This window comes from Roseovarius spongiae (assembly GCF_003651245.1).
Taxonomy (GTDB): Bacteria; Pseudomonadota; Alphaproteobacteria; order Rhodobacterales; family Rhodobacteraceae; genus Roseovarius; species Roseovarius spongiae.
The window spans coordinates 1-54243 of record NZ_RAPE01000009.1 but is presented as its reverse complement, the minus strand read 5'-3'; the positions used below and the strand labels follow the sequence as shown (position 1 = coordinate 54243).

General features: G+C 62.4%; 56 protein-coding genes and 3 pseudogenes. 42 read left to right on the top strand and 17 right to left on the bottom strand.

All coding sequences use genetic code 11. The features are described from left to right. Positions 1–120: 120 nt before the first annotated feature. The 5 genes and pseudogenes from tnpC to D6850_RS18680 all read right to left on the bottom strand — a co-directional run. Positions 121–1536, bottom strand: a pseudogene (tnpC, locus tag D6850_RS18695) (IS66 family transposase); the annotation flags it as partial. Between the two features lie 62 nt (positions 1537–1598). Continuing rightward, positions 1599–1946, bottom strand: coding sequence for an IS66 family insertion sequence element accessory protein TnpB (tnpB, locus tag D6850_RS18690; RefSeq protein WP_121169138.1), 348 nt, complete (start codon positions 1944–1946; stop codon positions 1599–1601). Beyond that, positions 1943–2311 (bottom strand): IS66-like element accessory protein TnpA, encoded by a 369-nt coding sequence (tnpA, locus tag D6850_RS18685; protein ID WP_121169137.1) that lies wholly within the window; start codon positions 2309–2311, stop codon positions 1943–1945. Before tnpA ends, tnpB begins: the two co-directional genes overlap by 4 nt. 36 nt (positions 2312–2347) lie before the next feature. Beyond that, positions 2348–2629 carry a hypothetical protein gene (locus D6850_RS19360; RefSeq protein ID WP_147438939.1) on the bottom strand — a complete coding sequence of 94 codons (282 nt, stop codon included), beginning with the start codon at positions 2627–2629 and terminating at the stop codon, positions 2348–2350. A gap of 85 nt (positions 2630–2714) precedes the next feature. Next, positions 2715–4709 carry an ATP-dependent helicase gene (locus D6850_RS18680; RefSeq protein ID WP_121169136.1) on the bottom strand — a complete coding sequence of 665 codons (1995 nt, stop codon included), beginning with the start codon at positions 4707–4709 and terminating at the stop codon, positions 2715–2717. Between the two features lie 138 nt (positions 4710–4847). On the opposite strand from D6850_RS18680, the gene D6850_RS18675 reads away from it, so the two are divergent. After that, positions 4848–5465, top strand: a complete 618-nt coding sequence (locus tag D6850_RS18675; RefSeq protein WP_121169135.1) for a type IV toxin-antitoxin system AbiEi family antitoxin domain-containing protein — start codon at positions 4848–4850, stop codon at positions 5463–5465. Next, entirely contained in the window at positions 5458–6324 is an 867-nt protein-coding gene (locus tag D6850_RS18670; RefSeq protein ID WP_121169134.1) for a nucleotidyl transferase AbiEii/AbiGii toxin family protein, read from the top strand. The genes D6850_RS18675 and D6850_RS18670 overlap by 8 nt, the downstream gene beginning before the upstream one ends. Positions 6325–6360: 36 nt before the next feature. On the opposite strand, the gene scpB is transcribed toward D6850_RS18670, so the two are convergent. Beyond that, positions 6361–6960, bottom strand: coding sequence for an SMC-Scp complex subunit ScpB (gene scpB, locus D6850_RS18665; protein ID WP_121169133.1), 600 nt, complete (start codon positions 6958–6960; stop codon positions 6361–6363). Between the two features lie 2 nt (positions 6961–6962). Next, positions 6963–7865, bottom strand: a complete 903-nt coding sequence (locus D6850_RS18660) for a DUF1403 family protein (protein ID WP_121169132.1) — start codon at positions 7863–7865, stop codon at positions 6963–6965. Between the two features lie 156 nt (positions 7866–8021). On the opposite strand from D6850_RS18660, the gene D6850_RS18655 reads away from it, so the two are divergent. The 7 genes from D6850_RS18655 to D6850_RS19595 all read left to right on the top strand — a co-directional run bounded on the left by D6850_RS18655 (position 8022) and on the right by D6850_RS19595 (position 16578). Further along, entirely contained in the window at positions 8022–9119 is a 1098-nt protein-coding gene (locus tag D6850_RS18655) for a tyrosine-type recombinase/integrase (protein ID WP_121169131.1), read from the top strand. 57 nt (positions 9120–9176) lie between these two features. Beyond that, positions 9177–10064: a recombinase family protein gene (locus tag D6850_RS18650; RefSeq protein WP_121169130.1), complete on the top strand. Its 888-nt coding sequence runs from the start codon at positions 9177–9179 to the stop codon at positions 10062–10064. Between the two features lie 143 nt (positions 10065–10207). Next, on the top strand, positions 10208–11401 hold the full coding sequence (gene repA, locus D6850_RS18645) for a plasmid partitioning protein RepA (protein ID WP_121169129.1): 1194 nt from the start codon (positions 10208–10210) through the stop codon (positions 11399–11401). Next, positions 11385–12317 (top strand): plasmid partitioning protein RepB, encoded by a 933-nt coding sequence (gene repB, locus D6850_RS18640; protein ID WP_121169128.1) that lies wholly within the window; start codon positions 11385–11387, stop codon positions 12315–12317. Before repA ends, repB begins: the two co-directional genes overlap by 17 nt. Positions 12318–12529: 212 nt before the next feature. Further along, positions 12530–13741: a plasmid replication protein RepC gene (gene repC / locus D6850_RS18635; RefSeq protein WP_121169127.1), complete on the top strand. Its 1212-nt coding sequence runs from the start codon at positions 12530–12532 to the stop codon at positions 13739–13741. Positions 13742–13910: 169 nt separating this feature from the next. Continuing rightward, a complete protein-coding gene (locus D6850_RS18630; RefSeq protein ID WP_121169126.1) occupies positions 13911–16094 on the top strand; it encodes a ParB/RepB/Spo0J family partition protein in 2184 nt (727 codons plus the stop codon). Positions 16095–16383: 289 nt separating this feature from the next. Then, complete coding sequence (locus D6850_RS19595) at positions 16384–16578, top strand: hypothetical protein (protein ID WP_166434130.1); 195 nt, start codon at positions 16384–16386, stop codon at positions 16576–16578. Here the strand turns inward: D6850_RS19595 and wrbA are convergent. The 6 genes from wrbA to D6850_RS18595 form a co-directional block, all read right to left on the bottom strand. Then, positions 16568–17161 (bottom strand): NAD(P)H:quinone oxidoreductase, encoded by a 594-nt coding sequence (wrbA, locus tag D6850_RS18620; RefSeq protein WP_121169124.1) that lies wholly within the window; start codon positions 17159–17161, stop codon positions 16568–16570. The two genes, D6850_RS19595 and wrbA, sit on opposite strands and share 11 nt — an antisense overlap. Before the next feature lie 47 nt (positions 17162–17208). Further along, a complete protein-coding gene (locus D6850_RS18615) occupies positions 17209–18117 on the bottom strand; it encodes a pirin family protein (RefSeq protein ID WP_121169123.1) in 909 nt (302 codons plus the stop codon). A gap of 121 nt (positions 18118–18238) precedes the next feature. Beyond that, positions 18239–19216 (bottom strand): glutathione S-transferase family protein, encoded by a 978-nt coding sequence (locus D6850_RS18610; protein WP_121169122.1) that lies wholly within the window; start codon positions 19214–19216, stop codon positions 18239–18241. 39 nt (positions 19217–19255) lie between these two features. After that, positions 19256–20056, bottom strand: a complete 801-nt coding sequence (locus tag D6850_RS18605; RefSeq protein WP_245964266.1) for a VOC family protein — start codon at positions 20054–20056, stop codon at positions 19256–19258. Positions 20057–20145: 89 nt separating this feature from the next. Beyond that, a complete protein-coding gene (locus D6850_RS18600) occupies positions 20146–20589 on the bottom strand; it encodes a DoxX family protein (protein WP_121169120.1) in 444 nt (147 codons plus the stop codon). A 29-nt stretch (positions 20590–20618) separates the two neighbouring features. Beyond that, positions 20619–21197, bottom strand: coding sequence for an NADPH-dependent F420 reductase (locus D6850_RS18595; RefSeq protein ID WP_121169119.1), 579 nt, complete (start codon positions 21195–21197; stop codon positions 20619–20621). A gap of 127 nt (positions 21198–21324) precedes the next feature. Between D6850_RS18595 and D6850_RS18590 the strand changes: the two genes are divergently transcribed. Beyond that, complete coding sequence (locus D6850_RS18590; RefSeq protein ID WP_121169118.1) at positions 21325–22221, top strand: LysR family transcriptional regulator; 897 nt, start codon at positions 21325–21327, stop codon at positions 22219–22221. A gap of 12 nt (positions 22222–22233) precedes the next feature. Here D6850_RS18590 and D6850_RS18585 read toward each other — a convergent pair. Continuing rightward, positions 22234–22419, bottom strand: a pseudogene (locus tag D6850_RS18585) (transposase); the annotation flags it as partial. A gap of 52 nt (positions 22420–22471) precedes the next feature. After that, positions 22472–22837, bottom strand: coding sequence for a hypothetical protein (locus D6850_RS18580; RefSeq protein WP_245964265.1), 366 nt, complete (start codon positions 22835–22837; stop codon positions 22472–22474). Between the two features lie 389 nt (positions 22838–23226). Between D6850_RS18580 and repC (D6850_RS18570) the strand changes: the two genes are divergently transcribed. The 15 genes from repC (D6850_RS18570) to D6850_RS18500 all read left to right on the top strand — a co-directional run bounded on the left by repC (D6850_RS18570) (position 23227) and on the right by D6850_RS18500 (position 36808). Continuing rightward, positions 23227–23520 carry a replication initiation protein RepC gene (gene repC / locus D6850_RS18570; protein ID WP_281272601.1) on the top strand — a complete coding sequence of 98 codons (294 nt, stop codon included), beginning with the start codon at positions 23227–23229 and terminating at the stop codon, positions 23518–23520. A 313-nt stretch (positions 23521–23833) separates the two neighbouring features. Beyond that, positions 23834–24319, top strand: a complete 486-nt coding sequence (locus D6850_RS18565) for a hypothetical protein (RefSeq protein WP_121169115.1) — start codon at positions 23834–23836, stop codon at positions 24317–24319. A 40-nt stretch (positions 24320–24359) separates the two neighbouring features. Further along, positions 24360–25298, top strand: a complete 939-nt coding sequence (locus tag D6850_RS18560; protein WP_121169114.1) for an ArdC family protein — start codon at positions 24360–24362, stop codon at positions 25296–25298. Positions 25299–25321: 23 nt separating this feature from the next. Further along, positions 25322–25594: a DUF6330 family protein gene (locus D6850_RS18555; RefSeq protein WP_121169113.1), complete on the top strand. Its 273-nt coding sequence runs from the start codon at positions 25322–25324 to the stop codon at positions 25592–25594. 87 nt (positions 25595–25681) lie between these two features. Then, entirely contained in the window at positions 25682–26071 is a 390-nt protein-coding gene (locus D6850_RS18550) for a DUF3768 domain-containing protein (RefSeq protein ID WP_121169112.1), read from the top strand. Between the two features lie 154 nt (positions 26072–26225). Continuing rightward, positions 26226–28205, top strand: a complete 1980-nt coding sequence (locus D6850_RS18545) for a ParB/RepB/Spo0J family partition protein (protein WP_121169111.1) — start codon at positions 26226–26228, stop codon at positions 28203–28205. Positions 28206–28281: 76 nt separating this feature from the next. Next, on the top strand, positions 28282–28875 hold the full coding sequence (locus D6850_RS18540; protein ID WP_009503761.1) for a hypothetical protein: 594 nt from the start codon (positions 28282–28284) through the stop codon (positions 28873–28875). Continuing rightward, complete coding sequence (locus D6850_RS18535; protein WP_121169110.1) at positions 28875–29531, top strand: DUF6927 domain-containing protein; 657 nt, start codon at positions 28875–28877, stop codon at positions 29529–29531. The genes D6850_RS18540 and D6850_RS18535 overlap by 1 nt, the downstream gene beginning before the upstream one ends. Positions 29532–29635: 104 nt before the next feature. Continuing rightward, positions 29636–29935 carry a type II toxin-antitoxin system RelB/DinJ family antitoxin gene (locus D6850_RS18530; protein ID WP_074838673.1) on the top strand — a complete coding sequence of 100 codons (300 nt, stop codon included), beginning with the start codon at positions 29636–29638 and terminating at the stop codon, positions 29933–29935. Next, the gene (locus D6850_RS18525; protein WP_121169109.1) at positions 29922–30212 is read left to right on the top strand and encodes a type II toxin-antitoxin system RelE/ParE family toxin; all 291 of its coding nucleotides are present in this window, start codon (positions 29922–29924) and stop codon (positions 30210–30212) included. Before D6850_RS18530 ends, D6850_RS18525 begins: the two co-directional genes overlap by 14 nt. Before the next feature lie 105 nt (positions 30213–30317). Further along, positions 30318–34580, top strand: a complete 4263-nt coding sequence (locus D6850_RS18520; protein WP_121169108.1) for a strawberry notch family protein — start codon at positions 30318–30320, stop codon at positions 34578–34580. Positions 34581–34702: 122 nt separating this feature from the next. Beyond that, positions 34703–35089 (top strand): DUF6878 family protein, encoded by a 387-nt coding sequence (locus D6850_RS18515; protein ID WP_121169107.1) that lies wholly within the window; start codon positions 34703–34705, stop codon positions 35087–35089. A gap of 1 nt (position 35090) precedes the next feature. Continuing rightward, positions 35091–35552, top strand: coding sequence for a DUF6915 family protein (locus D6850_RS18510; RefSeq protein WP_121169106.1), 462 nt, complete (start codon positions 35091–35093; stop codon positions 35550–35552). 100 nt (positions 35553–35652) lie between these two features. Further along, complete coding sequence (locus D6850_RS18505; protein WP_121169105.1) at positions 35653–35955, top strand: hypothetical protein; 303 nt, start codon at positions 35653–35655, stop codon at positions 35953–35955. A 124-nt stretch (positions 35956–36079) separates the two neighbouring features. Next, positions 36080–36808, top strand: coding sequence for a DUF736 family protein (locus tag D6850_RS18500; RefSeq protein ID WP_121169104.1), 729 nt, complete (start codon positions 36080–36082; stop codon positions 36806–36808). Positions 36809–37066: 258 nt separating this feature from the next. On the opposite strand, the gene D6850_RS18495 is transcribed toward D6850_RS18500, so the two are convergent. Then, the gene (locus D6850_RS18495; protein ID WP_121169103.1) at positions 37067–37483 is read right to left on the bottom strand and encodes a MerR family transcriptional regulator; all 417 of its coding nucleotides are present in this window, start codon (positions 37481–37483) and stop codon (positions 37067–37069) included. A gap of 76 nt (positions 37484–37559) precedes the next feature. On the opposite strand from D6850_RS18495, the gene D6850_RS18490 reads away from it, so the two are divergent. From D6850_RS18490 to D6850_RS18415, 16 genes and pseudogenes are all read left to right on the top strand, one after another. Further along, positions 37560–37946, top strand: a complete 387-nt coding sequence (locus tag D6850_RS18490) for a mercuric transporter MerT family protein (RefSeq protein WP_121169102.1) — start codon at positions 37560–37562, stop codon at positions 37944–37946. Between the two features lie 13 nt (positions 37947–37959). Continuing rightward, the gene (locus D6850_RS18485) at positions 37960–38265 is read left to right on the top strand and encodes an NAD(P)/FAD-dependent oxidoreductase (protein ID WP_121169101.1); all 306 of its coding nucleotides are present in this window, start codon (positions 37960–37962) and stop codon (positions 38263–38265) included. A gap of 9 nt (positions 38266–38274) precedes the next feature. Next, positions 38275–38529: a hypothetical protein gene (locus tag D6850_RS18480; RefSeq protein ID WP_121169100.1), complete on the top strand. Its 255-nt coding sequence runs from the start codon at positions 38275–38277 to the stop codon at positions 38527–38529. After that, on the top strand, positions 38526–38750 hold the full coding sequence (merF, locus tag D6850_RS18475) for a mercury resistance system transport protein MerF (protein WP_121169099.1): 225 nt from the start codon (positions 38526–38528) through the stop codon (positions 38748–38750). The genes D6850_RS18480 and merF overlap by 4 nt, the downstream gene beginning before the upstream one ends. Continuing rightward, positions 38743–40167, top strand: coding sequence for a mercury(II) reductase (gene merA, locus D6850_RS18470; RefSeq protein WP_121169098.1), 1425 nt, complete (start codon positions 38743–38745; stop codon positions 40165–40167). Before merF ends, merA begins: the two co-directional genes overlap by 8 nt. A gap of 59 nt (positions 40168–40226) precedes the next feature. After that, the gene (locus tag D6850_RS18465) at positions 40227–40529 is read left to right on the top strand and encodes a hypothetical protein (RefSeq protein WP_245964263.1); all 303 of its coding nucleotides are present in this window, start codon (positions 40227–40229) and stop codon (positions 40527–40529) included. Between the two features lie 182 nt (positions 40530–40711). Then, positions 40712–41966, top strand: a pseudogene (locus D6850_RS18460) (ISL3 family transposase). A gap of 174 nt (positions 41967–42140) precedes the next feature. After that, on the top strand, positions 42141–42797 hold the full coding sequence (locus tag D6850_RS18455) for a cytochrome c biogenesis protein CcdA (RefSeq protein WP_245964262.1): 657 nt from the start codon (positions 42141–42143) through the stop codon (positions 42795–42797). After that, positions 42794–44044 (top strand): MFS transporter, encoded by a 1251-nt coding sequence (locus D6850_RS18450; RefSeq protein ID WP_206019326.1) that lies wholly within the window; start codon positions 42794–42796, stop codon positions 44042–44044. Before D6850_RS18455 ends, D6850_RS18450 begins: the two co-directional genes overlap by 4 nt. A gap of 667 nt (positions 44045–44711) precedes the next feature. Continuing rightward, positions 44712–45641: a DUF2493 domain-containing protein gene (locus D6850_RS18445; protein ID WP_121169096.1), complete on the top strand. Its 930-nt coding sequence runs from the start codon at positions 44712–44714 to the stop codon at positions 45639–45641. A 510-nt stretch (positions 45642–46151) separates the two neighbouring features. Then, positions 46152–46358 carry a hypothetical protein gene (locus D6850_RS18440; RefSeq protein ID WP_121169095.1) on the top strand — a complete coding sequence of 69 codons (207 nt, stop codon included), beginning with the start codon at positions 46152–46154 and terminating at the stop codon, positions 46356–46358. A 563-nt stretch (positions 46359–46921) separates the two neighbouring features. Further along, positions 46922–47515 (top strand): helix-turn-helix domain-containing protein, encoded by a 594-nt coding sequence (locus tag D6850_RS18435; protein WP_121169094.1) that lies wholly within the window; start codon positions 46922–46924, stop codon positions 47513–47515. Next, positions 47502–49835 carry a relaxase/mobilization nuclease domain-containing protein gene (locus D6850_RS18430; RefSeq protein WP_121169093.1) on the top strand — a complete coding sequence of 778 codons (2334 nt, stop codon included), beginning with the start codon at positions 47502–47504 and terminating at the stop codon, positions 49833–49835. Before D6850_RS18435 ends, D6850_RS18430 begins: the two co-directional genes overlap by 14 nt. An 8-nt stretch (positions 49836–49843) precedes the next feature. Then, a complete protein-coding gene (locus D6850_RS18425) occupies positions 49844–51862 on the top strand; it encodes a type IV secretory system conjugative DNA transfer family protein (RefSeq protein WP_121169092.1) in 2019 nt (672 codons plus the stop codon). 103 nt (positions 51863–51965) lie between these two features. After that, a complete protein-coding gene (locus D6850_RS18420) occupies positions 51966–52238 on the top strand; it encodes a type II toxin-antitoxin system ParD family antitoxin (protein WP_245964261.1) in 273 nt (90 codons plus the stop codon). Beyond that, on the top strand, positions 52228–52530 hold the full coding sequence (locus tag D6850_RS18415) for a type II toxin-antitoxin system RelE/ParE family toxin (protein WP_245964260.1): 303 nt from the start codon (positions 52228–52230) through the stop codon (positions 52528–52530). The genes D6850_RS18420 and D6850_RS18415 overlap by 11 nt, the downstream gene beginning before the upstream one ends. A 258-nt stretch (positions 52531–52788) precedes the next feature. On the opposite strand, the gene D6850_RS18410 is transcribed toward D6850_RS18415, so the two are convergent. After that, the gene (locus D6850_RS18410) at positions 52789–53982 is read right to left on the bottom strand and encodes an APC family permease (RefSeq protein ID WP_121169091.1); all 1194 of its coding nucleotides are present in this window, start codon (positions 53980–53982) and stop codon (positions 52789–52791) included. Positions 53983–54005: 23 nt separating this feature from the next. On the opposite strand from D6850_RS18410, the gene D6850_RS19645 reads away from it, so the two are divergent. Beyond that, positions 54006–54243: hypothetical protein (locus tag D6850_RS19645; RefSeq protein WP_206019325.1), on the top strand; the 238-nt coding region annotated here is incomplete at its 3' end.

Below are 54243 nucleotides of genomic sequence, written 5' to 3'. Positions count from 1 at the left end.
GACTTGCATTCAGATAAGGTCAAAGACGCTCTCGCACGAAAAGGACGCCCGTGTCGCGCTGAACTCGAGGACCAGCTTTCAATGTTTCCAAGCACTTATGAAGGGGGTGCATAATGACCAACCAACGCCCACTGGACGCATGGCGCGCTCGGCGGGGTTGTTGTCGATGGCGACGCGACCATCCTCCAGGAACAAGGTGAAGGAGGACCAGCGATTGAGGGCATAGCGGAAGGCCTTGGCCAGATCGCTCTTGCCGGGGATGCGCGTCAGCTGCTGTTCCGCCCAAGCCTTGAAGGCAGCAACCTTTTCGGCGCTGTATTTCTGGCGGGCCGCAAGCCGCATTTCGGCGGACTTCCCGGCAATCTTGCGCTCGATGTCATACAGCTTCCCGATCCGGTCGAGAGCCTCGCGGGCAATCCGGGACTTGTCGGCTGTCCACACGTCATGGAAGTCGCGCCGCAGGTGCGCCCAGCAGGCGGCCTCGCGGAACTGCTGCGTATCATCTGCACGCTTTTCATAGAGATCCCGGAAGCCGGCATAGGCGTCGGCTTGCAAAATGCCGCTCGAGTTGGCGAGATGGCCGCGCGGATGTTCACCCTTTCGATCGGGAGAGAAGTAATACACGACACCGGGAGGCGCGGCGCCTGACCATGGCCGTTGATCTCTGACATAGGCCCAGATGCGGCCCTGTTTCACGGCCTTTCCGAGCTCCTTCTTCTTGCCGGATCGGTCGAGCACGCGGATGGGCGTGTCGTCGGCATGCAGGATCGGGCTGGACATCACGTCCGCCTCGAGCTTTTCGATCAGCGGGTTCAGCGTCTTCATGGCCCCGCCGCACCAGTCGACCATCGTGGTGTCCGGGATGTCGGCTCCCATGCGGGCGAAGATCTCGTTCAGGCGATAGAGCGGAATGTGGTCGTCGAACTTCGAGACGAGAATGAAGGCCAGCAGGCTGGGCCCAGCCATGCTGCGCGGGATCGGCCGGCTGGGCGCGGGCTCCTGCACCATGGCCTCGCAGCGGCGGCAAGACTTTTTCACCCGGGCGATCTCGATCACCTTCACTTGCGCGGCGATCATGTCGAGCAATTCGCTGACGTCTTCGCCGACCACGCGCAGATCCCCGCCGCAGTCCGGGCAAGTGTCGCCGGGATCAAGCTCGCGGCGCTCGCGTGGCGTGTCCTTTGACACCCTTGGGCGACGACGCGGCTTCTTTTCCGGCGCGGCCTCACCCTCTTCCGACGGAGGTTCTTGCTCCAGGGTTTCGTCTTCGTCGGAGGACGCGTCATCGGCCTCCGACGTGGCGACCATCAGATCCTCGAGCGCCAGCTCGAGCTGTTCGATCTCGCGCTCGATCTTTTCGGAGCTGGCGCCGAACTTCTGCTTCTTGAGCTTGGCGATCCGGATGCGCAGCGCCTGCACGAGCAGATCATGCGCGCGCAGCGTCGCCGACATTTTCGCATTTTCAGCCTGCAGGGCAGCGATCAGCGCCTTCAGAGCGGCTGGATCATCGGGCATATCCACGAGCGATTGCGACATGACTGTTTATAGCAAATCGTGTCACAGAGCGCCATAAAAACAAGGCAATTCAGGCAGATAAATTACCCAACCCGAGCCGGTGGCGCACCCCAGTCCGGCCGCCGCCAGTCGATCCCCTCCCACAACATTGCCAGCTGTGCCGAGGTCAGGCGAATGGCGCCATCGGCCGCCGAGGGCCATGGAAAACGCCCCCGTTCCAGAACCTTGTAATAGAGGCAAAACCCCTGACCGTCCCAATACAGCACCTTGATCCTGTCGCCGCGGCGTCCGCGGAAGACGAAGACAGCCCCGCTGGCAGGCTTCTGTCGCAAAACGTCCTGCGCGATGGTGGCGAGCCCTGCTATCCCCTTGCGCATGTCGGTAACCCCACAGGCCAGGTAGACCCGCACTCCGGTCCCGGGCCCGATCATACCCCCTCCACCGCACGGATCAGCCGCATCAACGTGGCTTCGTCCATAACGCTGTCGAACCGGAGGCTCCGCCCTTTGGCCAGACGCAATTCAACCGATACCGAGGCGGCCGGGCATGGCGCCGCCGGAGCGAGCTCGGTGGGAGAAACACCTATCGGCAGAAAGATGGCTCCTTCTTCCGGTGACCACAGGCCTTTCTGCTTCAACTCGTGCCGCCAGGCGTAAATTTGCTGCCGGGTAACGTCGTTGCGTTGCGCCACCTGGGTGACCGTAGCCCCGTCGATCCCAACCGACGACACGATCGTAAGCTTATCTTCATCACTCCAACGACGCCGCCGTTCAATCCCGAGAATCTCGCCTCGCATGCACCCTCCGTCTCAGACACGTCGTTTGCGACGTCGCTATGCACGTGTCTTAGCCCGTGCGGGCAAACGGTGGCAGGCGGTGCCAACCGGGTGATTACTCAAGTTGTCGCTGTCACCCTGTTTCTTCGCGAAGTTTTGGAAGCCATATGGCGGGCCAAATCGCGCGACGAGGTACTTGTAGACTGCAAGTGGCGAAAGGTGCTTGCGGAAAACAAGAATGCTCCCATTTGGCTTTCCTTTTGTAGCCTTCGGACGATCCCAAAAGGCCAACATTTCATCGGGCGTCGGCTTCTCCCATTTTTCGGGCGTGAAAATCATTCTGGTTTCCTCCCACCCTTTGAACTATTCAAGCTGAACCCCCAGAGCGAAGGTGGAATGATCAACTTTGCCGCGCTTAGCCAAATTAAGGCACGGCGACAGCAACAGGGGCTGCCGGTGCCATGTCGGCAATGAAAGGGCTCGCTTGCAGGATGGCTGTTCCATAGTTGACGTAAGCTGGTGTTATGCCCGCTCTCATCGCGTCTGCCAGCGGCATCTCTTGAGAGTATGTCAGTATCAGCGTGCCAGGTCTTCCGTTGGCTGGGTCGGCCTTCACTCGCGTGATGCCCACGAAGAATAGCCTGCGCTGTTCTTCATCGTAGTGCTGCCTTTCGAGCGGGGTCAGCGCATTCTTCGGTGCTCTCGGCAGCAGACCATTCACACACCCTGCGATGATCGTCACGGGCGAACTCAGCCCCTTGCTCTTGTGCAGGCTCATTATGCGGACTTCTTGGATGTCCGTCGGGATTTCCGGCTGCGTGATGGCGGTGATCAACTCGCTGACCAAAGACTGTGCGTCTATGGCCGGATCGGCAGCAATCAACCCAACGGCGATGTCGCGCAGTTCGCGGGTGTCGGCCTGACCTCCGGGAAACAGCGCGTCGACCACCGCAGCGAGGTCGGGCAACGCGGCAATAGTATTCAGTTCGGCCACGAGCGCATTGAAGTCGTTCACAATGCGGCCTGTGTGGGGAATGCTTAAAGTGCCCGCGCTCAATTGGCTGAGAGTCTGCCATGGCGACAACCCGGTCGCTTCACAATGGTCTCGAACGCGTTTGTAGCCCGCAGCATGGAAATTGCTTCCGTTCTGCCCCACCAGCCAGCGCAGCGCGACACGGTCGTCCTGATTGGCGAACAACTTCAATAGAGCGAACGAGTGCTGTGCGGCTTCCCGTTCAAGTTCGGATTCTGTGTATTCGGATCGGGCAGGGACGCCACCAGCTAGAAGCGCCTCGTAGATCGGCGTTCCGACGGCGCGGCTTTGGGCAAGGACCAAAATGTCGCCTGCAGGGGTGCCCGCGGCGATCATTTGTTGGATCGTGGACACGACGCCCACGACTTCTTGGTTCAAGTTCGGGTACTGGAGAATAGTCACCGCGCCCGGTCCCTTTGCAGCGATGGGAAGCAGCGCACGGGGTACCGGACGGTGTACGTTGTGGGCAATGAGCGCATTCGCCATGTCAACAACACCGGTCGGGCAGCGGTGGCAATCGACAAGGCTCAAATCGTCGGCGCCTGTGTTGGTCAGTAGCCAATCTCGAATGCCGTCGGGATGGGCGTGCTTGAAACCGTAGATCGACTGATCGTCGTCGCCGACTATGCAAACTTCCGCCACGCCAGAAAGCAATTCGATGATTGCTTGCTCCGCCTTGTTCAAATCCTGATACTCATCGACCAATATATGGCTGAACTCCGCGCGTTCGGGCGCGGCGGGATTGGCTGAAAGGTAGCGATAGATTTCCGGGATTACTTCCCCGATCAACATCGCCTCGTGAAAACGCAGCCATTCAAGTAGGTCGTGCTGGAACGCTGTTTCCGCCGCAGATGGTGCGTATCCCGGCGTCTGGTGGTTGAGGCGCGCCCACGCCGCTTCATACGCTTGTTTTAAGTCGGCTACGGCCCGCTTGCCGCCGTGAGCAGCCATAAGGTCACAAACCAGTGCTTCTGTCTCAAAATCGTTCAGCGGGCGCGGAATGCGCCCTGTCGCCGCAAGAACATGGTTCCGCGTGAGCATTCGAAGGGCGAGGCTGTGAAGGGTGTGTGTGTGCAGTTCGTTGCATCCGGGAACGCCCATATTGACCAACTCGCGGTGAAGGTCCTGCGCCGCAACTCGGGTGAACGTAACCGGAAGAATAAGGTCGGGTGCGACACCGGCTTCGAGCAGGCGTGCGACCCGGCGCTTCATCGCAAATGATTTCCCGGTGCCCGGTCCAGCAACGACGCGAACGCGCGTGTTCGTGGTCGAAGCAATGCTATGTGCCGGTGTTCCCGGTGTTAATCCATCAAACCAAGGCATTCTCGCCCCCAAAATACTAAATATGCAAAGCTCATCCATAAGTAGAATCAATCGTTGGCTCATTCAATGCGGCGAATGGCCGGAACCCACCGTCCCTGCAGATAAGGTGTTTTGCCCGGGGTTCTACGGTCTTGGCAGACGTAACCAAGCTATGTTAGAAAACCTCGGACTAAGTGCGAATTTGTCCGAGGTTACCTATCAATGCCACGTGAGCTGACACAGAGGCAGCGCCTCCTTGAACATCTGGAGTCCCATGCGCCGGCACGCGCACGGGAACTTGAGGGTGTGGGCGTCTCAGCGGCAACCATATCTCGCGCGGTGCGGTCCGGCGACATCCTCCGGCTTGGCCGCGGGCTTTACGGCCTGCCCGACAGCGCACCCGATACGCATGAAACCCTGATCGAAGTCGCCAAGCGGGCACCAAAGGTCGTCATCTGCCTCACATCGGCTCTGGCATTTCATGGCCTGACCGATCAACTGCCGCGTCGTGTCTGGATTGCCATCGGCGCTAAGGACTGGGAGCCAAAGATCACCTATCCGAAAATCCGAACCGTCCGGTTCCGCGAACCCTATTTCTCCAGTGGCGTCGAAGTGCATCGGCTGGGTGGGACGACGATCAGGATGTACACGATCCCGAAGACGCTCGCCGACGCGTTCCGGAACCGGCGCCTTGTCGATCGATCGGTCGCCATCGAGGCCCTCAAGGCCGCGGTCGAGCAGCGCAAGGCGACGCCGTCAGCCATTGCTGAGGCTGCGCAGACCTACGGTGCCTGGAACCAGATGCGCCCCTACCTCGAGGCCGTGACGTCGAATGGCTGACAAACCCAGAAATATCGCCGCTTCGGTGCGTCAGAGACTGCTGAACCTCGCACGCGCTGAGGAGCAGGCCTTCGACGTGGTACTGGTGGCATTTGGACTGGAGCGGCTCATCTACCGCCTGTCGGTGTCAGCACACCGCGATCGCTTCGTCCTGAAGGGCGGCATGCTCGTGACTCTCTGGACCAAGGACAGAGGCCGGTTTACCCGAGACATCGACTTCCTGTCGTTCGGCGCCGAGGACGAGGCGACCCTGAAGAAGACCATCGCCGAGATTCTCGCAATCGACGCAGCTGACGGGCTGATCTTTGACGACGCCAGTCTTACTGCGGCCCCGATCCGGGAAAATCAGGTCTACGGCGGCATGCGCCTGAAGACGGCCGCGTATCTCGAGAAAACGCGGATCCCGATCACGATAGATGTCGGATTCGGAGACGCGCTTGGAAACCCCGCCTACACGCTCGACTATGGTTCCCTGCTCGATTTCCCCTCGGCATCGGTGCGGGCCTACTCCCCGGAGACGGTCATCGCGGAGAAGTTCCAGGCGGTCGTCGCGCTCGGTATCATCAATGGCCGGATGAAGGATTACTACGACCTTTGGGCTCTGCCGAAGGCGGTGGATCTCGATCCCGACGACTTGCAGGCCAGCATCGAAAAGACCTTTGAGCGGCGTCAAACGGACGTGCCGACGGAGCGACCGCCGGGCCTGTCCCGGGCGTTCGCCACCGATGCGACGAAGTCCGCACAGTGGCGCGCCTATTCCGAGGCGACCGAGATCGAAGGCATGAGCCTTGCGCAGGTCGTCGATGATATCTGGGCGATGCTTGAGCCTGTCTGCGCGCGCACCGGCACCGCGAAATAGTGGAGGCCGACCTCGGTTTCTGTTCACACCACAGGCTCATGTCCCAGTCTCGGACAACACGCCCGCATCTTCCAGCTGCTCCCGATCCGGAAGGTCTTGCAGCGATTTGAGATCGAAGGCGACCAGGAAGTGCTTGGTCGTCACGTAGGTGTAGGGCGCCCCGCGCCGCGGCGAGCGCGGCCCCGCGCCGATCAGGTCGCGTGCATGCAGCCGCCCGATCAGATCGCGACTGATCTCCTTGCCGAAGATGTTCTTGAGCCCGTCGCGGGTGATCGGCTGGTGATAGGCGATGGCCGCCAGGACCGCGACGTCGAACTCGCTCAGATCCAGCAGTTGGCCCCCGACATCCGCCGCAGCGCGGATCGCGGGGGCATAGGTACTCCGCGTCCGGAACATCCAGCCGCCAGCAACCTGCGCCACCTCGAAGGACCGTCCCTCGAGATCGGCCGCGAGGTCCTCGATCAGCAGATCGACCGAAACCTTCCCCACCACGCGGGCGAGGTCCTCGCGCGGCACCGGCGACGCGCTGGCGAACAGCACCGCCTCGATCCGCCGCATCCATTCCCGCCAGCGCAGCTCCGGCGGCAGGTCGGGCAACTCGCGGTCAAGCTCCGGTTCGGGGCGATCCTTGGCCATCGCTAGACCCCGTAAAGCCGGAAGGTATCCCGCCCGGTCAGCTCGCGCACCGCGCCGAGGTCGACCAGCCGGTCGCAGAGCCGCCGCGCGGCGCGATCCGGCAAAGGCAAGGCCGAAGGCGCCATGGCATCGCGGGTCAGAAACATCTCGACCGCCTCCTCCGCACCATTGGCCCGGAGCTTTGGAGCGACCTCTCTCAGACGTGCGGCGCGGCGCGTCAGATCGGCCGCCTCGCGCGTCGCCTCGGCCGTGGCCCGCACAATTGCCCGATGACAGGCGAGCCGCAGCTCTTCGCCCGTCTTGCGCAGATCGCCGCGCTTGAGACCGAGCGCCAGGAGCGGCAGGACATGGCTCCACCCGAGCGCCTGCGCCAAGGCCGCGACTGCCAATATCAGCGCCGTGGCATGGTCGCGCGGTCGCTCCGCCAGAGCCGCCTGCAGGATCGCCGCCGCGCGCGCAATCGGTCCCCCCTGCCCCGCGCCGCGCGGGTCGTACCCGTCCAGCCAGGCCGCGATCTGCTCCACCTCGACGCCAGGCATTGCCCGATGCAATGCCTTGACCGAGACCGGTCGCTCCACCGCACGCCGCCACGACCCATAGACCTCACCTGCCGGACCGGGACTGTCGCCCGGCTGCAGAAACGCCACTGCGTCGCGTAGTTCCGAGACTCGTTCCGGACGCCCCTGATGCGTCACGCAGGCCTCCGCCGCGCTCAACGCCAAACGGCTGCGCAGCAAGGCCTGGGGCACGTCCCTGTGCCCCAACACAAGATGCAGATGGGCCAGGGCGGCGCCGGACAAAAAGACCACATCCTCGGGGGTTTCCGCCCGCCCGGAGGTGACCCACGCCGGGAGCTGCGGTACGGCGTTGAGGTCGTCGGAGATCGTGGCGGACTGGTATGTCATGTTCCAACACTAGCCGCGCGCGGCGCTTTCGTCCACAATATGATGTAGAAACCGCCCCACCTTACAGCTCCCAGATATGTCCAATAAGTTTGCATTATCGGACATAAGGATAGGCTGGCAAGCAAGAGCAAAATTTGGGAAAATTTCGAGAGAAAGATGACCACAGAGGACGAGAAATCGCGCTCCGCGCCCAATGATGCGATGAAAGGTGACGAGCGCGACGAGAGAGCCCCGCCAAGTGGCGCCGCGATCGCCCTGCCCTCCCACGTTGCCGGCTCCGGCACCCTCGATCGGCTAGTCGAGAACGCCCGCAACTATGCCAGGGCCTCTACCGCCGAGAACACCAACAAAGCCTATGCTGCCGACTGGAAGCATTTTTCGCGCTGGTGCCGCCTGAAAGGTACAGAGCCCTTGCCCCCGTCAGCTGAGATGATCGGGCTCTATCTTACTGACCTGGCCGCTCCGACAGGCCCGTCCCCTGCCCTTTCGGTCTCGACCATTGAGCGGCGCCTGTCCGGACTCGCCTGGAACTATGCACAGCGCGGCTTCGCCCTAAACCGCAAGGATCGTCACATCGCCACCGTGCTGGCCGGGATCAAGCGCAAACATGCACGGCCGCCGGTGCAGAAGGAAGCGATAACGCCAGAAGACATCCTGGCGATGGTGGCCACGCTGCCCTACGATCTGCGCGGACTTCGTGATCGGGCGATCCTGCTTCTGGGCTATGCTGGCGGGTTGCGTCGATCCGAAATCGTCAGCCTGGATGTCGGAAAAGACGACACCCCCGACAGTGGCGGTTGGATCGAGGTCCTCGACGATGGCGCGGTGCTGACGCTCAATGCCAAAACTGGCTGGCGCGAAGTCGAGATAGGCCGCGGATCCTCGGACCAAACCTGTCCGGTCCACGCGCTCGAGCAATGGCTGCATTTTGCCAAGATCGACTTCGGGCCTGTCTTTGTGCGCACATCGCGCGATGGTAAGAAAGCGCTGGAAGCACGGCTCAGCGACAAACACGTCGCGCGGCTGATCAAGCAGACCGTGCTGGCCGCCGGCATCCGCGCAGAGCTTCCGGAAAAGGATCGGCTCGCCCTGTTCTCCGGCCACAGCTTGCGTGCGGGCCTTGCCAGCAGCGCCGAGGTCGATGAGCGCTACGTGCAGAAGCAGCTGGGCCACGCTTCCGCCGAGATGACCCGCCGCTACCAGCGTCGCCGAGACCGGTTCCGCGTCAACCTGACCAAGGCGGCCGGTCTATGATCGCGCGCTCATTCGGTCGTTTAGTCGCGTTATATGAAACTGCAAAAGACTGTTTTGATGCCCCTGATAGGTTATGCCCGGGTCTCGACCGAGGATCAGACCCCCCTGCCCCAGTCGCAGGTCCTGAAATCTGCAGGCTGCGCCGAGATCCATGAGGAGCAGGCCTCTGGCGGCAATCGTGCGCGGCCGGTGTTGTCGCTCAACATGCTGGAACGCGTCGCCAAGGGCGACACGCTGGTGGTCGTGCGGATCGACCGGCTGGCGCGGTCGCTTTCGCATCTCCTCGAGGTGATCGAACGGCTTGAAGCCAAGGGTGCTTTCTTTCGTTCCATTCAAGACCCAATCGACACGGCATCGCCGCAGGGCAAGTTCACGTTGCAAGTGCTGGGGGCTGCGGCCGAGTTCGAACGCGCCCTGATCCGGGAACGCACCAAGGCCGGCCTTGCCAGCGCACGCACAAAGGGCCGCGTTGGCGGGAACCCTGGGCTGCGGGCCAAAGACCCTGCCGCTCTTCGCAAAGTGCGGCTGGCGCGACAGGACGGCTACATGGAGCGCCTGAACGAGACGGCACAAGACTGGGTGCCCCATGTGCGCCGGTTGCGCCCCGACTTGGCTTGGGAGGACGTGTTGCGCATAATCAACGGCCCCTTGCCCGAAGCGCGTAGCTGGACCCAAAGCCGCCTGCAACGCGCTGTGAAGGCCTATGTCCGCGACGGCTTCCTGCCTGTCGAGGTGCTGGCCCGCGCCGGGCGCCGCGAAACGGACGACCGCCTGCCCGCCATTGTCGCAGGCATCAAGGGCGCCAAACCCGACATGACCCTACAGGCCATCTGTGATCGGCTGGAGACTATGCGTGAGCGGACACCGCGCGGAAGGTCCAAGTGGCAGCCGTCATCGGTGAAAATGCTTCTGGAACGCGCTGAGAAACTTGGGTTGCTTGACTGAATTGAGTAGTGCCTGCGCTTGTGTCTGTGTGGTTGAACCACACCATATCTAGAAAGAGCTTGCACGAATCTGATAGCTCGGGCAATAGTCTCGATAAATAACGCGCGGTCACATAAAAAACGCGCCCACGAATCGAGGCAGAGATGAGCGAAGCTGAGCAGGACCTGGACATTGCCATCGGGCACTACGCAGAGCTTCTCGCGTCAAACCTTCATGCGCAACGTGCGGCCCACTTCCCTCCCGACGCCAAGAAAGTCATGCGCAGCCTGACTAGCGGCGAGGCGGCAGAGTTGCTTGGTGTCGATCATACCTACCTTCGCAAGCTTCATCGAGAAGGAAAGATCGCTGACGTCGAAACCACCGCGGGCAGCCACCGTCGGTATACACTCGATGATATCTGGGAGATCCGCCACGCCCTAGAGGCAAACGCGAAGAAGCCTGGGACCTACGTGCCGGGGCGTCGTGCCGGTGACGAGCTTCAGATTGTCTCCGTTGTGAACTTCAAAGGCGGCTCGGGGAAAACGACAACATCAGCTCACCTTGCGCAGCGCTTGGCTCTTAAGGGATATCGTGTCCTTGCGATCGATCTGGACCCCCAAGCATCCTTTTCCGCGCTGCATGGCATCCAGCCTGAGCTGGACCTGATGGAGGGTGGAACGCTGTATGACGCAGTTCGCTATGATGAACCGGTCCCGATCTCGGAAGTAATCCGTAAAACCTACATCCGAGGCCTCGACCTTATCCCCGGGAACCTAGAGCTCATGGAATTCGAACATGAGACGCCGGCTGCCATCCAGCGAGGCGGCGCCCGCGCGTTCTTTGCCCGTGTGCGTGATGCGCTCGATAGTGTTGAAGCAGACTATGACGTCGTCGTCATCGACTGTCCGCCGCAGCTTGGTTTCCTGACCATGTCTGCCTTGTCGGCGTCCTCCGGGGTGCTTGTCACCGTTCACCCACAGATGCTCGATCTCATGTCTATGTCGCAGTTTTTGCGCATGACTGCTGATCTGCTTGGCGTCATCCGGGACGCCGGCGCAAACCTTCGCTTTGACTGGCTGCGTTTCCTGCCAACCCGCTACAAGGTGGGCGACGCACCGCAAACTGAGGTCATTGCCTTCATCCGGGGTCTTTTCGGCAGGTCAGTCCTGACCAACCACATGGTCGAGTCGACTGCGATCTCTGATGCAGGGCTGACGAAGCAGACGCTCTATGAGGCCGACAAGAAGGACTTCACGCGTCAGACTTTTGATCGTGCAATCGAATCCATGAACGCCGTCAACGACGAGATCGCGGCGATCATCCAGAACACGTGGGGACGCAATGGCAAGAAAGCCTAAACTGGGACTGCCACTGCAGACACTGCGCAACGCGCCCGACGCTCTTGAGGGGCGCAGGCTGCGCGGCGGCGTCTTTGAAATTGAGCCTGACCAAATCGAGACCACAGGTCGCCTCGATGACCGGCTGCAGATCGAGACTGAAGGCCTCAAGGCGTCGATTTCCAAGAACGGACAGCGAGTACCAATCCTCGTCCGGCCGCTTGAGGGTGATCGCTACAGCCTGATCTATGGCCGTCGTCGGCTGGAAGCTTGCAGAGAACTTGGAATCAAGGTCCGCGCCATTGTCACAGAGATGGAGGGCGATCAGGCGCTTCGCGATCAGCTGTTAGAGAACCAGGAGCGGCGGGATCTAAGCTTCATCGAACGTGCGCTTGTTGCCGCCGCCTTGCTCGACGGTGACCATTTGAGCGCATCCGAACGCACCAACAAGGGTGTTGCCGAGGTTCTCAATCTGACCGAGGCAGGAGTGTCGCAGCTGTTAAGCGTGGTCCGCACCGTTGGGGAGGACCTGGTCCTCGCTATCGGTGCCGCTCCGGGCATCGGGCGGCCCAGGTGGGAAGAGCTCAAGAAGTTGCTAGGGGCTACGGATGCCGATCGCGAACTGCTTGCAGCTTTGGCCGGTGAGGCCAAGACATCTTACCACGGCGGTATTGACGAGAAATCCGATCATGCATTTTTGGCCGTCCTCTCTGCTGCAGGGAAGCCCGAACAGACCACATCTTCGTCTCGCCCTCGCGGGCGGCCCGGCACGGTGATTCCGGGGGTCGGTGCCGCCACTGTCACGACCGGACGTCGTGGAAAGCAACTCAAGCTCGAGTTGAAGGCTGAGGAGAGCGATTTTGTCAGCTGGCTTGAGGGCAACGCCCCGCAGCTGATCGCCGAGCTTCACGAGCGCTGGAAGCGTTCGGAAGACTGAGAAAGAGCAACAATCAAAAAGGAGGCACGAGACAGGCAGAAAAGAAAAGGCCCCGAGAAGCAAGCTTCACGAGACCTTTCTTAGGTTTCGCACGGGACCAGCCCGCTACAAAACTTCAGTTTTCGCACCTCTGAATGTAGCGATCTGGCCCCTTTCCCGCAAGCGCAAAGCGATTCGCGGGCCAGGGAAATTTTGCCTTCGTGAATGACATCATGGATTACACACCGATTTCGCCGTTTATGCGGCCGATTTCGCACGCCCATCTGCGCGTGGTCGAGCGTCCTGAGGCGTCTGTTCCAGGCAAGCCCGTCAACAAGTGGGAGCTCCTCCGCGAGCTGTCCAAGGCGCAGGCAGCCTTTGGGGTTTCCGAGCGCGATCTGACTGTTCTTCAGGGACTTCTCAGCTTCTTTCCGGACGATGCGCTTGGCGGGAACACCGAAATGGTCGTCTTCCCATCCAACAAGGCGATCTGCGAGCGGCTGAACGGCATGCCTTGCTCGACGATGCGCCGTCACCTCGCCCGGTTGGTAGACGCAGGCTTGCTCATGCGGCGCGATAGCCCCAACGGGAAGCGGTATGTGCGCAAGCGTGGCGAAGATCGCGTGGCCTTCGGCTTCGATCTCTCCCCGCTCTATTGCCGGGCAGAGGAGATTGCACGGGCCGCAGAGGCTGTGCGTAAGGCTGAGGACCGCGTGCGGCGACTGAGGGAGGTGGTGAGCCTCATGCGCCGCGACCTAGCCGCTCTGGCGGAGTTCGGCGAGGAGATCCTGCCCGGGCTTGGCCTATGGGACCATCTCAGCGACACGGCCGCCCTCACAGCCCGCGCTCTTCGCCGCAAGCTTTCGCTTGAGGATTTGTCGGCATTTCGGACCGAACTAGAGACCCTTCTTGACCAGGCGCGCAATGTCATTGACGGCCCTGAAACAGAAGAAATGAACACCAATGATGCCCAATTTGAGCATCACCATCATAATTCAAATAAAGAATCTATAGATCTTGAACCTGCCTTAGAAAAAGGCGGGGTGGCGGGCCGCGCGGCTGAAGATAACACGGGTGAGCCTGTGGCTGACGGTGAAGAGCCTGACACAAGGCGGGTGCCGAAAATCCCACTCCACCTCGTAATCGCCGGCTGCCCCTCGCTCAAGACTTTTTATCAGGGCGACGTTCGACATTGGCACCAGCTTTTTGACGCGGCGTGTCATGTACGGCCGGCCATGGGGATCAGTGTTTCGGCTTGGGAAGAAGCGCAGCGCTGCATGGGACCAGAGCAAGCCTCGATCGTCGTCGTGGCCATGCTGGAACGTTTTTCCGAAATCAGGTCACCGGGTGGATACTTGCGGGCGCTGACGTCCAAGGCCGCGGCGGGCGAATTCTCTTGCGGTCCGATGGTCATGGCTTTGATCGATCGGCGAAGTGCGGCTTAACAGCTGTTAAGTTTCGACGTCGTCGGTGCTCAGTTGGCCTGACTTAACAGCTGTTAAGTCGCCTCTTGGCAACCATCAGATCATCGAGAGGGAAAGGAGTGTTGGTTTGAGGGTGACGGGAAGTGAGATCGGGAGAGTGGCTTCCGGCGCCCGTCGTGGAGAAAATCTGATGACGAAAGCTGTCCAGAAAATCACCCTGTCCCCCTCGCGGGATGTCCCTTTTGACAAGCTGGTGCTGAGCCAGTCCAACGGGCGGCGCATCAAGGCTGGCGTGTCCGTCGAGGAACTGGCCGACGACATCGCCCGCCGCGGTTTGTTGCAGAGCCTGAGCGTGCGGCCCGTGTTGGGTGATGATGGCACCGAGACCGGCAAGTTCGAGATCCCGGCTGGGGGTCGTCGCTTCCAAGCACTGTCCTTGCTGGTGAAGCACAAGCGTTTGGCGAAAACGACGCCCATTCCCTGCATCGTGCGGGATGGGGGGTCCGCGATCCTCGCCGAGGACGATTCCCTTGCAGAAAACATGCAGCGCGTTGCCCTGCATCCGCTCGACCAGTTCCGCGCGTTTGCGGCGCTGCGGGACAAGGGTCAGAGCGATGCAGAGATTGCTGCCGCCTTCTTCGTGACGCCGCAGATCGTGAAGCAGCGCCTCAAACTTGCCTCCGTCGCCCCTGCCCTGCTTGAGGTCTATGCCGAGGATGGCATGACGCTGGAGCAGCTCATGGCTTTCACCGTGAATCCAGATCATGCGCGTCAGGTTCAGGTCTGGGATGTGATCAATTCATCCTGGAACAAGGAGCCATTCCAGATCCGCAGGATGCTGACCGAAACCTCGGTCAGGGTTTCCGACCGGCGCGCGATCTTTGTGGGTGTTGATGCCTATGAAGCGGCGGGTGGCACGATGCTGCATGACCTCTTCCAGGGCGATGATGGCGGTTGGTTGGAGGACCCTGCCCTGCTCGATCGGCTGGTGACGGACAAACTTCAAGCCGAGGCTGAGACGGTTGCGGTTGAGGGCTGGAAGTGGATCGAGGTAGCACTTGACCTGCCCTACGGCTACAGCCACGGCCTGCGGTCCTTGTCCGGCGATCCGGCACCTATGACGGATGAGCAGTATGCGACCCATGCCAAGCTGCTCGCCGAGTACCGGGCGCTCGAGGAGGAATACGCGGGTCAGGATGAAATCCCCGATGAAATCGACACGCGGCTTGGCGTGTTGGAAACGGAGATGGAAAAGATCGAGACCCGGCCGTTGATCTTCGATCCCTTGGAAATCGGACGGGCAGTGGCTTTCGTCACGCTCGACCGCTACGGCGCGCTGGCAGTCCATCGCGGGTATGTGCGACCAGAGGATGAGCCCGTTGAGGAGACCGCGGTCCAGGATGGTACTGATCCTGCGGTGGCGGGGCAGGGGGCTGATCGTGATCTCACCGATGGCCATGCCAGTGCCGCTCATGGCGGAACCGTCATCATGTCGGGTGGCCAGCCAATTGGTGGCGACCTGCCGGAGGATGAGGATGACGGGGCGTTGAAGCCACTGCCCGAGCGGTTGGTCATGGAGTTGACGGCCCACCGGACGCTGGCGCTGCGTGAAGCGATCGGGCGCTCGCCGGATGTCGCGCTGACGCTGCTGCTGCTGAAGCTTGTGACGGACACCTTCCGCACCTCCTCTGCTTCGGGAAGCTGTCTCGAGGCATCCGTGCGTCACGTCTACATGTCGGCGCAGGCGCCCAATCTGACGGACAGCGTGGTGGCAAAGCTGGTCGACGAGCGTCACGCGGAATGGGAAGCCGATCTGCCGCTTGGCGACGATGCAGCGCTCTGGGACTATCTGACGGTCCTCGACCAGGGCAGTCGGCTGGCCTTGCTGGCGCATTGCCTCAGCTTCGGCGTCAACGCGCTGCATGAAAAGGTGAACCCCTACGGGGCAGGCATCTCTGCTGGCGGTCTGACCCGGCGTATGGCGCATTCCGATCTCGTGGCACAGGCAGTCGATCTCGATATGGTCGAGGCAGGCTGGGAGCCGACGGTCGACACCTATCTCAACCGCGTGCCCACGACCCGCATCCTCGAGGCCGTACGTGAGGCCAAGGGGGAGGGGACTGCCCAACTCCTCGATCACCTGAAGAAAGGCGAGATGGCCAGTGAGGCCGAGCGCTTGCTGAAGGGCAGCGGCTGGTTGCCCGAGGTCCTGCGCCGTGTCGATCTCGTGGCGCTGGACGATGAGGACCGTGCCGAAGGGCAGGGGCCGGATGTCGATGCCGAAATGGCCGACAGCGTCAGTGAGGCTGACCTTCCTGCATTCCTGACGGATGACTTGCCTGTTGAAAGCGTGTCGATGCTGGCCGCGGAATAGCGTGATCCAGCGGGGGGCGGAGATTCCGCCCCCCAATCACCCTATAACGCAACAATATCAATAGGATGAATGCGAATATTCGCATTCGGAATGAGGAATCATGTCTGCAATAACCATCATCGACACTGCACCCCTCGGGGCGCTCATTCGCTACACCGACGGCAGTCCCAAGCTACCGGCACGCTTTACCACTCGCAGCCAACGTGAAAGGTCGCTACGCGCGCAGCCGCAGCCGGGTGTTGCAGACCGGCGATATCCGGGTCGAGGCGGTGCGCGACGGCCCCGCCGGTTGCAGTTGATCCTGCCGAAGGGTAAAAAACTGCTGAACTTATTTGTGCAAAACGACATTAACGACTTCGCAACAGCAGTCTTCTTGTCCCACGAACTGATATTTTTGCTGCGTGTGGCCGGTTTCGCGGGCGGTGGGGCGGGCTGGTTTGCGCCGCGATATCGCCCGCGATCTGCCGTCTCGATCAGCCGGTGATCTTTGCGGTCATCTCGACCAGGCGCTTCGCCTGATGGGCCACTGCCGCCTTGCCGGCATCGTCAAAGCCATTGGCGTTGGTCGAGAAGCCGTAGGGGTTGCCGCCGGTGTCATAGATCGACTGATCGGTAAAACCCGGCGCGACAATGATGGCGCCCCAATGCATCGCCGTCGTGTAGAGGCTGAGAATGGTCGCTTCCTGACCGCCATGCGGATTCTGGGCGCTCGTCGTGGCCGTGAAGGTCTTGTCGGCCAGCTTGCCGGCACCCCAGAGCCCGCCCAGCGTATCAACGAAGGCCCGAAGCTGGCTGGCGGCCACGCCGAACCGGGTCGGTGTCGAGAAGAAATAGCCATCGGCCCATTCCATGTCGTCGGCCGTCGCTTCGGGGATATCGCCCATCTTGTCCAGCTGCGCTTTCCAGGCGTCCTGGGTCTCGACAACCTCTTTCGGGGCCGTCTCGGGAACGCGGCGAAGGCGGACATCTGCGCCTGCGTCGCGGGCTGCCTCTGCCGCCGCCAAGGCGACGGCATGGTTGGTTCCGTAGGTCGAGTAGAAGATAATTGCGATCTTGGGCTGTGCCATTGTCTTTTCCTTTTCAGTTGGTTGGTTTTTCGTATCAGGCGGCATCCTCACGCGTGCTTTATGAAGGTGCCGTTGTTCAGTTCGAGGAGTGCCTGGCGCAATTCCTTCTGGGTGTTCATCACGATGGGGCCATGCCAGGCGACAGGTTCCTGAATCGGTCTGCCGGTCACCAGCAGGAAACGGATGCCTTCGTCGCCAGCCTGAACCGTGATCTCGTCGCCGGATCCGAAACGGACCAACGTGCGGTTTCCGGTCAGGTCGCGGATGTTCAACTCGGTCCCGCGATATTCCTTTTCAACCTTGATGCCTACAGGATCGCTGGCATCGCGGAACGTGCCGGAGCCAGCAAAGACATAGGCAAGCGCATTGGCCCGCGTGTCCACCGGAAGCACCTTACGCCGCCCGGCTGGGACCGAGACATCGAGCAGCATCGGATTGGCCGCGATCCCGTCCACCGGGCCGGTCTTGCCCCAGAACGAGCCAGTGATCACCTTGACCACCGTGCCGTCGTCATCGCCCTCGACGGGGATGTCGCAGGCGGTAATGTCCTGGTAGCGCGGCGCCGTCATCTTGAGCGATGCGGGCAGGTTGGCCCAGAGTTGGAAGCCGTGCATCTGGCCCTTGGCGTTGCCCGCAGGCATTTCCTGATGCACGATGCCCGATCCGGCGGTCATCCACTGAACGCCGCCCGGGCCGAGCAGGCCGCGGTTTCCAAGCGAATCGGCATGTTCGACCTGACCGTCCAGAACATAGGTGATCGTTTCGATCCCGCGATGCGGATGCCAGGGGAAACCCTTGGAGTAAAGCCGTGGGTCATCGTTGCGAAAATCGTCCATCATCAGAAACGGATCGGTCAACGACGGATCGTCGAATCCGAATACGCGCTGCAGATGCACGCCCGCACCTTCCAGTGCGGGTTGTGCTCTGCTGGTGGATGCGACCGGTCTGAACGTCATGAGAGGCTCCTTTGTCCTTATGCATCCAAGATGGGCCTTGGAGGCGAAATCGTTATTGGCGAGGATGTGACATCTGCTGTGCGATAACGCGCAGATCTCAATGCCGAGCAAGCAGGTGCTGTCAGTCGGCCGCGACTACGTCAAGCAAACGCCGGACATGCGCCGGGCCGGCCGGCCGGATGCCCGTCGGATTCAACGCCTTGATCGAATAATAGCCTCGCGTGATGTGATCCATGTTGACCGTCTCCGCGACGCCCGGCAACCGCAGCACACGCTCCATATGCGCCGAAAGGCGCGGGTAATCCGCGATTTGCCGGCGGTTGGTCTTGAACAGTCCGTGATAGGCCGCGTCGAAGCGGATGAGCGTCACGAAAGCACGGATATCGGTTTCGGTCAGCTTGTCGCCGAACAGATACGGGCGGCCGTCACCGAGGCGCGTCTCCAGCTGGTCCAGCATCGCGAACACCCCCGAGACGGCCTCGTCATAGGCCTCTTGGCTGGAGGCGAACCCGGCCTTGTAGACCCCGTTGTTGAGATTTTCGTAGACCAGCCTGTTCAGCACGTCGATCTCTTCGGACAAATCGGCAGGATAGAGGCGGATATCTGACGGGGCGATTGCTTCGAAGGCGGTATCGAACATCCGCAGGATATCGGCGCTTTCGTTGTTCACCATGACGCCGCGCTTCATGTCCCACAGCACCGGCACGGTAGCGCGGCCCGAAACATGCGGATCGGCACGGGTATAGAGTTCATGCATGTATCTCGACCCGTAAAGCGGGTCCTCATCCGCGCCCGGATAGCCGCCGAACCGCCAGCCCTGATCGGTCAGCGTCGGGTTGACTACCGTGACCGGGATCAGATCCGCAAGCCCCTTGAGGCGGCGCGCGATCAGGGTGCGCGAGGCCCAAGGGCAGATCAGCGCGACATAAAGCCGGTACCGCCCGCCCTCGGCCTCGAAACCACCCTCGCCCGTAGGCCCGGGACGCCCGTCGGTTGTGATCCAGTTCCGGAACTCCGAAACCTGGCGCACGAAACGCCCCTGTTCATCGGCCTTCTGGACAGGCTGCCAGTCCTCGACCCATTTTCCATTCACAAGCATGTCTTGTCTCCTTTATTACTATCAGGTTCGCAAAGCACCTTACTGCGCCAGCGCGAAGGCGGTGCCCCAGGGATCGGCAACCCGGTCGCCGCCAAGGCGCTGCATGATCGCCTGCCGCGCCGAGGGATCGACGCCGAGGGTTATTTCGCCCAGGCCCGCCTCGAAGGTGTCCCGCGGCCCCGCCCCGCGGCTGTTCCAGGTATTGCCTGCCAGCTGGTGATGATAGCCGCCGCTGCCGTAGAAACTCGCGCCGGGATAGGTTGCGGCGATGTCGAGGCCGAGCGTGTCGTGATAGAAGCGATCCGCCTCTTTCGTGTCGCCGACCTGCAAATGAACGTGGCCGATGATGCCGCCTTTCGGGAAACCGGCCCAAGTCCGGTCTTGCGCCGCGCGCATCAGATCCTTGAGGTCCAGCGGGTCCGTTGCCATGCGGATATCGCCCGCGCGATCGCGCCACTGGCTTGGCGGTCGGTCGACATAAACCTCGATGCCATTGCCTTCGGGATCGGCCAGGTAGAGCGCTTCGCTGACGATGTGATCCGACGCCCCCTGCAGCCGCGTGTCCGTTTCGGTGACATGGCCGAACCAGCGGGCCAGATCGCCGCGCGACGGCAACAGGAAGGCGGTGTGAAACAGACCCGCCTGCCTGGGATCGCGCGGACGAAACGACGGGTCGCCGTCAAGATGCAGCAGCGGCGTTTCTTCGGTGCCCAGCGTCACGCTGCTTCCGGCTTCTGCCAGCGGCACCAGCCCCAGAACATCACGGTAGAAGGACGTAACGGCATCCAGATCCCGCACCCTGAGCCGAACGGTATCAATGCGGATCGGCGCGGCAGTCATCTCGAATGTTTCCGTTGCGGTGGTCATCGTGAAACTCCTGTGCGGAAGCGTGCGGGGCAGTTTGCCCCGCACTATGAAGACGGATCGGATCAGATCCGGCTGCGCTTGAGCGCATAGGCGCCGTCGCCCAGCAGGGCCTGCACGACCAGTGTGATCGCCCAAAACGCCGGATACTCCCAGCCGCCGCCTTCATTCGAGAAGAAGAAACCGGCCGCGCCATGCGGCGCGTAGATCGAGCCGAGCAGGACCGGCACCAACGCGAGCGACACCCAGCGGGTCCAGACGCCGAGGATCAGCGCCACGCCGCCGGCAAGCTCGGCGGCCATCACGAGATAGGCGAGTGCTCCCGGAAAGCCGAGGCTTTCGAAGAAGGCGGCCGTTCCCGCCGGCGTGAAGATCACGAGTTTCAGCCAGCCATGGGCGATGAACAGGATTCCCAGCGCAACGCGCAGGATGGTTGCGGCGAGATCGGCATTTGCCACACCGGGGATCACCGGTGATTGAGGCGGGTTATGATGGTTTGCGTTGGACATTGTCTTTTTCCTTTGTTCGGGAGGTTGGGTCAGGCAGAAAACTGCCAGCGCGGTGCGATCTCGGTGCCTTTTTCGAGCACATAGCCGAACTGGATATTCAGGAAACCAAGCGGCTCGAGCTGACGGGCGGTGGCCAGGGGGCCGGCATCGACCGGCTCGAACCCGGCCTCTGCGGCCAGCATTTTGACGGTGTCGCGCGCCGTCTCGTCGTCGGCGGCAACAAAGGTCTGCAACGGTTGACCGTCCAGCTTGAGATCCCCGGCATAGTGTTGGGCGAAGATCGTGTTGAAGGCCTTCACGACAAACGCTCCCGGAACGAGCGCAGCGATCGCCTCGGCGGCCGACGTGGTGGTGCCGAGTTGCAGGGACGAGAAATCCTCGGTGACGGGGTTGGACACATCAATGACGATCTTGCCGGTGAAGTCTGCCTGTTCGACGATTTCGGCAGCCGCCCCATAGGGGGTCGCGAGAATAACGATATCGGCCTCATTCACGGCGTTTGCCACATCGTCGGCGCGGCCAAAGGTCCCGACCTGATGTTGCGTTTTGCTCAGGACATTTGCCAGACCGGATCCGACATTGCCGTTGCCAATGATTGCGATTTTCATGACTTGCTCCTTTTAGTGCGCGCTTTCACGCGCTGTTTGATCTGTCAGGAAGATGCACCTTGCCATCAATCAATGAAATGACGACTATAGAGAATGACTATCCGCAAAATGTACTAAGTGATTTGCCTTGGACATCGTCGACGAACTCCGGGCTTTCGTGGCCACCGCGCAGACTGGCTCGTTCACTGCGGCTGCCCGTCAACTCGGCGTGTCGAACCGACTGACCTCCAAATATGTGGCCGAGCTCGAGCATCGCCTTGGCGTGCGACTGCTTCAGCGGACGACAAGAAAGGTGGGGCTGACGCCGGCGGGTGAGGAGCTGATTGCGCGGGCGCCCGCGCTCCTTGATGATCTCGATGACCTGCTCGGCAGCGTTGCCGAAGGATCGCGCGGCCTGACCGGCGTCATTCGCATTTCAGCTCCTGTGACGTTCGGCGAAGTTTACGTTACGGGGATGCTGGCACGGTTTGCCCGGCAGAACCCGGCTCTTACGCTCGATTTGCGACTCGATGACCGCTATGCCGATCTGGCCAGCGACGGCATCGACCTGGCTTTTCGCATTGGCCGGTCCGAGATGCTGTCGCTCAAGACGCTCAGGCTTGGCACCTTCAGCAGTCTTCTGGTGGCCAGCCCGGACTATATCCGAGCACACGGGAAACCCGGCTCGCCCGAAGACCTCGCCAACCATACCTGTGTTGTGGACACCAACCGGCGGGTTCCGCACAGATGGGTCTTCGAAAGAAACGGGACCGAGACAGTTGTTCAGATCCAGGGGCGTTTTCAGGTCAACTCGGCGCGCGCTGCCATGGATCTGGCCGTCGGCGGCTTGGGGATCGCCAACATCCCGCGGTTCGCCTTGCGCGACACCATAGAGACCGGCGCTCTGGTCCCCTTGCTGGAGGAATTCGGAGGCGACAGCGGTCCTGTCAGCGCGGTCTATCTAGAGGGTCGGACCCTGCCACGCAAGATCCGCGCACTGATCGACTTCGCCGCCGAGGATATCCGGTCTACCGCGATCCTCTAGAGCATCGAGCCGTTAACTTGATCCATATCCTGCTTCGCAGAAGTAATTCCAGCTTTCCTGCGGTGTGGACAGATCGCAGACTTCCGCGAGTGCGTCGAACATCTGGTCGAATGTTCTGGCCCCGGCCCGCCGCAGGTGCGCTTTGAGTTTCGAGAACGCCATTTCGATTGGGTTCAAGTCGGATGAGTACGGCGGCAGATTTTCAATCTGCACCAAAACTGTGTCAGAGCCGATCATCAACGCCGACGGCTCAGTTTGTGAAGGCATCGATAAGGTTGATGACGGAGAGGATCTTTCTGGTGTCACGATCAACCCGATAGGCGCGGTTGCCCTCGCGATAATAGCGCCAATCGTCACGCGGTTCTAGATTTAGCCTACGGGGATCGCGAATAACCACGTAATCACCGATGCGAAGGACGTCCCCGATTCTGGAGCCGTAGTGATTATAGGACTTGCGTGCCTGCCCCGGCGGCACACAGGGCGGGTTCTTTTTTGCAAGTCCCGGCGGGCAATGTCCTGCAAATCCGTTGTGGTGGTCGCCGTGCGCCTTGCCCTTGCCGCGCCCAGGGTCTGCCGATGCAGGCACGGCGGCCATCGATACGGCAGCAATCGCCATTACGGCCAGTGTTCGAGAAAATCTCATAGCTCGCTCCGCTTCAAGTGTTGTCGAATAGATAGTCCTGAGCGCGGCAGAAGTCAGGCATAACGAACATCACCAGGCCATAATGTGGCAGAAACGGCGGGCTTCCGCTTGCCTCGTTGCCGCCTGCGAACAACGAAAGGATGGGTCGATAAGCCTGTCCGGCCCGGCCTTGAGCTAAGTCAGTTTCGCCCTCGGCATGATGCGGGCTGGCTGGCACGTGGCGCTCGCGGCCCTAATCGCTTATCTCGGTGCGGTGCTGGAGCCGAAACCCAATAGGGTGTCCGGTGCAACCATCGTGCTTCTTGCGTTGTTCCTGCCCGGCTTTGCGCAAGAACCGGACCGCTCTCGATCGGCCGGCAATCATGCAGGCGTGTCCTGAGTTCGCGTCTTGGGTGCGCAACACGGGCGGATTTTTCAAGGATTGGGGTGATCTGCATCGGGTTGCTGAACCACTCAGGCCGATGGTGGGAATTTCGGAGCATGCCTGGAACGTGGCGCAGGAGCGAATGGGCACACAGGTGGCAACGGCGGCGTTTGCGCTCGTGTTCGAAAAGCATAGCACGGGTGAGGTTGCCTCGCCGGGCGGATATCTGCGCGGCATGGTCGAGAAGGCGGGGGCAAGAGATCTGCACCTCAAATACTGCTTCTATTGCTGACTTGGCCGTAAGGCAACGTGACGCTTCACGATCGAAAAATGCACCGTGTGGACAGTTGTAGGCAGGCCTTTAGGGAGATTTCTGCCTATATGCGTTGCCGACCCTGCCTGCCGATCTGAATTGGCTGTGCCAAATCAAAGGCTTCTGGAGACGACACGGTCTTGAGCATTTTGTTGAGGGCCCGTTGGTTTTGAGAAGGACAGGGTCCGTACCCAGGAAAAGTGAAAGTGTTCTTCGGGTTTTGTGACTGACGGATGAGGGCCTTTGGGATCCCTCAGATGGGTCCGGGCCGGATTCCGGTCTGTCATTCCTGATGAAGGGCATTCCGATGCAAACAGGTGTCTTGCGCGTGCTCCGCGCAACCGCTGCCTCCTGGTGGCGGCATCGAGAGCTTCGCCGAACCGGTCAGCTGGGGCTGGCGAAGCGGCTCGAAAGCGAGACCGTCATGCGTGATCTCGGCCATCTCAGACAGGCGGCGACTTTGCCAAACGCGCATGTGATCTGCGGAGAGGGTGGGACGTTCCTCCATCTCGGTTGGACCACCGTTTCAACCTTCGCGCCGATCGAGCGCTTTCCCTTGGCCACTCTTGCGGTCGCACGAGGGACCCCGTTCATCGATATCCGACCCGTCACCGATGCGATCGGCTTCGCTGACCTGCCGTGCGTGAAACGGGACGGATCGGACGACCTTAACCCTTCGGGTCCCGGCACGTCCGTTTCACTCACTACCTACATCGACATGGTCGAAGCGCTCGGTGCCAGGATCGCCAACGATCCGCGCAACAGTCGCTCAACCTGATTCTCAATCTTTCTCACCAACACTCGAAAGGAGGCCAGCCATGGCCCGATCCCGCACGCCCAAATTCGATGCCTCCGAGGTCATCACGAACGAAATCATCCGCATCATCGAGCGCGGCGTTCTGCCGTGGCGCAAGCCCTGGACCGCAGGTGGCAGCTCTCGTCCCCTGCGTGTGGGCGGTGAACCCTACCAGGGGGTGAACAACTTTCTGCTGACGATGCGGACCGTGATGGCGGGCCACAGCTCACCTTTCTGGATGACGCTGCCGCAAGCCAATGCGTTGGATGCAAAGGTCCGCAAGGGCGAGAAGTCTTCTGTCGTTGTTTATTACGGTCAAAGCCGGAAAGACGCGGGCGGCGAGGACGACCGCAGCGATGGTGATGATCGCTCCGAGGAAGCCCGCATCTTCCGCTTCCAGAAATCCTACCGCGTGTTCAATGCCTGCCAGATCGAGGGCTTGCCCGACAGTTTCTACCCCGACCCGGAGCCTGCGCCCGAGCATCTGCCGTCCGAGCCCATCCCGCACATGCAGGCGTTTTTCGATGCCATCGACATCACGACCGTCTTCACGGGGACAGAAGCCTACTATTTGCCCCCCGTGGACAAGGTCTACATGCCATCCATCACGCGGTTCCAGGACCCGCGCAATTTCTACGGGGTCTGGGCGCATGAGCTGGCCCATGCCACGAAAGCCCCCCATCGACTGAACCGTAATTTTGGTCTCTCGAAGTTCGGCAACACCTCTTACGCGCGCGAGGAGATCGTCGCGGAATTGACCTCGGTGTTCCTGGGTCAGACGCTCGGCTTCACAGCGCATACGCTCGAGATGAATGCCGCCTACCTCCACAACTGGTTGCGCGTTCTTCGGTCGGACAAGGGCGCGATCTTCCGGCACGCCGCGGACGCGCAACGTGCCTGCGACTACCTGATCGCCAGATCGGAGGCGGGCAGGGCAGGGCGCAGCGCCGAGGCCGCCTGACCAAAGGGAGAACGGAGACGCCCATGTCACGCAAGGAACCCAAGACGCTGCGGTTGGCCGGGCTCCGCCCGTTCTTGCCTCAAACTGTCCCCCGGACAGTTTGCCGCTTCGCGGACCGGCGCGAACTCAACGACGGCCGCCGCAAGATCATCACCTTCAAACGCGGTGCCTATTGGTGGAGCCCGTCCGAGGGCGCGTATCCGCTCTCGGCAGCGCTCGAGAACATCACGGACCAGGGCGGCTGGATCGAAACCATCCCCAACCCGAATTACCGACCCAAGGGGCTGTTCGGGTAGAGGCCCTTCCGCTTCGGTCCTGCCGCGAGCCGGAAAAGGAAAAGCGGGCTTTGGGAAGGGTGTTTCAACATCTCAAGGGAAAGCCCGATGACCAGTACCGCACACCCCCAGACAGACCGTCCAGATCCGAGTGTGATCGCCGCACTGAACGACTCATTCCGCAAGCTCGCCTGCCTTGGGGTGCCGCCCGCGCAACCCATCCAGGGTCGGATGCATGTCACCCGCTCGCTTATGGAGGCCGGTGACGGCTTCATGGCCGAGGCGGTGAAGGCAACCGGTGAGTTTGCCACGTTCGAGCCTGAGAATGACCCGGAAGGCTGGCACGATTTTGGCGCGGTCGAGATCCGAGGCGAGACCGTGTTCTGGAAGATCGATCTCTATGAGGCAGATTCGGATTTCCGCTACGGGGCTGAGACCCCGGACAATCCTGCCACCACCATGCGCGTGCTGACCATCATGCTGGCGCGCGACTGGTAGGGCAGGGGACACCCCCCCTGACACTCCAAGCGATGAAGGCCCACTGACCCCTCAAAGGGAAAGTGGGCCTTTTGTCGTGGTGATCCCTGAAGCCGGGGATTGGTCACGCGCGTGAGCGCGCGGGCCACACCTCACCCACCTGGAAGGATATCCCATGACCACAAGCTTTGCCCCTCTCACCGTCGCCATCGGCGATCTGGTCCCGCATCCCGCCAATGTGCGTAGCAACTCCCCGGAAACCTATGACCCTGAGAACATCGCCCATCTGAAGGCCAGTATCGCCGTGCTCGGCCTGCTCCAGCCAATACTCGTCCAGAAGATCGACGGTAAGTACGCCGTGCTCGCCGGTGGCCGGCGTCACGCGGCGCTGAACGAGCTGGTCGCGGACAAGGCTGCGAAGGGCTTCACGGCAAAGACGAAGATCGACTGCCGCCTTGTGCCGGAGGATTGCGACGTGACCACGGCCCTGTCGCTCGCCGAGAACATCACCCAATCGCCGATGAACGCAATCGACGAGTTCGAGGCTTTCGCGCGGATGATGGAGGTGGACGGCCAGACGCCCGAGACCATCGCAAAGACCTTCGGCACCACGGTGGCCGCCGTGAAAGGCCGGTTGCGCTATGGCCTTATCCACCCCGACATCCGCGCCGCGGCCCGGGGCAAGGTGATCACGCTCGACACGATGAAGGCCTTCGCCGAGCACCCGAGCCAGGAGGCGCAGCGCGAGGTCTTCGAGGCGCTCACGAAGGACGGAGGCTATCTGCAGGCCTATACCGTTCGACAGGCGCTCAAATCCCGCGGGGTGCAGGTCAGCGATGATATCGGGGCTTTCGTGCGCGCGGACTACGAGGCGCGGGGTGGCGCCGTCGCGGCTGACCTTCTGGAAGAGCATTCCGTGCTTGAGGATGCGGCGCTGGTCGAGACCATCCTGCTCGAGAAGCTCGGTGCCGCTGCCGAAGAGGCCCGTATGAGGCTGGGCTTTGCCTGGGCCGATGCGATGGTCCGCTATGATTACGCGACCATGGCCGACTACGGTCGCGTCTATCCCGGCCCCGTTGAGCCCGACGAGGCCGCCCAGAAGCGCATCGATAAGATCACCGCCGAGCTCGAGAAATTGCAGCTCGAGATGGAGGATGAGGGGCTCGAGGACGGTGCCTACAATGCCCTCTACGACCGCGTGGACGCTCTGGAAGAGGAAGCCCGCGACCTGCAGGAGGCCTACAGCGCCGAGGACCTGGCGCGGTCTGGGGTGATCGCGTCGTGGCAGGGTGGGCAGATCACGCTCCATGTTGGCCTCGTCCGCCCGGAAGACACCGTGAAAGAGGAAGGCGCGCGCGGCTCCTCGCCTAGCCCGACGGGGGAGGAGGCCCCGGACGCCGGCGAGATCAGCTACCCGGCGTCGCTGGCTGAGGATCTCAAGACAGAGCGGGCCATGGCCCTTGGCGCCGCGATGGCGCTGCATCCGGAGGCCACGCTCGATCTGACGCTCTTCAAGCTGGTTAGCGACGTTTTGAGCAGCGGCATGAGTGTCACACAGGCGATCAAGGTCGAGGCCCGCAAGGAATACCGCAGCCATGCCAAGTTGGACGAGATCGACGAGACCTCTCTTGAGCAGGTGGCGACGGCGCATGATGCGCTTGACCTCTCGTGGCTCGATGACACCCGCGCGCCCGCCGATCAGTTCGCGGCGTTTCGCGCGCTCGAGACAGGGGAGAAGGCCAAGCTCATCGCCTTTGCGACGGCCAGCACCGCGCAGTCCTGCTTCGCGCGGGACCGCCAGCGCGACAGCCTGATGCATGAGTTCGAGATCGAGATCATGCCCGACATTCGCGCGCATTGGACACCGAACGCGGCCCTCTTCAACCGCTTCAAGAAGGCCTGGCTGCTGAAGATCCTCGGCGAAGATCTGGGTCTGGCCCAAGAGGCGGTGACGCTGGCCTCGTCGAGCAAGAAGGAGATCGTCGCTTTCTGCGACAAGCTCTTCGCTGAACCCTTCGCCACGCTCACCGACGCGCAGCGCGCTGCCGTGGCCACCTGGTGCCCGCCGATGATGCAGACCGCCGGGGTCGCGCTCGACGACGCGCCCACGTCGGAAACCCCGGAGCCTGACAGCGAGGTCGCGCAAGCGGCCTGAGCCATCACGCGACCCGCGCTTGGGCCATGCCGCCCGCGCGGGTCGACCCTCCCACACCCAACGGAAAGACATCCCCATGGCTATTCTCAAGTTCTCTGCCTCCGCTGTTGCAGCGCAAATCGCGCATGCGCGCGCCTGCAAAACCTTCCTGCCCAACTGGAACGGGCCCGTGGACAGACCTGCCCTGATCCTGATCGTTGGTAATGGCGTGCATCTGCGCTCGAACGGCATCGATGGCACGACCACCCGTATCGTCACCACCGAACAGGCCGATCCCTCCTTCGCCTTCGCCGACGGCATGAACCCGTTTCGGGATACCGACTGGATGGCGCAGCGCCGCATGGCGTTTCGCGATCTGACCGGCCAGTTCTACACCGACATCCTCGACGACGTGCAGGTGCTCATCGACCGGGGGCAGGGGGCCATCCGGCTCGCCACCGATGGCCACAGCATCCGCGTCTTCGTGCGGCGGGCCTCGGACTATCTCATCGGCGGAACCTACGAGGTGCCCTCAGGCCTTGGCGGCACCTTCCGGGTCATCCTCAAGGATGCCTGCGACACCTTCGCGATCGTGCAGAACTGCGGCAATTGCGAGGATTTCGACGCCATGCAGCCCTACCGCGTGCCGCTCGATGCGCTGATGGAAATCGATGACCGGAGGGCGGCGTGATGGGTTGGCTCTTCTATACCGATCGCCGCGTCCAGACCTATGCGGATGAGAAAGCGGAAATCGCCCGGCTCTGCACCTTCGAGAGCGAAAGGCGCAAGACGGAACTGGTCAAAGCCTGCAAGGTGGGTTCGACTTGGTACGCGGCGGCAAAGGTCTCCAACCTTGGCGGCACCCCGGTCGAGGACGCGACCTATGTCACCGATGCGGATGGTTCCATCACTTTCGGGGCTGTCTTCCTCACGCGATACGATGACGGCTGCTGGGGCTACAAGGACATGGAGGAAAGTGCTGGCCCGAACGAGTCTCGCGCCCCGCTCAGCCTGCTGTCGCTGCTCTCAGAATTGAAGGACCCAGAGAGCTATGCCCATGCCTGGCGCCAGCGTTGTCGGGACTGGGCGTCGATTCCGGACTACGAGGAAGGCGACAAGATCAGGCTCGCCACCCCTGTGACGCTCACCGATGGCAGCACCTGCCAGATCGTCACCGCGACCCACTACGGGCGGGGCCGGCAGAAACGCCGCTGCTACCGCATCGAGGAAACCGGTGGGCTCGTACGCCTGTCGAAGGCCTCGCTTGCGGGCTCGGAGCTGCTCAGCTCCGCAAAGGGCGAGGCCAGTCCTGTGCTGGCGGAGTTTCTGGCGGGGCAGGGTGGCTGAGTTTCCCGCTGAGACAACACCACGGGACCACGCGCACACATACTGCCGACTTGAAATCGTATCTCAAATGAGATACATCATTCCCATCAACTGGAGGACCACCCATGCCTGCCCAAACATCCATGCTTCATGTCCGTGTTGACGATCAGCTGAAAGCACAGGCTTCGGACGCACTTGCGGGCGTCGGTCTGACGCTCTCCGATGCGGTGCGCATTCTTCTGACCCGCGTGGCCGCAGAAGGCGGATTGCCTGCCGGATTGACCGCTGATCCGGATGCCTATGACGCCTGGTTCCGGGCGAAGGTACAGGAAGCGCTGGACGATCCAAGCCCCACAACGCCCCATGCCAAGGCGATGCAAGACGCCCAAGCATTGATTGACGGGAAGCGCCTTGCCAAATCTTGATGGGCCCGATCTTGAATGGAAAGCCACGGCCATCGCCGACTTGTTGGCAATCATTGACTACATCTCTGACGACAACCCGGATGCCGCCCAAGTTCTCAAAGATGAGATTGAACACAAGACGTCCCTCCTTCCAGACCGCCCTCAAATGTACCGCGCGGGCCGTGTCGATGGGACGCGGGAGATGGTTGTTCGGCCAAACTACATCGTGGTTTATGTTGAAGGCCCTGAGATGGTGACCATTTTGCGCGTTCTTCATGCTGCGCAGCAGTGGCCATGATCGGGGTGCAGGCCCCCCGCTAAGAAATTGCCCGCTCTACGCCTTCAAAGTGTAGAGCGGGCTTTTTTCCTTTGGAACTCAGACCCTGATCCAAAGGAAACCCCCATGTCCAAGCCCCGCTCAACGCTCCCCAATCCTGTTGAATCCGACGCTAACCTCGCCTCTGCCCTCGCGCAGATCGGCGCGGAGGTCGACCACCAACCCCTGCGCAGTTCAGCGCTCGCGCGCATCATGCGCGAGACGTTTCATGGCAGCGATGCTGGCGGTGCCTGGGACTGGCGCATGGCATATGACCTGATGCAGGCCGCGGCCATCCAGGTGCTGCTGCGTGGGGACGGTGCAGCAGGTGACATCGCCGCTGCAAGGCTGCTTGCCTCACGGCTCCTGACGGAAACGCGTCGGTCGGAGCAGCAGATCCGGCTGCAGCAGTTTTCCACACCGCTGGCATTCGCGACCATGGCGGTGCGGGCCGCGGCGATCCGCAAGGGCGAGACCGTGCTGGAGCCCTCGGCTGGTACGGGTGCCCTGGCTGCTTTCGCCGCCCGGGCCGGTGTTACGCTTTTGCTCAATGAAATCGACCCCTTTCGCCAACGCCTCCTGCGGGCCCTCTTCGGTGGCGAGGTGACGGGCCATGACGGCGAGCATATCGACGATCTGCTGCAGACGCCGGTTCTACCCGACGTCGTGGTGATGAATCCGCCCTTCGCCTCCTCGGTCGATCGATCCCGAGACAAACACATCGCCGCCAAGCATCTCATCGCGGCCGCGAAGCGTCTGGCACCGGGCGGACGGCTGGTCGCGATCATGCCGCTGGGATTCACGCCCGAACGCGATGCCGCGCATTGGTCCCGCGCCTGCGGCCTCCTGACGCCGCGATTGGCGTTGACGATGCCGGGGCAGGTCTACCGCAAGCTCGGCACCTCTGTCGAAACCCAGCTGATGGTCTTCGACAAGGTGCAGGAGGACGGCGAGATGATCCGCGCCAGTGTCCGGGGCTTGGATGAAGCCCTTCCTTTTGTCGACGCCGTGGCCGCAACCCGGCCCGAGATGCGCCCCGCCCAACGGGCTGAAGCGATCCCTCATGCTCGGCCGACCGTTCCATCATCTGCCCCGCGCAAGACCGCCGCTGCGCCTGTCGCCGCCTCCAAACCCCGGGCCAATGCCGTTGTCCCGCTAACTTTCACGAGCCTTGATATCCCGCGCGACAACACGCCCATCTCGGACATCTATGCGCGCTACCGCCCACAGCGGATCGGGATCGCGGGTGCGCAGGAACATCCCACGCCGCTGGTCGAAAGCATCGCCATGGCATCGGTCGCGCCGCCGGTGCCCTCAAACACGGGCAGTGATGACTTGCGCCTGCCCGCACGGTTGATCGAGGAGGGAGATCTCTCCGAGGCGCAGCTGGAAACCATCATCATGGCACATGATGCTCAAGGGCGCGACCTGCCCGGTCGGTTTATCATCGATGACGACCAGACCAAGCTGACGCGCGCCGATGATGATCCAGACGCAAGTGCCTATCGCCTTGGCTATTTCCTCGGCGACGGCACCGGCTGCGGCAAGGGGCGCGAATGCGCGGGGCTCATCCTTGTGAACTGGCTGGCCGGACGCAGGAAGGCGATCTGGGTCTCCAAATCCGCCACGCTCATCGAGGACGCGATCCGCGACTGGATCGATCTTGGCGGCTCGCCCGCCGACATCCAGCCGCTCTCCAAATGGAAACCGGACCAGTCCATCCCGATGGGCGACGGTATCCTTTTTGTCACCTACGCCACGCTGCGGTCCGCGGGCAAATGCGGCACCACGCGACTGAGCCAGATCCTCGCCTGGATGGGTGAAGACTTTGACGGCGTCCTCGCTTTTGATGAGGCCCATGCCATGCAGAACGCGGCAGGGTCCGAGCAGGGCAGGGGGGTCAAACCCTCCCAGCAGGGCCTTGCTGGCCTGCGGCTGCAACTGGCCGCGCCGCGCGCTCGCGTCTTCTATATCTCGGCCACGGGCGCCACGAGCGTGCATAACCTCGCTTATGCCGCACGTCTCAGTCTCTGGGGGAAAGGCCCCGAATACCCCTTCCCAAGCCGCGAGAGCTTTGTGTCGGCGATGGAAGCTGGCGGTGTCGCCGCCATGGAGGTGGTCGCGCGCGATCTCAAGACGCTCGGGCTCTACACGGCGCGCGCCCTCAGCTTCGACGGCGTAGAGTATGACGTGCTCGAACACGCGCTCACCCCGGCCCAGATCGAGATCTACGACGCCTATGCGACTTCGTTTCGGACGATCCACCACAATCTCGAAGCCGCGCTGACAGCGACCGGCGTCAACGACGCCTCTGGCGAGACCAATGCGTCGGCCGCACGCGCCTCGGCCAAGTCCCGCTTCGAGAGCACGAAGCAGCGCTTCTTCAACCACCTCCTTATGGGCATGAAAGCCCCGAGCATTATCCGCGCAATCAAGGAAGATCTGGCGGCGGGCAAGGCTTGCGTCATCCAGGTTGTCTCGACAGGTGAGAGTCTGCTGAAACGCCGGCTTGAGACGATGGACCCGGAGGATGAACTCGTTGAGGGCGCCTTGACGCCTCGCGACTACGTGCTGGGCTACCTCGAACAGGCTTTCCCGATCCATGCCCAAAAGCTCGTGGAGATCGACGGCAACATGGTGGCGGAACATTTGCGGGATGAGACCGGCGCGCTCGTCGTCTCGCGCGAGGCGCTCGCCCTGCGAGATGCGGCCATGATGGAGTTGATGACGCTCGCCCCGATCCCCTCGGCGCTCGACCAGATCCTCTGGGCCTTTGGCGACGAGGCCGTGGCAGAAGTCACGGGGCGGTCCATCCGGCCCCTCAAGGCCGAGGATGGTCATCTTTTCATCGAGAAGCGCGCCGCCAGCAGCAATTCCTCCGAGACCCAAGCCTTCATGGACGGTGAGAAGGATATCCTGATCTTCTCCGATGCAGGTGGCACGGGCCGGTCCTATCACGCGGCGCAAACGGCGAAGAACCAGAAACGGCGGCGGCACTACCTGTTGGAGCCCGGCTGGCGCGCGGATGCGGCCATCCAGGGGCTGGGCCGCACGCATCGCTCTGCCCAGGTCAGCGCGCCCTTCTTTCGGGTCTGCACCTCCGATGTGCATGGCGAGAAACGTTTCACCTCGACGATAGCCAAGCGCCTCGACCAGCTGGGGGCCTTGACCAAGGGCCAGCGCGAAACCGGCTCGCAGGGCATGTTCCGCGAGGAGGACAATCTCGAAAGCCCGATCGCGCGGGCGGCATTGCGTGGCTATTACGCCGATCTTGCCGCCGGGCGGGCCAAGGCGATGAGCTACGAGAGCTTCACCGACTGGACGGCCTTGCGGCTGATCGACAAGGACGGGGTGCTCCTTGAGGAGCTTCCCCCGATCCAGCGGTTTCTCAACCGGGTTCTCGCCCTGCCCATCCACATGCAGAATGCACTGTTTGCCGAGTTCATGAGGCGGATTGCCGATCAGACCGAACGGGCAAGGGCGGCGGGTACGCTCGATTTCGGCGTGGAAACCCTGCGCGGCGAAAAGATCGAACAGGTCTCCACGGAGGATCTCTGGACCTGCCCGAAATCCGGCGCCGTGACGCGTATCATCGGACTGGAGGTCACCGACCCAGTCCACGTTCTTGGGGCCGAAGAGGCCATGTCGCGCAATCCGGATAAGCTGCCGATGATCAATCGCGCCTCCGGCCGCGCGGCGCTCATCTCGGCGCGCCCCATGCAGATGTATGACGAGGACATTGTCACGCTGATGCGCAAGGCGGTGAGGCCAAACGGGTCCAGCTACCTCGAGGAGGCGCGGTTCGAGTCCTCGGCCTGGGAAGAGATCGACAGGCCCGAGTTCGCACGGCTTTGGGATGCCGAGGCTGCGTCTCTGCCAAAAACCACCACGACCAAGCTTTACCTGCTGACCGGGCTCTTGTTGCCGATCTGGAAGGACATTCCGACCACCAATGAGCGCATCTACCGGGTCACGCCCGATGGGGCGAAAGCCATGATCGGGCGCACGCTGAGCGAGGAAGGTGCGGCCGCGCTGCGCGCCCGCTTCCTCGTCTCCAATCCGCAAACGCCGCAGGAGATGTTGACCGCCGCCCTCGGCGCCACCGCACCTGTCGATCTGGGCCGGGGTCTGACCCTGACCCGTCGCCGGGTCGCAGGCGAGATGCGCCTTGAGTTGGGTGGCGTGGACAAGGGCATGATCGACGGCCTCAAGGCAATGGGATGTTTCACGGAGATCATCGCCTTTCAGTTGCGGGTGTTCCTGCCGCATGGGGACGGGATCGACACGGGAAGCATTCTGGCCCGGATCGTGGGGCAGGAAGCCGCCATGACGTCAGAACAAGCCGCCTGAAAAGTCAAAGCGGGCTTTGGGCCGGGCGTCGCGGATCGGGGTTTGGCCGGTCTGCGTTTTCCGGGCGCGCGCTGACCAATGCCACGCCCGGCCCCCCCAACTTCAGACAAGAGGACAGACCCATGACCAATCCCCAGATCGACTATGCCGCAATGGCGGCTCAGTGGCGCGCGGAGCGCGAAACCACCTTGAAGGCGACCCGAGCGGAGCTGCTGGCGCAACTACGTGCGCTTGGCATCAGCGAGGTCACTGCCGAATACGAAGGCTATGGCGACTCCGGCAATGTCGAAGATATGACGGTGCAGCCTGCAGAGGTCCAACTGCCGGAGCCGCTTGCCACCGAGGTTGGCGACTTCGCCTGGTCGCTCGCCTATCACCATCACCCGGGGTTCGAAAACAACGAGGGTGGTTACGGCACGCTGACCTGGGACTTGCGCAACGACAGCATCACCCTCGATCACGCCGACCGCTATGTCGAATGTTCGCACAGCTATGACGAGGGGCTGTGAGATGGCCCATCCGCTTCATCATGCTGAAAGTTCTGCCCGGAAATTCGGCGGGGTGCCGTCTGACTATCAGGCTGTGCACGATTGGTTTGACGCCTCAAAAGAGCACCTCGCGCTCTTTACGCACCGAGCCTTGCGCCATCATGCCCAAGGCCTGTTCGAGGCCGAACGTGTTTTCGGCCTGACCCTGACCAATAGCGCAGGTCGGGACATTCCCGTGCGCTGGATCGGCGAGCAGCATATCCGTGAAGACTGCCAGGGCCGCATTCCGAGCATGGCGGACTGGCTGCGACGGATCCAGCCCGAGCCATGGATGGCCAATGGTCATATCGACCGCCATGTCGGCGATGATCCCTGCGGCGACCCAAGGGTCGCTTGGGCCTCCGAGGTCGCCGCCGGACGAACCGTTCTTGGCCTGAAGGATTGGATGGCGGCGCGCGCGACGCAAGCCACGCAAAGCGCCTGACAGCTCTCGGCCGTTTGCCAAACAAATGCTGCATAGAAGCCCGGTCGGACGATCGGGCTTCTTGCGTCGTTTCCCCACCATTCTTCTTGAGGAGGATCGCATGACACTCGAAGACATCAAGGCGGCCGTCGATGCCGGGCAGACCGTGCACTGGGCCAATACCGGCTACGTTGTCCACAAGGACCGGCTCGGTCAGTACCTCATCACCTATGTGCCGAATGGTAGCTGCATCGGCCTGACCGACCGGGGCGGGCAACGGTTGAACGGAAAAGAAACGGAGTTCTTCATCGCGCAACCGAAGGACAGCGCGGAAAATCCGGGCAGCCAATCAAGACCAGACGGGCAGGGGAGGGGCGTAGCACCCGGAGGCGCGGGGGCATTCCCACTCGGACGGCAGCTCTGACCCGTGGGCGGGGCTGAAAGGAAAGCAGGCTTTCTGATTTGTGATCCCTCAAGGGGTCGAGAAAGCAATCCCGGATGCGCTGGCAAGAACGTCAGACACCGGCCAATCCAAAAGGAACCATCCCATGTTCGCAGGAACCCTCACCCGCAATGTCGAGACCGCAGCCGCTCAGTACACCGGCATGATCCATTCGACGCGCTTTGACATCGCCATCCAATTGGAGGCGCGGGCCAAGATGTCCGAGCGCAGCCCGGATTTTGATGTGACCGCGGTCAACAAATCGGGACGCAAGGTGCGCATCGGCACGGCCTGGAACGAGACCGGCAATGCATCCGGCAATCCCTACATCTCGATGCAGATCGATGTCGGCTTGGGCCCGTTCCGGGTCAACGCGGTCCAGACGAAAGAGGCGCGCGCGGCCCAGAGCAGCGAGTTCGAGATCATCCCGCTGGTCTCGAACGGCCTGATGAAATCCGGCTCGATCTCAGGCGAGCTCACCGCCATGGACGCCGACAATGCCTTCGCCGGTTACATCGCCAACATGATGTTCGACCTCGACTTCATGCTCATTGAGAATGGCTACAAGACGGAGGAGACCCACCCGGATTACCGGATCGAGGTCAGTTCCCCGCAGGGCAAACCGATCCGCGTCGGCTCAGCCTGGATGGCGAGGAGCAACCGGACCGGCAACGACTACCTCTCGCTGCTCATCAACACGCCTGATGGCGATCTGCGCGTCAACGCCGTACAGAACGAAGAGCAACGGGGCGGGCAGACCTTCTCGATCATTCCCTTCTTGGAGAGCGCCGAACAGGAGCAGCGGGCGAAGGCAGGTCTGGCGCTCGTCGCCTGATCGGGGCGTTTCGCCCAGGGGGCGCATGCAAAGCGCCTCCGGGCAGTTCATCTGGTCGCGCGCTGACGGAGTATCCAATCGAGCAGCGTATGACGCCTGTGATGCAAGCCTACGAGGGGAGCCGCGGCAACGCGGCTCCCCATTTTCGTGTCAGTTCGGTCGAAAGAATCCTCCGATGCAGGCCAGGTGGACAAAATGCGCGCTCGATGCCGCCTGCCAATGGTCGCTATCCGCGCTCACCGCATCCAAAAGCCAGTCTCACGCGTTGAACAGCGTCTCGATGATCGGACAGTCGGGAACATCACCCTTTGCGCATTCGGCAGCCATGCTGGTCAAGGCGCGCTCCAGTTTCTTCAGGTGCCTGATCTTGTCTTTCACCGAACCTAGATGCTCCATCGTCATTGCATGCACCTCGCCGCAGCTGACGCCATCCTGATCGACCATCTTCAGCATGGCGCGGATTTCGTCGATGCTCAAGCCGAGCTCGCGGCTGCGTTTGATGAAGGTGAGCCGCTTTAGATGCTCATGGGTGTATTGCCGGTTCCCACCGGCGGTTCGGTCGGGCTTAGGCATCAGTTCGATGCGCTCGTAGTAGCGGATCGTCTCGATGTTCACGCCGGTCCGGGCGGACATGGCACCGATCGGATAGCCTCGCGTGTTCGTGATCTTCGCCATGTCGGAAGCTCCTTGCATCTGTAGCCACTACAGACGGTACGCCCTTTACGAGGACGGATCAAATGAGGACCGGAGCATGACAACGGAGGCAGACGCAGAGCCCGAGCGGGAGCGCGATCTGGGCACGAAGGCCGCGGCCGCAGGCGGCATCCTGGGTGCGCTCGCGATGACGTCTTGCTGTATTCTGCCGCTGGTCCTCTTCAGTCTCGGCGCCACCGGCGCCTGGATCGGCCAACTCGGTGCGCTCTACCAGTACAAATGGATATTCTTTGCCTTTGCGGGCGCCTCCCTCGCCTACGGGTTCTGGAAGGTCCACCGGCCGACGCCTCGAGCCTGCGCAGACGGAACCTGCGAACGGACCGTGAACCAGCCTTTCATGAAGGTCGCGCTCTGGACAGCGACCGGCGTGGTCGCGCTCTCGCTGGCGTTCCCCTACATCGCCCCATCGCTCCTCGGATACTGAGAAAGGAACTCTCATGCGCAAGACATTCATCGTCATCGGCGCGGTGTTATTCGCCGCCGGTGCCGTTCATGCAGAAGAACGGCAGGCCCGTATCGAGGTCAGCGGCCTCTGGTGCCCGTCGTGCTCCTACATCGTCGGCGAGGCGCTGCAGAAATCGGCGAGCGTCGAGATCGTAAGCTTCGAGGAGCACGAAAGCGGCGAGTCCGGCGTCTACACGATCACCTTCGATGACACGCTGACGGCGCTGGAAGAGATCGTCGCTCAGCCGGCGGCCTATGGATACAACGCCGTCCTGCTGGACGATCCGTCGAATTCCTGAGGGCAAGCCATGCGCGACCAGACGCTCGGAATGATCCTGGCCACGGCGATTGCTGCCCCTGTCGGTGTGATCTGCTGCGGCGGCGGCCTTGCGCTGATCGTCTCAGCGATCGCCGGGCTGGCAGGCAGGCTTTCGGGGGCCGGTCTAATGGATGCTGTTCTGGCGGCCATGTTGGTGGGCGGCGTCGTGATGGCATACCAGCGCAGGCCCGGCCACAAACCGGCGATTGAAGAGCCAACCGATGCGGGGGAGCGCCGCTCATGAAGGACAAACTCCTGCTGACCGGTGTGATCGGCACGATAATCGCCGCGCTATGCTGCTTCACCCCGATCCTCATCATCCTGCTGGGGGTCGTCGGACTATCAGCGGCGCTCGGCTGGATCGACTTCGTGCTTTTGCCGGCGCTCGTCTTCTTCGTCCTTCTCACGATCTACGCCCTGGTCCGCAAGAACAGGCGGTCGCAACAAGGAAACTCCGATGTCTGACTGCTGCTCGAACGGGAACGAAAGCTACGACGTGGCCGTGGTCGGGGCGGGATCTGCCGGGTTCTCGGCCGCGATCACCGCCGCCGAGGACGGCGCACGCGTGGCGCTCATCGGCCATGGCGTCATCGGAGGCACCTGCGTGAACGTGGGCTGCGTGCCGTCAAAGGCGATGATCCGGGCGATGGAGGTGATGCATGCACCCGCCGCGGCGCGACGCTTCGTCGGGATCGAGGCCGAGGCCCGGATCACCGACTGGAAAGCGCTGGTTCGCCAGAAGCAGGCGCTGGTCGATGACCTGCGCGCCGCCAAATACATCGACGTCCTGCCGCGGCACAACGGCATCGCCTATCTGAAAGGCGCGGCCAGCTTCGTCGACGGCGGCAGGTTGACGGTCGGAGGCGCGCTCGTGTCCGCGGGCAAGATCATTCTCGCAACCGGCTCGCGCCCGCATATCCCCGACATCCCGGGGCTGGCCGAGGTCCGCCACCATGACAGCACCTCGATCCTCGAGTCGGAGCGGCGCCCTGAGACCCTCATAGTGATGGGCGGCGGCTACATCGGCGTCGAACTGGCCCAGGTTTTTGCTCGGGCTGGCACGAAGGTGACTATCGTCACCCGACGGGGGCTGCTCCCTGACGCGGAACCGGAGATCGGCGAGGCGCTGACGCGGAGTTTCAAGGAGGAAGGTATCTCTGTCAGAATTGTCCAATCCTACACACGTGTTGCGCAGCAGTCGGAGGGGATCGCGCTGACCGTGGAGACGGACGGCGGCACCCAGGTCTTTCAGGCAGAAGAACTCCTTCTTGCAACCGGGCGGGTCCCGAACACCGAGCACCTCGCTCTCGACCAGGCCGGTGTGGAGACCGGCGCCCAGGGCCGCATCGTGATTGACGACCGGATGCGGACGAGCCGCGTGGATGTCTACGCCGCAGGCGACGTCACCGGGCGCGATCAGTTCGTCTATATGGCGGCCTATGGTGCCAAGATCGCGGCGAAGAACGCCATGAACGGTGACAGCCTGATCTACGACAATTCGGCGATGCCGGCGGTCGTCTTCTCCGACCCGCAGGTGGCCAGCGTCGGCCTGACCGAAGCCGCGGCCAAGGCGGCGGGGCATGACGTGCGCACCTCGGTCCTGCCGCTCGATGCGGTGCCGCGGGCGCTGGCGGCGCGCGATACGAGGGGGCTTATCAAGCTGGTGGCCGACGGCTCGAGCAAACGGCTTCTGGGCGCGCATATCCTTGCGCCCGAGGGTGCAGACAGCATCCAGACCGCCGCGATGGCGCTCAGGGCGGGCATGACCTACGAGGATCTCGGCGCGATGATCTTCCCCTACCTCACGACGGTCGAGGGTCTGAAACTCGCCGCCCAAACCTTCGAGAAGGATGTGGCGGCGCTCAGCTGCTGCGCCGGGTGACGCGAGTGGCTGAGCGGAATAGAACGCGTGACCTACTTGCATCGCCGCTTGGCTTCGCCGTGCACTGGGGGCTGCCGATCCTCTTCATGCTGGCGGTCATCGGTGTATCGCATCCGGCCAAGACCTTGGTCTGGTTCGCGGCGCTGGTCTGGATGGGTGGCGCCTGCTTCCGGAATGCCCGTCGCTGCGGACGGCGGCACTGCTGCTGGACCGGGTCGTTTTTCCTGCTAATGACGCTACCCGTCCTCGCCCACGGCTACGGTGTCGTGACGCTCGGCGCCGAAGGATGGAAGTGGCTGGGCCTCTCCACCGGTATCGGCATCGTGGTTATCACGGCGATCACCGAGCGTCACGGAAAGTAGGTCCCTTCTCGATCTGTGTGGGTTGGCGAGCCGAACGCGGGCTGACGCGGCCCGACATGTTGTGCCCGGTAGGCGCGTCCGGCGCGGAGACCTCAACCATCGCAGCGGTGGACGCGCCGGGCCATGTTGGCCTGCCCATGGGTCCTTGGTAGCCTTCGGCCGTTTCGATCGAGGGGGACGACATGGGACCGGAGAAGAGCTTGTTCACGATGGCGCTTGGGCTGGAGGCGCCGTGGTATGTCGATGACGTGTCCTTCGACGCGTCGACCAAGCAGATTGATTTCGAGGTGGCGTTCGAACCTGGCAGTCGCTTCGAGTGTCCCTCCTGCGGTGCCGCGGACCAGCCGGTCCACGACACGCGGCGGCGCAGCTGGGAGTATCCGCTTCTTCGAGCACAAGGCCTTCATTCATGCCACCGTCCCGCGGGTCGCTTGCAGCCAATGCGACAAGACCCGGCAGGTGACGGTGCCATGGGCGCGCAGCGGGTCTGGCTTCACGCAGCTGTTCGATGCCTTCGTGATCGCGCTGGTGCGCGAGATGCCGGTGAAGGCGGTGGCCGACCTGCTGGACGTGGGCGACGATCGCATCTGGCGCGTCGTGACGCATTACGTCGAGGCGGCGCGGGCCGAGGAGGATTTCGGCGCCGTCACCGCCGTCGGGATCGACGAGACCGCGGCGCGGCGAGGCCACGCGTACATCACCCTTGTGCATGACCTCGAGGCCCGGCGTTTGCTCTTTGCCTGCGAGGGGCGCGATCAGGGCACCGTGGCGAAGTTCGTCGAGGATCTTGAGGCCCATGGCGGCGACGCGGGCAGCATCACCGCTGCCTGCATCGACATGAGCCGGTCGTACATCGCGGGCATGGGCAAGCATCTGACCGGGGCCGAGATCACCTTCGACCGCTTTCATGTCGTGAAGCTCGCCAACGAGGCGCTGGAGGAGGTCCGGCGCGCCGAGGTGCGCACGGAACCTGTCCTCAAGCGGTCGCGCTGGATGTGGCTGAAGGACAAGCATCGCTGGACGAAGACGCAGATCGCGCAGCACCACGACCTGTCGCGCCGCAGGCTCAAGACCGCGCGGGCGTTCCGGATGAAGGAAGAGTTGCGGGACATCTTCGCCCAAGTGGGCGGCAGGGCCGAAGCGGCGGAGCTGCTGACGGCGTGGCTCTCATGGGCGAAGCGATGCCGCCTGGCACCGTTCCGCAAGCTCGCCAGAACGCTTCAGGCGCACTGGGCGGGGATCCTGAACGGGTTCGACAGCGGGCTCACGAATGGCGGCGTCGAGGCCATCAACGGGCTGATCCAGGCCGCGAAGGCCCGCGCTCGCGGCTATCGCACGACCCGGAACTTCATCAACATGGCCTACCTTGTCGCCGGTCAGCTCAAACACCTGCCCGTGTCACCCTACGACACAACATCTGGTGCGGTCGCGAATTGACCGAGGACCTGTCCACCCACACAGACCGCGAAGAAGCCGGAAAGTATTTGTAGCCCTGTGGTCAATTGAAACAGGCGCTTCAGTTCGGATTTTTCAAAGCGCATTGACCTTCCAGCCGCTGCATGGGGCAAGATCGAAGGTGCGGCGAACTGGAGGCATTCTTTGGACCTGACATTGCAGACCCTGATCTTCGCCTTCGGCCTTGGCCTATTGGGCTTCGTCGAGCCCTGCACGATCGGGGCGCATATGTTATTTCTCGACGGCCAGACCAGGCGGCCAGTGACAGACCGGTTCAAGGCTGCGATGACCTTTCTCGCCGCACGGCTGGTGATCATGGGCGGGATCGGCGGCTTGATCGTGGTTCTCGGCCAGCAATTGATCGGTGTCCAGACGAGTTTCTGGCTGGTGTTCGGCGGTATCTATCTGGCGCTTGGCCTCGCCATACTCTTGGACGCGGAAAAGCTGCTCCGAACCCGGATTCGAATGACACCTGACACCTGGCGAACCGCCACCAACCCGGTTCTGCAGGGGGTGGCCTTCGGCTTCAACATCCCGGCATGCGCGGCACCGATCCTGTTCGGACTGATAGGAGCTTCAGCCGTCGCGGGCGCGACCATGAACGGTTTCGTATTGATGTCGGTCTTCGCGCTGGCCCTGTCGCTGCCGCTTCTTCCCTTGTCCATCGCACCAGGATTGGCCTGGCCGCTGGACCGGTTCGCGGCCTGGCTGCGGCCGCGGCGCTGGCTTCTCGGCACCATCCTGATCGCGCTCGGTCTCTGGTCGCTCTATTTCGGCCTCTACGTCGATCCGGCGGATTGGAGCGGGGCGTGACGGGACGCCGCCGTTTCTGGCACGTCGCGGGAGCCGGCGCCGCGTTCCAGGCCGGCTCATCGGCGGTGGACAGCGCAACGGTGATGTCGGCGCTGGTGTTCCAACTGACCGGCAGTCCGGTCGCCGTCGGCGCGGTCTCGACGATCCTGCGACTGGGTTGGTTGTTGCCGCAGTTGGTCGTGGGGTTTCTCGCCGGCAGGGGCGGATCGGCGATGCCCTTTTATGCAGTCGGCGCATTCGGGCGGACGGGCGCCATCGCGCTTCTGGCGGGAGTGCTATGGATCGGTGCCGCCGCCGGGCTGTCGCCGGCGGCACTTGGTATGGCGACACTGGCCCTCTGGACGCTCTACGCCTTCCTCAGCGGCATCGTCGGTGTGCCCTACAACGACATCGTCGCGCGCTCGGTGCCGGCGGACCTGCGCAGCCGTGTCCTCGCGCTGCGCTTCTTCGGTGGCGGCGTCGCGGGCCTCGGAGTGGCAGCCCTGGCAGACCGCCTGATCCGCAGCCTGGAGTTCCCAACCTCCTATGCCGCTGTATTCGCCATCGCCGCAGCCCTGATGCTGGTCTCCTCAATTGTCTTCGTTGCCATGGGGGAGCCGGACCGGTCGGCACCCGTCAGAACAGCGGACAGTTTCGCGACCTACTTGCGCGAAGGCATTGTCACCTATCGGACCGACAGGACCTTCCGCCAGTTTGTCATCGCGCAATGGTGCGGTGGCGCGGTTCTGATGGCGGCGCCATTCTTTGTCGTGGGTACGGAGACGCTGGGCGTCGGCCTGCAGAACGTGGCGCTGCTCCTTGCCGCGCAGACCGCCGGGGCGCTCCTGTCCAACGCGCTCTGGGGTTGGTGGGGAGACCGCCTTGGCAAGCTCAGCCTGATGCGCGCGATCGCGACCGCCCGCATCGGCCCGCCGCTTGCGCTGGTCGTCCTGCTGGTGGCTGACGCACCAGGCGGTACTCCGCTGCCGATCCTTCTGGGCGTGTTCTTCGTTCTCGGAGCGCTGACCAACGGTCTGACCATCGCCGTGATCGGCCTGCTGATGGAGATATCACCTGAAAACCGCAGGCCTGCCTATAGCGGGTATTTCAATGCCTTGTCGGCACCTGCCTACCTGCTCCCGCTGGTCGGAGGTGTGGTGGCAGCGGCGTTCGGACTGACGCTCGTCTTCACGATCGCGGCGGCAGCCGCGTTTGGGCAATCGGTCATTCTGTTTCGTATCAGGACGAGGAATGGGGACGATCACTGAAAGGCCTCGTGGTCATCTGTGCTGGCATGGCCGGAGCGATTGCCATCCGGGAATGTGCGTCAATCCAAACACGGCCATTGAAATGGGCGCCGCCGGATAGTGCCTATGCTTGGGGCCAGTACCGCAAAGCCTGACGGCCTCCCCTGCTCGGCTTCGCGTGTCGCAGGGGAGAACGGCCCTGCGGTCCGTCGCGCATTCGGCCATGCGGCCTCACCGCGGCGCAGCGCCCGGCATCCCGGTTTGCCCGTCTCGCGAGCACGCCGCTCCCCGGCCGCTCCGCCGGATTGCGCTCTGGTCTGTTTTGCAGAGCAAAACGATCCCGCCGCTCCATCCGTCTTTCGCGTCCGGTCACGCCGTTTGCCTGCTCGCGTCGGGCAAACCTACCGTCAATCACACACACATGAGCGTGGAAGCATATCCTCCGGATGGCCCCCGAATCAGCCCGCGTCAAGGATCGCAAAACTTTTCGGCGAGGGCGGTGCGAGTGAGAGGGTGATTTCAGTGCGCGATGACGCGCCTGAGGCGGGAGATGCGCCCGGAAAACTTTTGCGCCCGGCAAGCCGGCGGCTGCGCCGTCCCTGACCCGGACAGATTCGGTGAACCAGACATTCGGCCATGCCACCACACTCACGTGGTGGCTTAACACCCAATATCTGGAGATACCAACATGGCTTACGATCAAGCGAACACCTACGAGACCATCGAACTCTTCGGCCTGACGGAGAAGGACGCCCAGCTGCCGATCCCCGAGGACGGCATCCTGAAAGACAGCATCATCCGCGAGACTTTCGAAGCCCTGCTCGGTCAGCTTCGGAACACCGGGCTCGAGGCCGAAATCGAACCGCTCGCGCACGGGCTTGCAACGATTCTGCAGCGCCGCAAGATCGCCCTCGCGAAAGAAGTCGACCGTACAGCCGACAAGATCGGCGCGCTGGCGAAATCCCACGACGGATCCGAAATCGCCGAAACCGCCCTGGAAGAGGCACAGGCGCGCTTCCTGCAGCTGCGCGAGAGCGTCGGCGCCATAGAGACGATGTCCGAGGCGGCGGCGGAATGCTACGAGGTCGAAACCAGCCATGCCTTCATCCCGGCATCGGGATCGCGCGCGAGCGTCCGGGCACAGGAGACGGGGGCAGTCTTCGAAGCCCGGCAGCTTCTCGAGCAACACGACCGGGAGACGGCCGCGAAGTCGAAAGTCGAGGGGGTTCCCCTGATCGTCTCGGGCGCGACCGACTGGAGTGATATCGATGTGATCTTCAACACGCTCGACAAGGTTCGGGAGCGCATCAAGCAGAAGCGCAATCAGGACATCTTCCTCTGCCACAAGGGCGGCAAGCACGGGGCCGAGATGATCGCGGCCCGGTGGGCGCGGGCGCGCGGTGTCGCGCAGGCGCGGTTCGATCCACGCTGGTCCGCACATGGACGGGCAGCTCCGTTCAAATGCAATGACGAGATGCTGGACGACAAGTTCGCCGCAACCGGAGTTGTGCTCTTCGGAGGCAACGGGGTCGCGCTGAACCTCGGGCAGAAGGCGGAGGCGAAAGGTCTGACGGTCATGCGGGTCGCTGATCCGGCAAAGAAACCCGTAGAGGGTTGAAGTGAGAGGGTCGCCTTCGGGCGGCCCTTTCTTCGTTTCTCATGGGCCTGGTGGGAGCCGGGTTTGGTATAGCACGCCGTCCCTTCGTCTTGGTCCACCAGATAGCGCCGCATCCTCGTCGGTTTCTCATTGGGTCTCGTGATCGGCGGTCAACCCCACGCAGTCCTACCTCGGTCCAAAAGCCGAGCTTGAGGCAGATGAACGGCACTTCCCGATCAGCGGCAATCCGGAACACGGCCCCCGTGTGTGGCGGTTTGAGGCAACCGGGCGCGTCATCTCGACATGCACAAGGCCGATGACGCCTGCGTTGTGGAAGCGGCCATCCGGGTCACTCCTTTTTGCTCATAGATGTGGATCGCACGGGGTCGGCCCGGCCGTGCCCTCCGCTTCGCTCCGGCAAGCGCAAATACGGTTTCCACGCCTTTGGCGCGGACCCTCCGCATTTGCGCTTGCGACCGGGCCTCTTGCCCCCGTGCCGGCAGATCCCCATCGCAAAAAGGAGTGACCCAAATGACCAGCCACTACGTCGCCACCGTCCCCGTCAAGTTCACCGACAATGACGGCCAGGAGCGCACCCGCTTCCAACGCGTCGGGGCCATGTTCCGCAACACCCGCAACGGCGACGGCTCGGAGTTCTTCAGCCTCAAGCTCGACTTCCCCGTCGCGGTCTCGGAGTTGGTGATGTTCCCGCCGAGTTCGAAGGAACCCCAGGAGTAAATCCTCTGACGAGGATGGGCCGCCGCGAGGCGGCCCTTTCCCTGTTCCAGGGAACGCTGCGCCGGTGCGGCGACCACTGCGAATTGCAGCGGTCACCTTTAAGGTGTCAGCGCAGGCGGTCCTGACGAGGATATGCTGGTGAAAGGGACCGCGACAGACCTGCCAGCCAGCCTCAAGGGGGCCATCCCCAAAAACAGTCAGGCGCTGCCTGCCGGTTTTTGGGGCAGAGATTTGGTGGCCCAAATCTGGCCTCCCTTGACCCTGTCCGTCAGCCCTGTCGGTGAGGAAATGCGCCGGCCCTCGCTTCCGTCCGAACACATGCGTGTTCGGCCTGAACCTCGGCGCGGGCACGAGAAAAGGCGGTCGGTACACAGGGGGTGCTGAGTGGGTCGTTGAGGTCCTGCGGACCGGGCCTCGCGCCTTTCGGCGCTCGGCGTGAAACGGAATACGAGGCCGCGTAAGATGAATCTACGTAAATATAGTCTTGACCTGTTGTTATAGTTTCGTAAGGTGGGGTGCTGCCTCGTATGAAGGTGGCAGGAAATAGGGGGGCTTTCTTCCGCATGACCCGGACCAAGAGACTGAGCGAAGCCGAGAAGATGGAGATCGTCCGTGAAGCCGCGGAAGGGGTCTCGACCTCGGTGCTGGCCGCGCGGTTCGGCGTTACGGCGCGGGCGGTACGGTACACGTTGAAAGCAGATAGAGAGCGGCTTCAGGACACGGGCGTGGCGACGGCTGCCGTGACCGTGAAGCTGACCCAAGAGGAGCTTACAGCCTTCGATGAGGTGATCAGAGCTGCAGGTATCGAGACGCGCACGGAAGCGCTCAGGAGGCTCATCCAGGCGGCTGGCGGGGTCTTCGTGCCAGACGTGCAGTTGGCCGCCGAGATGGCGCGCTACCAGGCCTCTCTCCATGAGGTCGGTAACGGGGTCGCGCAGATCGCCAAGCAGATGACGCTAGCCAACCGGATGGGGCAGGGAGATAGTGATGGCATGCCTGCCGCGTTCTCCGAATTGCGGCTTGTGCAGATGCGCGGGCTGGCGCGGTTCATCCTTGATTCCGCTGATGAGATCGACCTGCTCGTCCGTCGTCGCAGGAACGCGATGCAGCTGGACGCCACGGCCGCGCTGAGGGAGTTCGCCCATGCGGCTGAATGATGCCGTCGATGCCGTCACCGGCGAAGTGTTCCGGGACGGGTGGAGCCGGATCCGGGGCTCGATGCAGGGGCTGCAGGCCGCCCGCCAGAAGCAACTGGTGCGTGCCGCCGCCGGACACAGGGCGGCGGTCTTCAAGGCGATCCGGGGTGGCGGCACGCATACCAAATCGCAGCTGGCCAACCAGCTTGATTACCTCACCACCAAGTCCACCCATATCGTCGACAGCAGCGGTTTCCTCGACGGAAAGTCGAAGCTCGAGGCGCGCGAGATCAAGGATCTGACCGAGCGCTTCGCCAAGCGGTGGAGTGCCGGGTTCAAGCCCAAGCTCGGACAGACCACGCATATGCTCATGTCCTATCCCATCGGCACGCGCGGCGAGGATGTGCGCGACATTACGTCGAATGTGGCCGAGCGGTTCTTCCAGACCGAGGCGGGGCATTTCGACTACATCATCGCGGTGCATGAGGACCGCGATCACCCGCACGCGCATATAGTATTGAACCGTCGTTCGCAGGAGGGCGAGTTCTTCTTCCTTGGGCGCAATCACCGGTTCAACTACGACGATTTTCGCCTGGCGATGGTCGATGAAGCCGAGAAATACGGGGTCCGTCTGGAGGCCACCCGGCGGTTGGATCGCGGTGTCGTGCATTACCCGCCCCGGACCCGCGAGGTCTATGCCGCGAAGGAAGAGGGGCGGGTGCCCGAGCCCCGCGCCCGCGTCGGGGCGGATCTGGATCGCGCCCTGGAAGAAATCGCCAATACACGGATCGTCTATCACTCGCTGGCCGCAGAAGCCTCATCCGAGAACCGCGAAGACATTGCCGACGCCTTGTTCCGCGCCGGGGAGCTCCTGGCGAAGGGCGGAAAAATCAATCTGGAAGGAAGCGTCTATATGGCGGAAGAGCACTCGTTCGAGGATCTGAGAACCCGCTACGCCGACCAGGTCGAACGCATCCAGGGCATGATCGCCGAGAAACCCGAGACAGAGCGACCGAAGCTCGAGAAGAGCCTGAATGACATCCAGGCGCGGCTGGCGCACATGCAGCCATTGGGACTTAGGTCGGTGACGCTGACCGAGCGGCCCTCAGAGGACGGCGTCTATTCCGAGGTCAACATCGACCGCGACCAGCTGGATCGCTTGCAGGAGCCGGAGGTTCGGGCGCAGGTCGATACCGCGCTCCGGGGGACCGGGATCAGCAGTTCGGTGGTGGTCGCGCGGATGGAGACCGGCGCGCAGAATGCAGCACTTGAACGCCAGTGGATCGCTGACGATCTAGCGCGGGTGGCTTCAAACGACGGTCTCAACCTCGAACGCCGAGAGGATCTGGAGACGGCGCGCGAGGCCCTCAACCGGGCCCATGTTCAACTCGGCACCACGTTGGAGCGGGCAGGCGTCTTACGCCAGGACGGTGTCGTGGAAGACGAGACAGCGTTGGAGCGGTTCCACTACGACCCCGAGGCCGCCCGGACAATGGAAGCGACAATCCGACAGGAGATGCGCAGAGACGGCCTGACGGAACAGCAGATCGAAGATCGGGACTGGGAGGTTGTCTCCCGGGCGGAACGCCGGCTTGAGGTCGAGCAGCGCGCCTGGCTCGAGGCGCATCCGGAACTGCTCGCACGTCCCGGTGATGTGATCGACCGGTCGGAGCCTTACAGGGAACACATCACCGACGAAGCCCGGGCCGGGGAGATCGCCCGGGAGGTCGAGCGGCTGACGGACGGGCCCGATGTCCGAACGCCCGTTGCGGACGCCGTCACGGCCGATTTCCGGGCGCGGTATCCGGACATGCCGACTCACCTCACGCGCGGACTTGGAGCGACCTATGCGTCCGTCGTCGAGATGCGGGATACGGAGGCCATCAATCAGGTCCGTCGCGATACCGAAATACGCGACGCGCTTGGAGCCGGATCGACCGACGGTCCGCAAGCCGCCGAGCGTGAAAGCGCGGCGCGGCTCATCCGGGCAGACCGCCAGTCTGACGAGATTGCGCGGATCGTCGAACACGAGCGCACGGGCAATTTGTCGTCGCCGTTTGAAGATGCCGGCCAGCGCTTGAGCTACCGCGAGGCGGTCGAGCGGGAGCTTGAGGCGGCGCAGATCGAGAGACTGTGCGATGGGGATGCTGACGTGCTGAAAGATCACATCGAAGATCGGCTCGACCGGCTTTACGCGGCGAAACACTATCTGCAATCCGACGCGGCGACGGCGAACAGCGAGGCGACACGGGCCGTGGTCGAGGAGATCGCGGATCGGGAGTACGAGCTTCATCGCGCCGATCTTATGGACGGCGAAACCGAGCGGGGAGAGACACATTGAGCGCGCCCATGGGAAAGACCCGCATTGCCATCGGCGTTGCCCTGATCACGCTCGTCGCCATCGCGATCGGCTATGTCATTGCCTCGGCCGTCCTGACGTTCAAGGACCTGGGGTTCCGGGCGGATATCGATTTTTTCTACATCGCCGAAAACTATCTCGCGATCCGTGATATCCGGCCGGACGACTTCCGCGTGATCAACCTGATCATGGGCGGGGCAGGGGTGGCGGGGCTGATGATGAGCCTTGCGATGTCCGGCTCGGCGCTCACCCGCTTCGGCTATACCCATTGGCAGACGCGCCGGGAGATGAAGCGGAACGGATTCTTCGGCAAGCCGGGCACCGGCTTCGTGATCGGCAAGCTCGGCAGGCCGAAATCCCGCACCCCGTTCCTCTGCTCCAAGACCTTCCCTCATGCGCTCATCGTGGCACCGACCGGACGCGGCAAGACCACCGGCTTCGTCATCCCGAACCTGCTGACCTGGCAGGGATCGGCGGTCGCGCTCGATGTGAAGGGCGAATGCTACGAAGCCACGGCAAGGCATCGTGCCGCACAGGGCGATGAGGTCTTCCGCTTCGCCCCCACGGATTGGGAGACCAAGCGGACGCATCGCTACAACCCGCTCCTGCGAATCTTTGACCTCGAGGATCCGGCGCGCCAGCAGATGGAGCTCCAGCTCCTCGCAACGCTCTTCCTGCAGAACGACAACGACCGGGTACAAGGCCTCCTGAAAGGCGGGATCGATCTCTTCGTCGCGGCTGGCCTTCTGGCCTTCCAGCGCGGCAAGCCGACCTTGGGCGAAATCTACCGCATCGCCGCCTCGGGCGGAAACAAGCAGAAGGAGTATCTCGCGCGGTCCCACGAGGTCGAGAACGCCGCTGCCAAGCTGATCTTCACGCGGCTGGCCTCGACCAATAACGACACGCTGACCTCCTATGTGTCGCTCCTGATGACTTCGGGCCTTGACCAGTGGCAGAACCCGGCGATCGATGACGCGACCGCGGTATCGGACTTCGATTTCCGGACGATCCGCAAGAAGCCGTTCAGCGTCTACCTGGTCGTGCAACCCCTCATGGTGAAACCGCTGGCGCCGCTGATCCGGCTGTTCTTCTCCGATCTTCTCTCCGCGCTACAAGACAAGGAACCTAGGCCGGACGAGCCCTGGCCGGTGATGATCATGCTCGACGAGTTCAACCGGTTGGGCAAGATGCCGATCGTCGCCGAGAGCATAGAGGTATTGCGCCACTACCGCGGGCACCTGGCGGTGGTCACCCAGACCATCCCCGCCATCGACGAGATCTACGGCGAGAACACGCGGCGTGCGCTGCAGGGCAATGCCGGCGTGAAGCTCTACCTGACGCCCTCGGATGAGAAGACCGTCGAGGAGCTGAGCAAGGCTGTCGGCAAGACCACGAAGACGGTGGTGACGCGCTCCCGGTCGATCGGCAAGAACCCCTTCGAGGGACGTAGCCAGTCGGAACGCACCGAAGAAACCTCGCTTCTGCCGGAGGACGAGGCGCGGCGGTTGCCGCTCGACGAGATCGTCATCGTCGTCGATGCGCAGATGCCGATCCGAGCCAAGCGGGTGGTGTATTTCGAGGATCCGTTTTTCAGGAACATCCATGCGGCGCAGAAGGGGGATATGCCATTTCCACCTGGACCGGACGGCGCCGAAGGTGCGACCGGTCACCCGCACACCTCTGATCCAGGCACGCAACCTTCGCGTTCGGGTGATTTGCGCGCAGGTGAGATCAGCGAAGTGAATGGGGCGCGGCATCGACCCGCACCGTCCCGGGCGTCAAAGCGAACTCGCGCGCGCGCGGTTCAGGAAACGGTTGTCGCGGAAGCGCAACGACAGATGGAAATGGATTTTGCTTCGCCGGTCGAACTCACGACCGACATACCGACGGAGGATGATGTTTCGCTGGTGACAACTGCCTTGGGCGACTTGGAACGGTTGGAACATGAACTGTCGCGCACGGACGAGTCGACGGGGGACGCCGGAGAAAAGCAGCACATTGGTTCGTAATAATCGGCTTAACACGCGGCACGGCGCCGAATGGGCCTGACCGGGATCACTGCAGCACCTCTTTCCCGGCTTGAAACCTTCATTATACCCATATATCTTATTCATGCGTATTTTGGAGACCGCCATGGCAAGCACCAGTGTCACGCTCGGGCCGCACTGGGACGAGTTCATCGCCCTGATGCTGAAAGAAGGGCGCTACGGATCGACCAGCGAGTTGATCCGCGCCTCTCTGCGCCTGATGGAGGAGCAGGAAGGCCAGCGCGCACGCCTGCGGGTCGCCCTTATGGAAGGTAAACGATCTGGCGATGCAGGACCTCTGGACATGAACGCGATCAAGCGCCAGGCGCGTGCTCGGTCCCGCGCGAATGATGCGTGAAATCCGGCTGAGCGACGCCGCCAGGACCGACCTTCTCGGCATCTGGGCCGAGACATTCCGGAAATGGGGTCCCGATCAGGCGGACAGATACCTCGACGACATCGACCGTGCCCTGAATGGTCTGATCGACAATCCACTGATGGGAACAGACTGTTCGGATCTCCTGCATGGTGCCCGGAGACTGATCACCGGGCGGCATCTGGCATTCTACGAACTCGATGGGGACGCAATCTTCGTGATCCGCCTCCTGCACCAATCCATGGACGTCTCGCGTTACCTGCGGCAGTTGTAACGCCAGCAAGTCTCATTGGGACTATTCCCACAGAAGAGCAGAGCAAGGGGCAGGGCTGGAGAGATTGACGCGTTGGCAGGGGCTGGCGTCGAGCTTGCTTCGAGATTCGGAATGGACTGATTGTGAGGGTTCAAACGAAACGGGATTGATGCAGCAAGCTTGACATCAGCCCAAATTCAGCTGGGTGGCCATTCATCCAGCGCGTGGCCAAGCCGCGGTTCGAGCCCAAAGCGGTCACCGCACCGCAGGCTAAGGCAATTATTCCACAGAGCGCCCGAAAGCGACGATCAAGGCGGCCAGGATGGTCGCTGTCGCGAAGATGGTCATCCGTGTTGCATCGCGGTTCCGCCACGCGCCAACCGTCGCGATTGCAGCCTGCAAGACATAGTAAAGCGCAAAAGCACGCGATGCATAGCTGATGATTTGAAAAACGTTCGTCGTCCAGGTCAGCACAAGCCCGGCCGCCACCAGAATGGCGTAGGCTTGGCGCGCGGTGATCCGTTTCCCGGCTAACTCCTCGATCAGCCCGCCGGATCCGCTGGTATCGGCCACGGCGGCGCTCAGTTGCGCGCTTAGCGCCGCGACGACCAGAAGGAGGGGTAGAATCGGGGCCACAATCTCCATCGCTGCGATAATCGCAGTCTCGTCCAATGGCATTGTCCCGCGTGGAAGCGAGTAAGCGAGCAGTGCTAGGTAGACCATGTAGATGGCGGTCGAAATTCCCTGTGCCAGCCGCATCGAGCGTATACGAGTTTTGACATCGTAGGTCGCGCCGAGATAGCGAGACGTCTCGAATCCCTGAACGGTGACGATCAGACCGAAAGCAAGTGTCACGCCGCCCCATCCGGTTACGTTCGAGGGATTGAAGACCAGGTCGCCAGTGGTCGCCTTCCGGGCAAAGTAGTGGGTGAGGCCGAAAAGCAGTCCCCCGATGATGGCAAGTTTGATGCCGACCGATACCTGCTCCAGCCGCTCCAGCCCGGAGAACCCACGCGTCCAGCCAATCAGTAGGATCAGGAGGAAGATGGCGCTGGACAGAAGCCGCGCATGGAACGTATCGGCCACCGGTGTGAGACTGACGCCAAACGCTCCAAACAAATTCAGGTAGTAGGCGACCGAGATGATGTAGGCGAAGGCCAGCGACCAGGACGACAGCGTCTCAAGACGGGCCTCGACGCGCTGCCTTCGTCCCGCCTCGCGATCAATTGTGATCATGTTGGCGCGGATGGCGGCGCCAAAGAGGTAGGCGCCGCCGCAGAGAACCAGCATGACGGCGGGCGCGAGATAGCCGTAGCTATCTTCGAGTATTGGCCCCAGAACGAGAAAGCCGCTGCCAATAATCGAGGCCAGCGGTGTGATGGTCGCCAGCCACAGCGGTGCTTTGGCCAGCTTCGGGTGGATCAGCACACCCGCGACCACGACGATAACCAGAAGGATCAGTGCGCTTTGCATAGGGTTTCTTGTAGTTCAAAATTGTGGGCGTTGAACATCGGGCCGGTTTTCAAGTAGATCACGAAATCTCAACGACCGCTCCGTCCCGCATCTTTCCCATTCGTGTACAGCGCAGCGAACGTCAGCTTATCTCGGATTCTGTTGAAAAACACCGTGTTGCTGACGCAGAAAACTTGGTGGTGAAGGGCGCGCGAGCGCCTTTTTTGTCAGGCTTTGCGCATTTGCTGCGGTGCCGGAAAAATCTTGGCCAGTTTCCGAAGG

Bases quoted from the DNA above. Each gene is read 5' to 3' on its own strand.
- tnpB (WP_121169138.1), bottom strand. From the start codon at position 1,946: ATGATCGGGCCCGGGACCGGAGTGCGGGTCTACCTGGCCTGTGGGGTT.
- tnpA (WP_121169137.1), bottom strand. From the start codon at position 2,311: ATGCGAGGCGAGATTCTCGGGATTGAACGGCGGCGTCGTTGGAGTGAT.
- D6850_RS19360 (WP_147438939.1), bottom strand. From the start codon at position 2,629: ATGATTTTCACGCCCGAAAAATGGGAGAAGCCGACGCCCGATGAAATG.
- D6850_RS18680 (WP_121169136.1), bottom strand. From the start codon at position 4,709: ATGAGCCAACGATTGATTCTACTTATGGATGAGCTTTGCATATTTAGT.
- D6850_RS18675 (WP_121169135.1), top strand. From the start codon at position 4,848: ATGCCACGTGAGCTGACACAGAGGCAGCGCCTCCTTGAACATCTGGAG.
- D6850_RS18670 (WP_121169134.1), top strand. From the start codon at position 5,458: ATGGCTGACAAACCCAGAAATATCGCCGCTTCGGTGCGTCAGAGACTG.
- scpB (WP_121169133.1), bottom strand. From the start codon at position 6,960: ATGGCCAAGGATCGCCCCGAACCGGAGCTTGACCGCGAGTTGCCCGAC.
- D6850_RS18660 (WP_121169132.1), bottom strand. From the start codon at position 7,865: ATGACATACCAGTCCGCCACGATCTCCGACGACCTCAACGCCGTACCG.
- D6850_RS18655 (WP_121169131.1), top strand. From the start codon at position 8,022: ATGACCACAGAGGACGAGAAATCGCGCTCCGCGCCCAATGATGCGATG.
- D6850_RS18650 (WP_121169130.1), top strand. From the start codon at position 9,177: ATGCCCCTGATAGGTTATGCCCGGGTCTCGACCGAGGATCAGACCCCC.
- repA (WP_121169129.1), top strand. From the start codon at position 10,208: ATGAGCGAAGCTGAGCAGGACCTGGACATTGCCATCGGGCACTACGCA.
- repB (WP_121169128.1), top strand. From the start codon at position 11,385: ATGGCAAGAAAGCCTAAACTGGGACTGCCACTGCAGACACTGCGCAAC.
- repC (WP_121169127.1), top strand. From the start codon at position 12,530: ATGGATTACACACCGATTTCGCCGTTTATGCGGCCGATTTCGCACGCC.
- D6850_RS18630 (WP_121169126.1), top strand. From the start codon at position 13,911: ATGACGAAAGCTGTCCAGAAAATCACCCTGTCCCCCTCGCGGGATGTC.
- wrbA (WP_121169124.1), bottom strand. From the start codon at position 17,161: ATGGCACAGCCCAAGATCGCAATTATCTTCTACTCGACCTACGGAACC.
- D6850_RS18615 (WP_121169123.1), bottom strand. From the start codon at position 18,117: ATGACGTTCAGACCGGTCGCATCCACCAGCAGAGCACAACCCGCACTG.
- D6850_RS18610 (WP_121169122.1), bottom strand. From the start codon at position 19,216: ATGCTTGTGAATGGAAAATGGGTCGAGGACTGGCAGCCTGTCCAGAAG.
- D6850_RS18605 (WP_245964266.1), bottom strand. From the start codon at position 20,056: ATGACTGCCGCGCCGATCCGCATTGATACCGTTCGGCTCAGGGTGCGG.
- D6850_RS18600 (WP_121169120.1), bottom strand. From the start codon at position 20,589: ATGTCCAACGCAAACCATCATAACCCGCCTCAATCACCGGTGATCCCC.
- D6850_RS18595 (WP_121169119.1), bottom strand. From the start codon at position 21,197: ATGAAAATCGCAATCATTGGCAACGGCAATGTCGGATCCGGTCTGGCA.
- D6850_RS18580 (WP_245964265.1), bottom strand. From the start codon at position 22,837: ATGGCGATTGCTGCCGTATCGATGGCCGCCGTGCCTGCATCGGCAGAC.
- repC (WP_281272601.1), top strand. From the start codon at position 23,227: ATGCAGGCGTGTCCTGAGTTCGCGTCTTGGGTGCGCAACACGGGCGGA.
- D6850_RS18565 (WP_121169115.1), top strand. From the start codon at position 23,834: ATGAAGGGCATTCCGATGCAAACAGGTGTCTTGCGCGTGCTCCGCGCA.
- D6850_RS18560 (WP_121169114.1), top strand. From the start codon at position 24,360: ATGGCCCGATCCCGCACGCCCAAATTCGATGCCTCCGAGGTCATCACG.
- D6850_RS18555 (WP_121169113.1), top strand. From the start codon at position 25,322: ATGTCACGCAAGGAACCCAAGACGCTGCGGTTGGCCGGGCTCCGCCCG.
- D6850_RS18550 (WP_121169112.1), top strand. From the start codon at position 25,682: ATGACCAGTACCGCACACCCCCAGACAGACCGTCCAGATCCGAGTGTG.
- D6850_RS18545 (WP_121169111.1), top strand. From the start codon at position 26,226: ATGACCACAAGCTTTGCCCCTCTCACCGTCGCCATCGGCGATCTGGTC.
- D6850_RS18540 (WP_009503761.1), top strand. From the start codon at position 28,282: ATGGCTATTCTCAAGTTCTCTGCCTCCGCTGTTGCAGCGCAAATCGCG.
- D6850_RS18535 (WP_121169110.1), top strand. From the start codon at position 28,875: ATGGGTTGGCTCTTCTATACCGATCGCCGCGTCCAGACCTATGCGGAT.
- D6850_RS18530 (WP_074838673.1), top strand. From the start codon at position 29,636: ATGCCTGCCCAAACATCCATGCTTCATGTCCGTGTTGACGATCAGCTG.
- D6850_RS18520 (WP_121169108.1), top strand. From the start codon at position 30,318: ATGTCCAAGCCCCGCTCAACGCTCCCCAATCCTGTTGAATCCGACGCT.
- D6850_RS18515 (WP_121169107.1), top strand. From the start codon at position 34,703: ATGACCAATCCCCAGATCGACTATGCCGCAATGGCGGCTCAGTGGCGC.
- D6850_RS18510 (WP_121169106.1), top strand. From the start codon at position 35,091: ATGGCCCATCCGCTTCATCATGCTGAAAGTTCTGCCCGGAAATTCGGC.
- D6850_RS18505 (WP_121169105.1), top strand. From the start codon at position 35,653: ATGACACTCGAAGACATCAAGGCGGCCGTCGATGCCGGGCAGACCGTG.
- D6850_RS18500 (WP_121169104.1), top strand. From the start codon at position 36,080: ATGTTCGCAGGAACCCTCACCCGCAATGTCGAGACCGCAGCCGCTCAG.
- D6850_RS18495 (WP_121169103.1), bottom strand. From the start codon at position 37,483: ATGGCGAAGATCACGAACACGCGAGGCTATCCGATCGGTGCCATGTCC.
- D6850_RS18490 (WP_121169102.1), top strand. From the start codon at position 37,560: ATGACAACGGAGGCAGACGCAGAGCCCGAGCGGGAGCGCGATCTGGGC.
- D6850_RS18485 (WP_121169101.1), top strand. From the start codon at position 37,960: ATGCGCAAGACATTCATCGTCATCGGCGCGGTGTTATTCGCCGCCGGT.
- D6850_RS18480 (WP_121169100.1), top strand. From the start codon at position 38,275: ATGCGCGACCAGACGCTCGGAATGATCCTGGCCACGGCGATTGCTGCC.
- merF (WP_121169099.1), top strand. From the start codon at position 38,526: ATGAAGGACAAACTCCTGCTGACCGGTGTGATCGGCACGATAATCGCC.
- merA (WP_121169098.1), top strand. From the start codon at position 38,743: ATGTCTGACTGCTGCTCGAACGGGAACGAAAGCTACGACGTGGCCGTG.
- D6850_RS18445 (WP_121169096.1), top strand. From the start codon at position 44,712: ATGGCTTACGATCAAGCGAACACCTACGAGACCATCGAACTCTTCGGC.
- D6850_RS18440 (WP_121169095.1), top strand. From the start codon at position 46,152: ATGACCAGCCACTACGTCGCCACCGTCCCCGTCAAGTTCACCGACAAT.
- D6850_RS18435 (WP_121169094.1), top strand. From the start codon at position 46,922: ATGACCCGGACCAAGAGACTGAGCGAAGCCGAGAAGATGGAGATCGTC.
- D6850_RS18430 (WP_121169093.1), top strand. From the start codon at position 47,502: ATGCGGCTGAATGATGCCGTCGATGCCGTCACCGGCGAAGTGTTCCGG.
- D6850_RS18425 (WP_121169092.1), top strand. From the start codon at position 49,844: ATGGGAAAGACCCGCATTGCCATCGGCGTTGCCCTGATCACGCTCGTC.
- D6850_RS18420 (WP_245964261.1), top strand. From the start codon at position 51,966: ATGCGTATTTTGGAGACCGCCATGGCAAGCACCAGTGTCACGCTCGGG.
- D6850_RS18415 (WP_245964260.1), top strand. From the start codon at position 52,228: ATGATGCGTGAAATCCGGCTGAGCGACGCCGCCAGGACCGACCTTCTC.
- D6850_RS18410 (WP_121169091.1), bottom strand. From the start codon at position 53,982: ATGCAAAGCGCACTGATCCTTCTGGTTATCGTCGTGGTCGCGGGTGTG.